The sequence below is a fragment of the Paenarthrobacter sp. 4246 genome, assembly GCF_040546855.1.
Lineage (GTDB): Bacteria > Actinomycetota > Actinomycetes > Actinomycetales > Micrococcaceae > Arthrobacter.
This window is the reverse complement of the sequence record NZ_JBEPOP010000010.1, coordinates 115,344-172,692: the sequence shown is the minus strand read 5'-3', so window position 1 is coordinate 172,692 and position 57,349 is coordinate 115,344. Positions and strand designations below refer to the sequence as shown.

Annotated in this window: 52 protein-coding genes and 1 tRNA gene (2 of these 53 only partly in view); 36 read left to right on the top strand and 17 right to left on the bottom strand. The window is 62.7% G+C overall.

What is annotated here, in order from left to right:
• From ABIE35_RS18185 to ABIE35_RS18160, 6 genes are all read right to left on the bottom strand, one after another.
• Positions 1-156, bottom strand: the beginning of a protein-coding gene (locus tag ABIE35_RS18185) for a bifunctional 2-methylcitrate synthase/citrate synthase (protein WP_354517103.1). It extends 984 nt beyond the left edge of the window; 156 of the gene's 1,140 nt are visible here — the first part of the coding sequence; it begins with the start codon at positions 154-156; its stop codon lies off the left edge, out of view.
• A 76-nt stretch (positions 157-232) separates the two neighbouring features.
• Complete coding sequence (gene prpB, locus ABIE35_RS18180; RefSeq protein WP_354517101.1) at positions 233-1,138, bottom strand: methylisocitrate lyase; 906 nt, start codon at positions 1,136-1,138, stop codon at positions 233-235.
• Positions 1,139-2,659: an MmgE/PrpD family protein gene (locus ABIE35_RS18175; RefSeq protein WP_354517099.1), complete on the bottom strand. Its 1,521-nt coding sequence runs from the start codon at positions 2,657-2,659 to the stop codon at positions 1,139-1,141.
• A gap of 21 nt (positions 2,660-2,680) precedes the next feature.
• Positions 2,681-3,322: a GntR family transcriptional regulator gene (locus tag ABIE35_RS18170; RefSeq protein WP_354517097.1), complete on the bottom strand. Its 642-nt coding sequence runs from the start codon at positions 3,320-3,322 to the stop codon at positions 2,681-2,683.
• 73 nt (positions 3,323-3,395) lie between these two features.
• Positions 3,396-4,109 carry a response regulator gene (locus ABIE35_RS18165; RefSeq protein ID WP_354517095.1) on the bottom strand — a complete coding sequence of 238 codons (714 nt, stop codon included), beginning with the start codon at positions 4,107-4,109 and terminating at the stop codon, positions 3,396-3,398.
• A complete protein-coding gene (locus tag ABIE35_RS18160) occupies positions 4,106-5,752 on the bottom strand; it encodes a sensor histidine kinase (protein WP_354517124.1) in 1,647 nt (548 codons plus the stop codon). The genes ABIE35_RS18165 and ABIE35_RS18160 overlap by 4 nt, the downstream gene beginning before the upstream one ends.
• Positions 5,753-5,889: 137 nt before the next feature.
• Here ABIE35_RS18160 and ABIE35_RS18155 point away from each other — a divergent pair, with 137 nt between their 5' ends.
• The 10 genes from ABIE35_RS18155 (at position 5,890) to ABIE35_RS18110 (ending at position 15,653) form a co-directional block, all read left to right on the top strand.
• Positions 5,890-7,236 carry a cation:dicarboxylate symporter family transporter gene (locus ABIE35_RS18155; RefSeq protein ID WP_354517093.1) on the top strand — a complete coding sequence of 449 codons (1,347 nt, stop codon included), beginning with the start codon at positions 5,890-5,892 and terminating at the stop codon, positions 7,234-7,236.
• 253 nt (positions 7,237-7,489) lie between these two features.
• Complete coding sequence (locus ABIE35_RS18150; protein ID WP_089594468.1) at positions 7,490-8,389, top strand: ParA family protein; 900 nt, start codon at positions 7,490-7,492, stop codon at positions 8,387-8,389.
• 30 nt (positions 8,390-8,419) lie between these two features.
• Positions 8,420-9,310 carry a segregation and condensation protein A gene (locus ABIE35_RS18145; protein WP_354517091.1) on the top strand — a complete coding sequence of 297 codons (891 nt, stop codon included), beginning with the start codon at positions 8,420-8,422 and terminating at the stop codon, positions 9,308-9,310.
• Positions 9,303-9,959: an SMC-Scp complex subunit ScpB gene (gene scpB / locus ABIE35_RS18140; RefSeq protein WP_354517089.1), complete on the top strand. Its 657-nt coding sequence runs from the start codon at positions 9,303-9,305 to the stop codon at positions 9,957-9,959. The genes ABIE35_RS18145 and scpB overlap by 8 nt, the downstream gene beginning before the upstream one ends.
• A gap of 150 nt (positions 9,960-10,109) precedes the next feature.
• The gene (locus tag ABIE35_RS18135; protein ID WP_354517087.1) at positions 10,110-11,321 is read left to right on the top strand and encodes a pseudouridine synthase; all 1,212 of its coding nucleotides are present in this window, start codon (positions 10,110-10,112) and stop codon (positions 11,319-11,321) included.
• Positions 11,322-11,324: 3 nt separating this feature from the next.
• The gene (locus ABIE35_RS18130; RefSeq protein WP_354517085.1) at positions 11,325-12,431 is read left to right on the top strand and encodes a prephenate dehydrogenase; all 1,107 of its coding nucleotides are present in this window, start codon (positions 11,325-11,327) and stop codon (positions 12,429-12,431) included.
• Positions 12,431-13,144: a (d)CMP kinase gene (gene cmk / locus ABIE35_RS18125; RefSeq protein WP_280627696.1), complete on the top strand. Its 714-nt coding sequence runs from the start codon at positions 12,431-12,433 to the stop codon at positions 13,142-13,144. Before ABIE35_RS18130 ends, cmk begins: the two co-directional genes overlap by 1 nt.
• Positions 13,134-13,877 carry a lysophospholipid acyltransferase family protein gene (locus tag ABIE35_RS18120; RefSeq protein ID WP_354517083.1) on the top strand — a complete coding sequence of 248 codons (744 nt, stop codon included), beginning with the start codon at positions 13,134-13,136 and terminating at the stop codon, positions 13,875-13,877. The genes cmk and ABIE35_RS18120 overlap by 11 nt, the downstream gene beginning before the upstream one ends.
• 10 nt (positions 13,878-13,887) lie before the next feature.
• Positions 13,888-15,438 carry a ribosome biogenesis GTPase Der gene (gene der, locus ABIE35_RS18115; RefSeq protein ID WP_207597094.1) on the top strand — a complete coding sequence of 517 codons (1,551 nt, stop codon included), beginning with the start codon at positions 13,888-13,890 and terminating at the stop codon, positions 15,436-15,438.
• Positions 15,439-15,579: 141 nt separating this feature from the next.
• A tRNA-Pro gene (locus ABIE35_RS18110) sits at positions 15,580-15,653 on the top strand.
• 115 nt (positions 15,654-15,768) lie between these two features.
• Here ABIE35_RS18110 and ABIE35_RS18105 read toward each other — a convergent pair.
• Complete coding sequence (locus ABIE35_RS18105) at positions 15,769-16,215, bottom strand: MarR family winged helix-turn-helix transcriptional regulator (protein WP_354517081.1); 447 nt, start codon at positions 16,213-16,215, stop codon at positions 15,769-15,771.
• Positions 16,216-16,385: 170 nt separating this feature from the next.
• Here ABIE35_RS18105 and ABIE35_RS18100 point away from each other — a divergent pair, with 170 nt between their 5' ends.
• Entirely contained in the window at positions 16,386-17,594 is a 1,209-nt protein-coding gene (locus tag ABIE35_RS18100; protein WP_354517079.1) for an MFS transporter, read from the top strand.
• A 69-nt stretch (positions 17,595-17,663) separates the two neighbouring features.
• On the opposite strand, the gene ABIE35_RS18095 is transcribed toward ABIE35_RS18100, so the two are convergent.
• Positions 17,664-18,245 carry a hypothetical protein gene (locus tag ABIE35_RS18095; RefSeq protein WP_354517077.1) on the bottom strand — a complete coding sequence of 194 codons (582 nt, stop codon included), beginning with the start codon at positions 18,243-18,245 and terminating at the stop codon, positions 17,664-17,666.
• Between the two features lie 117 nt (positions 18,246-18,362).
• Between ABIE35_RS18095 and gcvH the strand changes: the two genes are divergently transcribed.
• From gcvH to ABIE35_RS18070, 5 genes are all read left to right on the top strand, one after another.
• The gene (gene gcvH, locus ABIE35_RS18090; RefSeq protein WP_089594478.1) at positions 18,363-18,749 is read left to right on the top strand and encodes a glycine cleavage system protein GcvH; all 387 of its coding nucleotides are present in this window, start codon (positions 18,363-18,365) and stop codon (positions 18,747-18,749) included.
• A gap of 138 nt (positions 18,750-18,887) precedes the next feature.
• Complete coding sequence (locus tag ABIE35_RS18085; protein WP_089594479.1) at positions 18,888-19,364, top strand: FHA domain-containing protein; 477 nt, start codon at positions 18,888-18,890, stop codon at positions 19,362-19,364.
• A gap of 20 nt (positions 19,365-19,384) precedes the next feature.
• Positions 19,385-20,101, top strand: coding sequence for a transcriptional regulator FtsR (gene ftsR, locus ABIE35_RS18080; protein WP_354517123.1), 717 nt, complete (start codon positions 19,385-19,387; stop codon positions 20,099-20,101).
• Complete coding sequence (locus ABIE35_RS18075) at positions 20,101-20,604, top strand: bifunctional nuclease family protein (protein ID WP_026548570.1); 504 nt, start codon at positions 20,101-20,103, stop codon at positions 20,602-20,604. The genes ftsR and ABIE35_RS18075 overlap by 1 nt, the downstream gene beginning before the upstream one ends.
• Before the next feature lie 235 nt (positions 20,605-20,839).
• Complete coding sequence (locus ABIE35_RS18070) at positions 20,840-21,433, top strand: MerR family transcriptional regulator (protein WP_089594480.1); 594 nt, start codon at positions 20,840-20,842, stop codon at positions 21,431-21,433.
• 120 nt (positions 21,434-21,553) lie between these two features.
• Here the strand turns inward: ABIE35_RS18070 and ABIE35_RS18065 are convergent, their stop codons facing one another.
• Positions 21,554-22,363, bottom strand: coding sequence for a ParA family protein (locus tag ABIE35_RS18065; protein ID WP_354517074.1), 810 nt, complete (start codon positions 22,361-22,363; stop codon positions 21,554-21,556).
• Between the two features lie 302 nt (positions 22,364-22,665).
• On the opposite strand from ABIE35_RS18065, the gene ABIE35_RS18060 reads away from it, so the two are divergent.
• Entirely contained in the window at positions 22,666-26,061 is a 3,396-nt protein-coding gene (locus ABIE35_RS18060; RefSeq protein WP_354517073.1) for a pyruvate carboxylase, read from the top strand.
• Positions 26,062-26,125: 64 nt separating this feature from the next.
• Here the strand turns inward: ABIE35_RS18060 and ABIE35_RS18055 are convergent, their stop codons facing one another.
• Entirely contained in the window at positions 26,126-27,937 is a 1,812-nt protein-coding gene (locus ABIE35_RS18055; RefSeq protein ID WP_354517071.1) for an AMP-dependent synthetase/ligase, read from the bottom strand.
• 185 nt (positions 27,938-28,122) lie between these two features.
• Here ABIE35_RS18055 and ABIE35_RS18050 point away from each other — a divergent pair, with 185 nt between their 5' ends.
• Complete coding sequence (locus ABIE35_RS18050) at positions 28,123-29,181, top strand: ROK family protein (protein ID WP_354517070.1); 1,059 nt, start codon at positions 28,123-28,125, stop codon at positions 29,179-29,181.
• 32 nt (positions 29,182-29,213) lie between these two features.
• Here the strand turns inward: ABIE35_RS18050 and ABIE35_RS18045 are convergent, their stop codons facing one another.
• The 3 genes from ABIE35_RS18045 to ABIE35_RS18035 are packed head-to-tail and all read right to left on the bottom strand — an operon-like array spanning position 29,214 to position 31,337.
• Entirely contained in the window at positions 29,214-29,762 is a 549-nt protein-coding gene (locus ABIE35_RS18045) for a hypothetical protein (protein WP_354517068.1), read from the bottom strand.
• Positions 29,749-30,552 (bottom strand): alpha/beta hydrolase, encoded by an 804-nt coding sequence (locus tag ABIE35_RS18040; protein ID WP_354517066.1) that lies wholly within the window; start codon positions 30,550-30,552, stop codon positions 29,749-29,751. Before ABIE35_RS18040 ends, ABIE35_RS18045 begins: the two co-directional genes overlap by 14 nt.
• Complete coding sequence (locus ABIE35_RS18035) at positions 30,549-31,337, bottom strand: alpha/beta hydrolase (protein WP_354517064.1); 789 nt, start codon at positions 31,335-31,337, stop codon at positions 30,549-30,551. Before ABIE35_RS18035 ends, ABIE35_RS18040 begins: the two co-directional genes overlap by 4 nt.
• 109 nt (positions 31,338-31,446) lie before the next feature.
• Here ABIE35_RS18035 and ABIE35_RS18030 point away from each other — a divergent pair, with 109 nt between their 5' ends.
• Both ABIE35_RS18030 and ABIE35_RS18025 read left to right on the top strand, forming a co-directional pair.
• Positions 31,447-32,238: a lysophospholipid acyltransferase family protein gene (locus ABIE35_RS18030; protein WP_354517062.1), complete on the top strand. Its 792-nt coding sequence runs from the start codon at positions 31,447-31,449 to the stop codon at positions 32,236-32,238.
• 66 nt (positions 32,239-32,304) lie between these two features.
• On the top strand, positions 32,305-33,708 hold the full coding sequence (locus ABIE35_RS18025; protein WP_089594486.1) for a class II 3-deoxy-7-phosphoheptulonate synthase: 1,404 nt from the start codon (positions 32,305-32,307) through the stop codon (positions 33,706-33,708).
• A 76-nt stretch (positions 33,709-33,784) separates the two neighbouring features.
• Here the strand turns inward: ABIE35_RS18025 and pknB are convergent, their stop codons facing one another.
• Together pknB and ABIE35_RS18015 are read right to left on the bottom strand one after the other, a co-directional pair.
• On the bottom strand, positions 33,785-35,848 hold the full coding sequence (gene pknB, locus ABIE35_RS18020) for a Stk1 family PASTA domain-containing Ser/Thr kinase (protein WP_354517061.1): 2,064 nt from the start codon (positions 35,846-35,848) through the stop codon (positions 33,785-33,787).
• 86 nt (positions 35,849-35,934) lie between these two features.
• Positions 35,935-37,275, bottom strand: a complete 1,341-nt coding sequence (locus ABIE35_RS18015) for a LysM peptidoglycan-binding domain-containing protein (RefSeq protein ID WP_354517060.1) — start codon at positions 37,273-37,275, stop codon at positions 35,935-35,937.
• 254 nt (positions 37,276-37,529) lie between these two features.
• Between ABIE35_RS18015 and ABIE35_RS18010 the strand changes: the two genes are divergently transcribed.
• The gene (locus tag ABIE35_RS18010; protein WP_354517058.1) at positions 37,530-37,883 is read left to right on the top strand and encodes an Rv2175c family DNA-binding protein; all 354 of its coding nucleotides are present in this window, start codon (positions 37,530-37,532) and stop codon (positions 37,881-37,883) included.
• A gap of 131 nt (positions 37,884-38,014) precedes the next feature.
• On the opposite strand, the gene ABIE35_RS18005 is transcribed toward ABIE35_RS18010, so the two are convergent.
• Entirely contained in the window at positions 38,015-39,109 is a 1,095-nt protein-coding gene (locus ABIE35_RS18005) for a polyprenyl synthetase family protein (RefSeq protein WP_354517056.1), read from the bottom strand.
• Positions 39,106-39,684 carry a hypothetical protein gene (locus tag ABIE35_RS18000; RefSeq protein ID WP_354517054.1) on the bottom strand — a complete coding sequence of 193 codons (579 nt, stop codon included), beginning with the start codon at positions 39,682-39,684 and terminating at the stop codon, positions 39,106-39,108. Before ABIE35_RS18000 ends, ABIE35_RS18005 begins: the two co-directional genes overlap by 4 nt.
• Positions 39,685-39,756: 72 nt before the next feature.
• On the opposite strand from ABIE35_RS18000, the gene dinB reads away from it, so the two are divergent.
• The 15 genes from dinB to ftsZ all read left to right on the top strand — a co-directional run.
• Complete coding sequence (gene dinB, locus ABIE35_RS17995; RefSeq protein ID WP_354517052.1) at positions 39,757-41,019, top strand: DNA polymerase IV; 1,263 nt, start codon at positions 39,757-39,759, stop codon at positions 41,017-41,019.
• 239 nt (positions 41,020-41,258) lie between these two features.
• Complete coding sequence (locus ABIE35_RS17990; protein ID WP_089594493.1) at positions 41,259-41,627, top strand: SCO2097 family morphological protein; 369 nt, start codon at positions 41,259-41,261, stop codon at positions 41,625-41,627.
• Positions 41,628-42,054: 427 nt separating this feature from the next.
• Entirely contained in the window at positions 42,055-42,486 is a 432-nt protein-coding gene (gene mraZ, locus ABIE35_RS17985) for a division/cell wall cluster transcriptional repressor MraZ (protein ID WP_026542500.1), read from the top strand.
• 167 nt (positions 42,487-42,653) lie between these two features.
• Positions 42,654-43,652, top strand: a complete 999-nt coding sequence (gene rsmH, locus ABIE35_RS17980) for a 16S rRNA (cytosine(1402)-N(4))-methyltransferase RsmH (protein ID WP_354517050.1) — start codon at positions 42,654-42,656, stop codon at positions 43,650-43,652.
• Positions 43,649-44,311 carry a cell division protein FtsL gene (ftsL, locus tag ABIE35_RS17975; protein ID WP_354517048.1) on the top strand — a complete coding sequence of 221 codons (663 nt, stop codon included), beginning with the start codon at positions 43,649-43,651 and terminating at the stop codon, positions 44,309-44,311. The genes rsmH and ftsL overlap by 4 nt, the downstream gene beginning before the upstream one ends.
• Before the next feature lie 42 nt (positions 44,312-44,353).
• Positions 44,354-46,150: a peptidoglycan D,D-transpeptidase FtsI family protein gene (locus ABIE35_RS17970; protein ID WP_354517046.1), complete on the top strand. Its 1,797-nt coding sequence runs from the start codon at positions 44,354-44,356 to the stop codon at positions 46,148-46,150.
• A gap of 102 nt (positions 46,151-46,252) precedes the next feature.
• Entirely contained in the window at positions 46,253-47,890 is a 1,638-nt protein-coding gene (locus ABIE35_RS17965; RefSeq protein ID WP_354517044.1) for a UDP-N-acetylmuramoyl-L-alanyl-D-glutamate--2,6-diaminopimelate ligase, read from the top strand.
• Between the two features lie 6 nt (positions 47,891-47,896).
• A complete protein-coding gene (locus ABIE35_RS17960) occupies positions 47,897-49,387 on the top strand; it encodes a UDP-N-acetylmuramoyl-tripeptide--D-alanyl-D-alanine ligase (protein WP_354517042.1) in 1,491 nt (496 codons plus the stop codon).
• The gene (gene mraY, locus ABIE35_RS17955; RefSeq protein ID WP_089594499.1) at positions 49,384-50,493 is read left to right on the top strand and encodes a phospho-N-acetylmuramoyl-pentapeptide-transferase; all 1,110 of its coding nucleotides are present in this window, start codon (positions 49,384-49,386) and stop codon (positions 50,491-50,493) included. Before ABIE35_RS17960 ends, mraY begins: the two co-directional genes overlap by 4 nt.
• Positions 50,475-52,064, top strand: coding sequence for a UDP-N-acetylmuramoyl-L-alanine--D-glutamate ligase (gene murD / locus ABIE35_RS17950; RefSeq protein ID WP_354517040.1), 1,590 nt, complete (start codon positions 50,475-50,477; stop codon positions 52,062-52,064). The genes mraY and murD overlap by 19 nt, the downstream gene beginning before the upstream one ends.
• 2 nt (positions 52,065-52,066) lie before the next feature.
• A complete protein-coding gene (ftsW, locus tag ABIE35_RS17945) occupies positions 52,067-53,368 on the top strand; it encodes a putative lipid II flippase FtsW (protein WP_354517038.1) in 1,302 nt (433 codons plus the stop codon).
• Between the two features lie 6 nt (positions 53,369-53,374).
• Positions 53,375-54,493 (top strand): undecaprenyldiphospho-muramoylpentapeptide beta-N-acetylglucosaminyltransferase, encoded by a 1,119-nt coding sequence (gene murG / locus ABIE35_RS17940; protein ID WP_354517037.1) that lies wholly within the window; start codon positions 53,375-53,377, stop codon positions 54,491-54,493.
• Complete coding sequence (murC, locus tag ABIE35_RS17935; RefSeq protein ID WP_354517035.1) at positions 54,490-55,860, top strand: UDP-N-acetylmuramate--L-alanine ligase; 1,371 nt, start codon at positions 54,490-54,492, stop codon at positions 55,858-55,860. The genes murG and murC overlap by 4 nt, the downstream gene beginning before the upstream one ends.
• Positions 55,853-56,758: a cell division protein FtsQ/DivIB gene (locus ABIE35_RS17930; RefSeq protein ID WP_354517033.1), complete on the top strand. Its 906-nt coding sequence runs from the start codon at positions 55,853-55,855 to the stop codon at positions 56,756-56,758. The genes murC and ABIE35_RS17930 overlap by 8 nt, the downstream gene beginning before the upstream one ends.
• A gap of 217 nt (positions 56,759-56,975) precedes the next feature.
• Positions 56,976-57,349: the beginning of a cell division protein FtsZ gene (gene ftsZ / locus ABIE35_RS17925; protein WP_354517031.1), read on the top strand. It continues 847 nt past the right edge of the window; 374 of the gene's 1,221 nt are visible here — the first part of the coding sequence; its start codon is at positions 56,976-56,978; the stop codon falls past the right edge of the window.

Below are 57,349 nucleotides of genomic sequence, written 5' to 3'. Positions count from 1 at the left end.
CAGATAGGCGACCTCTTCGAAGCTGCATTTGGCGGCCAGTTCCTGGACCGGATACCCGCGGTACAGCAGCGAGTTGGTGTCCGGGTTGACCTTCGAGACGGCGGTGTAGTCCACGACGACGCCGGCCAGGCCCTTTTTGATGTCAACAGCTGCCATGCTGCTCTCCTTCGTTCATTATTCAGGCGCACCGGTGATTCCGGAGTGCCTGCTTTCCCCTTGATGAATCCGGTACCTAGCGGACGCCAGGAACCTGGAAGTTAAAAACGCCGGTATCGAATTGGTTGTATGCCTCGTAGTCGACGAGTTCGTAGAGGCGTGCACGCGTGAGCATGTTTTCCACTTCCGCCTCTTGGGTCCCCGCAGCCCTGATCGATTCCAGAGTACGCTCTGCAGCGCCCATGGCAATGCGGAGGAGGGTGACGGGGTAGATGGCCATGTTCACCCCGACTCCCTGGAGCTGGTTGACGGTGAAGAGCTCGCTTTTGCCGAACTCGGTCATGTTGGCCAGAATGGGCACGTCCACGGCGTCACGGATGGCTTGGAACTCGCGCAGATCACGCATGGCTTCGGGGAAGATCGCGTCGGCGCCGGCGTCTACCAGGGCTTTGGCGCGGTCCTGAGCGGCCTGGATTCCCTCGACGGCGCGGATGTCGGTACGGGCCATGATGAGGAAGTTCGGGTCCCGGCGGGCGTCTGCTGCGGCGCGGATGCGTTTGGTAGCCGTGTCGATGTCCACCACGTTCTTGCCGTCCAGGTGACCGCAGCGTTTCGGGTTGAACTGGTCCTCGATGTGGCAGCCGGCCAGGCCGGCGTTCTCGAGTTCCTGGATGGTGCGGGCCACGTTCATGGGCTCACCGAAACCGGTGTCGGCGTCCACCAGGGAGGGAAGGTCCGTCATCCGGGCGATCTGCCCCGCCCGGGTGGCTACCTCGGTGAGGGTGGTCAGGCCGATGTCCGGCAGGCCAAGATCGTTGGCCAGGACGGCGCCGGAGATGTAGACCCCGGCGAAGCCTTTTTCCTCGATCAGCCGGGCCGAGAGCGGGTTGAACGCTCCCGGAAACTGCTGCACGGTCCCGGAGGCCAGCAACTCCCGCAGATTGACCCTCTTCTGTTCGGGGGTGACTTTGGAGTACAGCATTTAGAACAGTCCCTTGGGTGCGTTGCTGAGGTCGATGACGCCGGGTGCTGCGGTGATGTTCAGTTGGTCCAGTTCGCCTTCGCCGAGTTCGGTGACGCGTTCGACGGCGGTGAGGAACCTTTCGATTTCGGTTTCCTCCACGAGGCCGGCTGCGAGGGTGCGGAACTTGTTGACGTATTGCTCGCGGGCGAACGGCCGGGCGCCGAGGGGGTGGGCGTCGGCTACGGCGATTTCGTCGGTGATGACCGTGCCGTCGGTGAGGGTGATCTCCACGGAACCGCCGAAGGCCTTCTCTGCGATATCCAGGGAGTGGTACCGGCGGGTCCATTCCGGGTCTTCGACGGTGGTGACCTTGTGCCAGAGTTCCACGGTGTCCGGGCGGGCAGCGCGCTCTGGGGCGTAGGAATCCACGTGGTGCCAGGCTCCGTCCTGCAGTGCGACGGTGAAGATGTACGGGATGGAGTGGTCCAGGGTTTCGCGGGACGCGGTGGGAGAGTACTTCTGGGGATCGTTCGCGCCGGAACCGATCACGTAGTGGGTATGGTGGCTGGTCTTGATCAGCACGGATTCCACGTTGGCCGGGTCCGTGGTTTCGGGGTGTTCGCGGTTGAGCTTGCGGGCGAGGTCGATCCACGCTTGGGCCTGGTACTCGGCGGAGTGTTCCTTGGTGTACGTGTCCAGGATGGCGCGCTTGGCTTCACCGGGCAGCGGCAGCGGAACCTCGTAGGAGGCCTCCGGACCGTCGAGCATCCAGGCGATGACGCCGTCTTCACCTTCGTAGATCGGCACGGGGGAGGTCTGGCCGCGCATGGAACGGTCTACCGCTTCGACGGCCATCTTGCCGGCGAAGGCCGGAGCGTGGGCTTTCCAGGTGGAGATTTCGCCCTTGCGGGACTGTCGGGTGGCGGTGGTGGTGTGGAGGGCCTGGCCTACGGATTGGAAGATCGTCTCAACATCCAACCCCAACAACGTGCCGATACCTGCGGCGGCGGAGGGGCCGAGGTGGGCGACGTGGTCGATCTTGTGTTTGTGCAGGCAGATGGCCTTGACCAGGTTCACCTGGATTTCGTAGCCGGTGGCGATGGCACGGACCAGGTCGGCGCCGTTGGAGCCAACGTGCTGGGCGACGGCCAGGATCGGCGGGATGTTGTCGCCGGGGTGGGAGTAGTCCGCGGCCAGGAAGGTGTCGTGGTAGTCGAGTTCGCGCACGGCCACACCGTTGGCCCAAGCGGCCCACTCGGGGGAGACCTGCTCAGTAATACCGAACACGTGGGCGCCCTTGCCGTTGGCGGACGGGGAATGGGTCAACGCCTGCGCGCGGGCCGCGACGATCGGTGCCCGGTTCAACGAGGCGATGGCCACCGAAGCATTATCGATGATCCGGTTAATCACCATGTCAGTGACTTCGGGGGTGACTTCGACAGGGTCGGCGGCGACCACGGCGATCTTGTGTGCCAACTGCTCCTCACGGGGCAGGTTCTCCTCGGACTTGTAAACGCGGACGTGGTTGTTCTTAACCATGATGCTCCTTCTCGTAGGACGTTAACGGGCCAGCTGGGCAGCCTTGACGTGGGTGAGGCTGCGGTGGAGGTGGACTGTGGTGGCTGCCTCGGCCAGGCGCGGTTTGCCAGCGGCGATGGCCTCGGCGATCGCGGCATGTTCTGCAGCTGCGGCATGAAGCCGGGATGCGTCGTCGGCAGCCAAGCGGCGGACGCGGACCAAATGGACGCGCAGGCTCCGCATGGCGTTGGCCAGATAGGAGTTGGCGATCGCGGCATCGATTGCGTCGTCCAGGCGACCCACCAAGGCGTAGTACTCGTGGCGTGCGGGATCGGCATCGCGGAGCAGTTCAGGGGCCAGCAGCAGCTGGGCGTGCAGCTCGGCGAAGACACCGGGCTCGCCACGTTCGGCAGCCAGCGCGGCGGCCCTCACCTCCAAGGTTTCGCGCAGTTCGAACAGTTCGTCGATGCTGTCCAGCGAAATATCGGTGACGACGACGCCGCGGCCTCCTGCCGCCGTCGTCAATCCTTCCGCGGTCAGCCGGCTCAGCGCCTCCCGGACCGGGGTCCGGGATACTCCAAGGCGTTCGGACTGCTCTACTTCCGCGAGCACGGTGCCCGGCCGAAGACGCCATTCAATGATGTCTTCACGGAGGGCGTTGTAAGCCCGATCACTGGCGCGCATGCCCCCAGTGTATACACCAATGGCCTCTTGGGCGAGCAATACGGCCAAAAACGCTTTCTGTGTATACAGACGCCTATCCGCGATTCCAGCCGTACTCGTTTTCCGGCCGGCCAGGGGTACCGTACCGGGGCGCCCTGGTGACTGTCCCGGCGTCGGCCAAATACTCCAGATACCGGCGTGCGGTGACGCGGGACATGCCCAGGGCGTCCATGACTTCGCTCGCGGAGACTGCTTCCCGCCGAGCCCGCATCAGGTCTTTCACCGCTTCCAGGGTGGACCCCGAAAGGCCCTTCGGCAGCGGTAGTTCGGTCGGAGCGCGGAGGCTGGCAAAGGCCTGGTCCACATCGCTTTGGGAGGCTCCCGCCTTGGAGATTCCGGACAGTGAACCGGCCAGCTGTTCACGGAATGTCCGGTAGCTGCTGAGCTTGTCCGCGAACGTTGCATACGTGAAGGGCTTAATGAGGTATTGCACGACGCCGATCGACACGGCGCTGCGCACGATGTTCAGTTCCCGCACAGCCGTGATTGCAATGATGTCGGCAAAAACTCCCGCAGACCTCATGCGCCGGGCCACGTCGAGCCCGTGAAGGTCAGGCAGATTCATGTCCAGCAGGACCAAGTCCACGGGGGACCCTGATGCAGCGAACTCCCCAAGGATGCGCAGTGCCGACTGGCCGTCAGGGGCAGTACCCACCAGAGAAAACCCGTCCAGGCGGCCGACGTAGACGGAGTGGGCGTCCGAAGCTATGGGCTCGTCCTCCACTACCAGGACACGGATGTCTGTCATGCCTTCTCTTCCTCAGGAACCGACGCGGGCAGCACAACATGGAACTGTGCTCCGCCGGGATTGCTGATGGTCATCGTACCGTCGAGCCGATCCACGGCCTGGCGTACCAGGGCCAGGCCAACGCCGCGCCCGTGGGAACCGCGCGGGTTCTTGTCCGGGGACTTCGTGCTGAAGCCGTACTGCAGTACGTCGTCAATGGACTCCGGATTAATGCCGCTCCCGGAGTCCCGGACCGTGAATTCGACGGCGGCAGGTCCGGCTTCCACGTCCAGCTCCACCTTCCGTGGGAAGTCACCGGCAGCCGCGGCATCAATCGCATTGTCCAGCAAATTTCCGAGGATGGTCACCAGGTCCTGGATCTCCAGGCCACGGACACCGGAGCTCCCTGACGTGCGGACCTCCAACTCCACTCCGCGTTCGTGGGCTTCTGCCGCCTTGCCCATCACCAACGCACTCATGACGGGCTCATCCACCGATGCCACCATGTCGTCGGTGAGTTGCTGGCTGAGTTCAAGATCCTTGGTGGCAAGGTCCAAGGCCTGGGGTGTGCGGCCAAGTTCCAGCAGGGAGACGATCATGTGGAGCCGGTTTGCGTGTTCATGTGTCTGCGCGCGCAACGCATCCGAGAGGGTTTTCATGGTCTGGAGTTCCGTACCCAGGGATTCGATTTCGGTACGGTCGCGGATGGTGGCCACTGTGCCGTAGACGGCGGGTTTCTGTCGGCTGCGCTCAGGCACCGGCCCTACTGCAGGGGCCTGATTCACTACCAGGATCCGGGAACCGGTCAGGTGAATCTCGTCGTGTGCGGGCCTGCCGGATTCGAACAGCGCCCGAAGGCTGCCGTCGAAGGGGAGATCAGCGAGTTTCGGGGCATCGTCAGGGGAGCGGTCGGCGTCGGAAGGCTGCAGACCCAGCAACTCGGCGGCTTGGTCGTTATACATCACCGCTTTGCCGTGGTTATCGATCAGGATCACACCCTCGCGTACGGAGTGCAGGACCGACTCATAGTAGGCGAAGAGCTGAGCCAGCTGTTCCGGTCCCCAGCCCCTCGTTACCGATTTCAGATACCGTCCAAGGAGCCACGAAGCCACTGACCCAAAGCTCAACACCACCAGGGCTATGCCTCCGATCACGCCCAGGCGCTCGGCCACATCCGTGTCTACTGTCCGGACGGTAACTCCCGCTGCCACCAGGGCTTTGACGGTCCCGTCGGCAGCTTTGACCGGTGCGATGGTTCGGACCGACGGACCCAAGGTGCCCGCCGTGACCTCTGTGAACGTCTCGCCCCGCAGCGCGGGCTCAATGGTTCCGATGTAGGGCTTACCGAGCTCTTCAACCCTCGGGTGCGTCCAGCGCGTCCTGTCCGGAGCCATGATGGTGATGAAATCGGCATCGGCATCGTCCATGACTTCCAGCGCGTAGGGCTGCAGCGTAGCAGTAGGATCCGCAGCTGAAGCCGCGTCCAGTACCAACGGATTGTCAGCAATGGATGTCGCCACGGCCAGCATTCGACCCCCGGCGTTGTCATAGGCCCTGTCCCGGGCTTCCACCACGGAAAAGGCTCCAAACACCGCCGTCAGGACCAGGACGAACAGCAGGTTTGCCACAAACAATCTGCGGGCGATGCTCCAGCTGTGAAACACGTGGACCTCCATGACCAATATGACCGCAACGGTGATGTGTGTCACCAGCGGCTCAATGATGGATATCACACAAGGGCAGCGGATTGGACATCAGTGCAGGACCGCAGCGCCTTACACAGTATCCAAAGGAGAATCCCATGACCTCTCAACGAGGAGAGTCGGCAGTAGCTGCCAAAGCTGGACGCAAGGGGCTCGACAAGTCGCATTACTTGTACATCGCGGTCATTCTGGCCGTCGTACTCGGCGCCGTGGTCGGCTTGATGTTCCCCGAAGTTGGCAAGTCGCTCAAACCACTCGGTGATGGCTTCATCAAGCTCATCAAGATGATGATCGCACCGGTCATTTTCTGCACCATCGTCCTGGGCATCGGCTCCATTGCCAAGGCTGCCACCGTTGGCAAGGTGGGCGGCCTGGCCCTCGGTTACTTCGTGGCCATGTCAACCTTCGCCCTGGCCATCGGCCTCGTGGTGGGCAACCTCATCCACCCGGGTGAGGGACTCAAGCTGACGCCGTACGATCCCACGAAGAAGGCGGACACCAACAGCACTGTTGACTTCCTTCTTGGCATCATCCCCGGTGATATCCCGGTCCTGCCTACACTGCTTGCCGCGATCCTGGTCGGTTTCGCCTTGCAGAAGATGGGCAAGCAGGGAGCCCCTATTCTCGCCGCGATCGGCCACGGTCAGCGCCTCGTCTTCCGCATCCTCATCATGATCATGTGGCTGGCCCCGGTAGGCGCGTTCGGTGCCATTGCCGCCGTCGTTGGTGCCACAGGCGCCCAGGCAATCCTCAGCATGTTCACGCTGATGCTGGCCTTCTATGTCACCTGCGCACTGTTCATCGTGGTGATCCTCGGAACCCTGCTCCGTGCAGTGGCCGGCGTCAATATCTTCAAGCTCATGAAGTACCTGGCCCGTGAGTACCTCCTGATCTTCTCCACCTCCTCTTCCGAGGCTGCGCTGCCCCGCCTGATCGCCAAGATGGAGCACTTGGGTGTCTCCAAGCCGGTAGTTGGCGTCACCGTTCCCACGGGCTACTCCTTCAACCTTGACGGCACGGCGATCTACCTGACTATGGCTTCGCTCTTCGTCGCCAACGCCATGGGCACCCCGCTTGATCTCGGTGCCCAGGTCTCCTTGTTGGTCTTCATGATCATCGCTTCAAAGGGCGCCGCCGGTGTCACGGGAGCCGGACTTGCAACCCTTGCCGCAGGTCTTCAGGCACACAAGCCGGAACTCCTCGGCGGCGTAGGCATGATCGTTGGAATCGACCGCTTCATGTCCGAGGCCCGCGCCTTGACCAACTTCACCGGAAACGCAGTTGCCACGGTCCTGATCGGAACCTGGGTGAAGGAAATCGACAACGGACAGGTGGAACGTGTCCTCTCCGGCAGCGAACCCTTCGATGAGCAGACCATGATCGCCCATGGCGGCGAAGAAGAGGCCGCTCCTGAAGCTGAAACCCGTGAAAAGGCAGCCGTCTAACCCGAGCGGGAATCAACCCATCGCATCATGAACGAAGGCCGGCACCTCGCCAGGTGCCGGCCTTCCGCATGTGGCCGCCACACAGTGGCAATGGAGGCAACCTTCTACCTCAGCTAGAGGGTAAAGGCTCACGAGCAGGACAAAGTCAAGTTCCCCAAATAACCGTGTCGGGCGCTGTAGCCTAGGTGGGTAGTAGCGCTGTAGCTGGGGGCCAGCGGCAGGGAAGATCGTCGTCGAAAGAGTGGTTAGATACGTGAGCATCGAACGAGGAACAGCTACGCTGGGAGGCACCGAGCTCGATCTGGAAGACGCCATCATGGGGCCAACAGGCCGCCCTTACCGCGAATTTCCGGAACCTGCTCCGCTTGCTTCCCATGGCCCGGCGAGAGTCATCGCCATGGTCAACCAGAAAGGTGGCGTGGGTAAAACCACCTCCACCATCAATCTCGCCGCTGCGCTCGCAGAATACGGCCGGCGTGTCCTGCTGGTGGACTTTGACCCCCAGGGTGCGCTCTCCGCGGGTCTCGGCGCCAATCCGCACGAGCTTGACCTCACCGTGTACAACGTCCTGATGGACCGCAAAGTGAGTATCCGGGATGCCATCCAGCAGACCGGCGTCGAGGGCGTTGACCTTCTTCCGGCCAACATCGACCTCTCCGCCGCGGAGGTCCAACTCGTCAACGAGGTGGCACGCGAGCAGGTATTGGACCGCGCGCTCAAGAGCGTCGAGGACGATTACGACGTCGTCCTGATCGACTGCCAGCCGTCCCTGGGGCTGCTGACCGTCAATGCACTGACTGCTGCGCACGGCGTCATTATTCCGCTGATCTGTGAGTTCTTCGCCTTGCGTGCTGTGGCCCTCCTGGTGGAGACCATTGAAAAGGTCCAGGACCGCCTCAACCCTCGGCTGCAGGTGGACGGTGTCCTGGCCACCATGTACGACGCCCGCACGCTCCACAGCCGAGAGGTGATTTCACGCCTCGTGGAAGCTTTCGGTGACAAGGTCTTCGAGACCGTCATCAAGCGCTCCATCAAGTTCGCGGATGCAACCGTCGCGGCCGAGCCCATCACCAGTTATGCGGGCAACCACATTGGCGCCGACGCCTACCGCCGACTTGCCAAGGAACTGATTTCGCGCGGCGGCGCGCCCTAGCCGACCGTGGGACCGTCTATCGCTCCGGCCATGGAATCGGGACCTGGCGCTACTGCGGAAGCGCCCGACGCCGGTATCGCCGAAGCCCGCAAACCCGGCTTTGAGGTACGGCTGGCCAACTTCACGGGGCCGTTCGATCTCCTGCTTGGCCTGATCTCCAAGCACAAGATGGATATCACCGAAGTGGCTTTGGCCACCGTCACCGATGAGTTCATCAAGTACATCCGCCGACTCCAGGAACTGGGGGAGGACTGGGCGCTGGACGAAGCCAGCGAGTTCCTGGTCATCGCAGCCACTCTGCTGGACCTCAAGGCCGCGCGCCTCCTGCCGGCCGGTGAGGTGGAGGACGCCGAGGATATTGCGCTCCTCGAGGCCAGGGACCTCCTGTTCGCCCGCCTTCTGCAGTACAAGGCTTTCAAGCAGATAGCCGGGATCCTGGGCGAAACGCTGGAACAGGAAGCACGTCGTTATCCGCGCCAGGTTGCTTTGGAAGGCCATTTCGCCGCTCTGCTGCCCGAACTCGTATGGCGCCATACTCCGGAACAGTTCGCGGAACTTGCCGCCAAGGCGCTTAAACCCAAGGATGTGGCTCCCGCCGAGGTGGGTTTGGACCATCTCCATGCTCCGCCGGTGAGCGTCAAGGAGCAGGCCGAGATCATGGGCTACCGCCTGAAGCTGGGCGCGCCCTTGTCCTTCCGGACGTTGATAGCCGACGCAGAAACCACCCTGGTGGTCGTGGCACGCTTCCTTGCGTTGTTGGAAATGTTCCGGGACCGCGTTGTGGCTTTCGAACAGCCCGAACCCTTGGCGGAGTTGACGGTTCGGTGGACGGGCGACGACGCCGGATGGGACAGTTCCAGCCTGAGTGAAGAGTATGAGACTGGCGTGGGGCCGGAAAGCGGAGAGTACAGCAGTGAATGAGCAGGAAACGGCCCAGGAGGGGCTGCCTGGCCTGGAAGCACTGCCCGGCGGTGCGCGGGCAGCCTTGGAGGCAGTGCTCATGGTCATCGACGAGCCCGCTACGTCGGAAGAGTTGGCCGCCGGACTCAACGTGACGGTCTCCGTCGTCGAGGATTTGCTGCATGACCTGCAACGGGAGTATAGCGGCTATACTGTTAAAGCCCCGGACGTGGATGCTGTCGGCTTTGCCGATGCCAGCACTGCACCCCGGGGTTTTGAATTGCGGAATGTCGCCGGCGGGTGGCGCATCTATTCACGGTCGGATTTTGCCGACATCGTGGGAAGGTTCGTGCTCGAAGGGCAGACCACCAGGCTCACTCAAGCAGCGCTTGAAACTCTGGCGGTCATAGCCTACCGGCAACCGGTCTCCAGGGCCCGGGTGTCCGCCATTCGCGGCGTCAACGTCGATTCGGTAGTCCGGACCCTCATCCAACGGGGTTTGATCGAGGACTCCGGAAACGATCCCGAATCCGGGGCTGTCCTGTACCGGACAACCTCGTATTTCCTGGAGCGGATGGGCATCGGCTCAGTGGCTGAACTGCCACAGCTTTCGCCACACCTTCCAGGTTTGGAAGGGATTGACGAGTACTACGACGCCAGCCGGATGTAGCCACAGGCTACGCCCGGCACCGCACGAAAACTTCATATGGATTCACTGCACCTTCAGGGTGCACAGCGACAAGGGGCAGACGATGTCTGCCCGGCTGGCTAGTGTTGATTGCAGCACGGAAAGCCGGCCATTACTACACAAGGACGGGTCATGACACAGGCGGGACGCCAGAGTTCACCACGTAACAGTTCGGGACGCAACAGTTCTGGACGCAATGAGGCCAAGGGCGGCACAGGCCGCACCAATGCTGGCGGCTTCTCCGGCCGCGGCGGCAGCGCCGGCGCTGGAAAGCGCAACTTCACCCAGGGCGAGGGCCGCCCCTTCAAGGCTCCGAAGCCGCGCGAAGCGGCACCTTTCGATCCTGATAACCCCACAACTGCGGGCGACTTTGACCGTGGCCAGGCGGCCAGGCCCGCGAAGCCTTTCCGCAAGCCCGGCTCCAACAAGCCCGGCTTTGGCAAGACACCCGGTACGCCGGGCGCACTGAAGCCCAAGGCCAAGCCGGCCAGGCAGTACGGTTCCAAGGCATTCGGCAGCGAACGATTCGGCCAGAACCTTGGACCCATCCGCAAGCCAGGCCGCAATCGCGGTCCGCGGCAGGAAGTCCCGCAGTCCGACCTTCACGATGTTGACGGCGTACGCCTGCAGAAGGTCATGGCGCAAGCCGGCGTGGCTTCACGCCGCGTCTGTGAGGAAATGATCCTCGAGGGACGCGTCGAGGTTGACGGCGTAGTGACCACCGAGCTTGGTATGCGCGTGGACCCCACGGCTGCCGTGATCCACGTCGATGGCATCCGGATCCAGCTCGACGAAACCCTCGTCTACATGGTCTTCAACAAGCCCAAGGGCGTCGTCTCCACCATGGAGGACCCCGAAGGCCGTCCCTGCATCAGCGACTTCCTGAAGAACAACAAGAACAAGGGCGAACGCCTGTTCCACGTTGGCCGTCTCGACGTCGCCACTGAGGGGCTGCTGCTGCTGACGAACGACGGCGAACTCGCCAACCGCTTGACGCACCCTTCCTATGAGGTACCCAAGACTTACCTCGTCCAGGTGCGTGGCCCGTTCCCGCAGGGCGTGGGCGCGAAGCTGAAGAACGGCGTCGAGCTCGAAGACGGTGTCGCCGCAGTGGACTCGTTCCGTTTGGTGGACTCCACCCCGGGCCACGTCCTCATCGAGGTTGTGCTCCACTCCGGGAAGAACCGCATCGTCCGCCGTATGTTCGACGCCGTCGGCTTCCCGGTGGAGCGTCTTGTCCGGGTGAAGGTCGGCCCCATCGGCTTGGGCGACCAGCGCCAGGGAAGCATCCGCAACCTCGGCAGGCAGGAAGTCGGCCACCTCCTGGCATCTGTAGGGCTCTAGGGCATGTCGGCATTCGGTACGCACGGCCGGGGCCATCTCGATGGCCCGGTCGTCGTTCTCGGTACAGGCCTGCTGGGGGCCAGCATTGGCCTCGGCCTGCGCGGACGCGGAGTTCCGGTCTTCCTGTCCGATCCTTCGCCCACCAATCAGGCGGTCGCGGTGGATATCGGAGCGGGACGGCCGTTGGGCGAGTTGGGCGAAGAACCCCAGCTGGTAGTTGTTGCGGCTCCGCCGGACGTTACCGCCGACGTCGTGCAGAAGGCTCTGGCGGACTACCCGTCCGCCGTCGTGGTTGACATCGCGAGCGTGAAAGCGACCATTCAAACGCAGCTGCGTGAGCGTGGCGTCGACCTATCCCGCTATGTGGGGACGCATCCTATGGCCGGCCGTGAGAAGTCGGGCCCAGTTGCTGCCCGGGGAGAGCTTTTCACCTCCATGCCGTGGGTTGTGTGCCCGTCAGAGGAAACCTCGGATGCGGCGCTGCAGGCTGCCCGGTCGCTGGCCGGGGATCTTGGGGGAATCGTCTCCCAATTCACGGCAGACGAACACGATGAAGCTGTGGCACTGGTATCGCATTTGCCCCAGATCATGTCTTCCCTGTTGGCCAGCCGGCTGCAAGGTACGCCCCTGCATGCCCTTTCCTTGGCTGGCAACGGGCTCCGGGACACCACCCGCATCGCCGCCAGCGATCCCACCCTTTGGGTGCAGATCCTGGGAGGCAACGCGGAAAAGGTGGTTTCCATCCTGCACGGTGTCCGCGAGGACCTGAACCGCTTGATCGGAACGCTTGAAGAGCCGTTGGCACCCGGCGCTCGGCTGGACCTTGCGCAACTGATCAGTGAAGGCAATGCAGGGCAGGCGAGAATCCCCGGTAAACACGGTGGACCTCCGCAGGCTTACTCGTGGCTCACCATCCTGGTGGACGACAAACCGGGCCAGATTGCCCATCTTCTCACGGAGATCGGCGAGATTGGCGTGAACCTCGAGGACCTTCGGCTCGACCATTCGTCGGGACAAAACGTGGGCATGGTGGAGCTTTCCGTGCTTCCCAGCAAGCATGACCTCCTTGTTGAAGCTTTGACTGACCGTGGATGGCGGGTACTCCAGTAATGACGCGTGAATTTTTTGGACCGGAAACGGTAGCCCGTCCGGGCAAGCCGTTGGTGATTGCCATCGACGGCCCTTCCGGATCGGGCAAATCCAGCGTCAGCAAGGAAGTTGCCCGGCGCTTGAAACTGGCTTACCTGGATACGGGCGCGATGTACCGGGCCCTCACCTGGTACTGCCTCAAGACAGGCGTTGACCTCCAGGACGGCGCAGCAGTGGAGCAGGCTTCCAAAGCCATGCCGTTGGAGATCAGCACATCCACTGCTGCGGAGTACGTGGCAGTGGATGGCACAGACGTCACGGACGAAATCCGGGATCCCTTGATCTCCTCGTCTGTCAGCGCTGTGGCCACTACGCTCGGTGCCCGCACGGAGCTCATCCGCCGCCAGCGTGAGCTGATCGACCAGCACCACCACCGCATGGTGGTGGAGGGACGCGACATTACCACCGTCGTCGTCCCCAATGCCGAGGTCCGCATGCTCCTGACCGCCAGCGAGGAAGCACGGCTTCGACGCCGGGGCATCCAGTTGGGTGGCACCCAGAGCAAAGAGCAGCTGGCAGCCCAAGTCATCCAGCGTGACGCCAAGGACTCCACGGTGGTGAACTTCACCCAGGCAGCTGATGGCGTGGTGACGCTGGATTCCTCGGACCTGGACTTCGAGGAAACAGTGGAGACCGCCCTGGCGATCGTCAGCAAGGTGATCTATGGCGACTAAGGAACAAGGACACGGGCTTCCCGCTCCGTGGACCAAAGTGTGGAGCCGCCCCGTCGGGTGGTTCCTTGACCACGTCATGTACCGGACCGTCGTGGCGGGTAAAAGCAACGTTCCCGCCGGCGGGCCGGTGATTTTCGCCGCGAACCACATCAGCTTCCTCGATGGGCCCGTGATGTTCGGCGCCTCTCCGCGGCCTATGCACATCCTCGTCAAGAAAGAGATGTTCAGGGGCTTCCTTGGTTCTGTCCTGCGGGGCTCCGGACAGATTCCGGTGGACCGTTCCGGGGACCGCGCCGCCCTGCATCTCGGCAAGCAACTGCTCGACGACGGCCGCTGCGTCGGGATTCTTCCGGAAGGTACGCGGGGGAGCGGTGCAGCCGAAAGCATCAGCAACGGGGTTGCCTGGCTTGCCATTAACTCCGGAGCAACAGTAATACCGGTCGCCATCCTCGGAACCCGCCAGGGCGACGAGCACCGCGACCATATCCCCAAACCGCGCCGCAAGCTCCACGTGAGCTTCGGTGAACCTCTTACGGTGAAGCGCCGGAAGGGTGAACCGGGCCGTGTTTCAATGGACAGGGCGGCTGCGGAAATCCGTGCAGCCCTGGCCGATCACGTCCAGGATGCCATCCGTGCCACAGGACAGGGCCTTCCCCGGGATCCTGCGCCCGGAGAATCCACTCCGCAGCACCGCCATACAGCAGCAGCCGGGACGCCGGCAGACCACCCCTAAGGAAAGTGCAATGAGCGATACGACTCAAAAATCCGGCCTCCACGGAGCCGGCGACGACGAATACACGCCCACCGGCACCGACCAGGTGGCTGAAAACCTGGCTGCCCTGGACGATGACGAGGCCGAGCTCCGCGCGGCCACCCTGCGTGCCGGCCTTGACGACTACGAGCTCGATGACGAAGATGCCGCACTTCTCAGCGGCGAATACGGCGACGAAGGCGACGAAGGTCCCCTCAAGCTGGACCCTGTCTTGGCCATCATCGGCCGCCCGAACGTGGGCAAATCCACGTTGGTCAACCGCATCCTGGGCCGCCGCGAAGCCGTGGTTGAGGACACCCCGGGCGTTACCCGCGACCGCGTCATGTACTCGGCGCGCTGGAATGGCCGCAACTTCACCTTGGTTGATACCGGTGGATGGGAGCACGATGCCAAGGGCATCCACGCCCGCGTAGCCGAGCAGGCCGAGATGGCCGTTGAGCTTGCAGACGCCGTCCTCTTTGTGGTGGATTCCGCCGTTGGTGCCACGGCCACGGACGAGGGCGTCATGAAGATGCTCCGCAAGAGCAAGAAGCCGGTCATCATGGTGGCCAACAAAGTGGACGACTTCGCACAGGAAGCTGACTCGGCAACGCTGTGGGGCTTGGGCTTCGGCGAACCGTACCCGGTATCGGCACTGCACGGACGTGGCGTTGCCGACCTCCTGGACCACGTCATGGATACCCTTCCCGAGTTCTCCCTGGTGGAAGGCGTTGAGCGCTCCGGCGGTCCGCGCCGTATCGCCTTGATCGGACGCCCGAATGTTGGCAAGTCCTCGCTGCTGAACAAGCTCGCAGGCTCTGAGCGCGTCGTGGTTGATCCGCTGGCCGGGACCACGCGTGACCCTGTCGACGAATTCATCGAACTTGGCGACCGTACCTGGCGTTTCGTGGACACCGCAGGTATCCGCCGCCGCCAGCACATGGCCCAGGGCGCTGATTTCTACGCTTCCCTGCGGACGCAGGCCGCGCTCGAAAAGGCGGAGGTCGCCGTCGTGCTTCTTGCCGTCGATGAAGTCCTCAGTGAGCAGGACGTGCGTATCCTCCAGCTGGCCATTGAATCCGGCCGTGCACTGGTCCTCGCCTTCAACAAGTGGGACCTGCTGGACGACGAACGCCGCCGCTACCTGGAACGCGAAATCGAGCAGGACCTGGCGCACGTTGAGTGGGCGCCCCGCGTCAACATCTCCGCCAAGACGGGCTGGCACAAGGACCGCCTGGTTCCTGCCCTGGACATCGCACTGGAGAGCTGGGACCGCCGCATCCCCACAGGTCGCCTCAACGCGTTCCTGGGCGAGCTCGTCGCTGCGCACCCGCACCCGGTCCGTGGCGGCAAGCAGCCCCGCATTCTCTTCGGCACCCAGGCTTCCAGCCGCCCGCCGAAGTTCGTGCTCTTCACCACCGGGTTCCTGGATCCCGGATACCGTCGCTTCATCACGCGTCGCCTCCGCGAAACGTTCGGCTTCGAGGGTACGCCCATCGAGGTCAACATGCGCGTCCGCGAGAAGCGTGGCAAGAAGCGCTAAGTGAGACGGGCATCACAGCCGAGTTTGGCTGTGATGGCGTCTCCGACCTCCAACTTCGTGTAAGCTTTTGGAGGTGGTTCGGCCGGACTGCTTAGGTGGGACTCTTCGGAGGATAACCTGGGCGGAGAACGGTGGAACCAGCGGGCTGTAGCGCAGCTTGGTAGCGCACTTGACTGGGGGTCAAGGGGTCGCAGGTTCAAATCCTGTCAGCCCGACAATGAAGGACCGGAATCACGCGGAGACGCGCGATTCCGGTCCTTTCTTGTTTCCGGCCTTGTACGTTTCACCTGGCGTTCGGCGCCGGGTGAAACGCAGGATGGCGGGGTGGGGCTAAACCCTCTGCAGCGCGCCGAGTGCCCGCACCAACGGTTCAAGCTCCGGCACGGATTCGGCGGCCGCAAGGGCGGAGGCCAGCGTCTCATCATGTACGGGCTTGGCGGCCTCAAGCAGCTTCTGGCCGTTCACTGTGAGCTCCGTGTAGATGCCGCGCCGGTCGTCTGCGCACAGAATGCGGGTGAGCAGGCCGCGGTCCTCCAGGCGGTTGACCAGTCGGGTGGTAGCGCTGCTGGACAGGGCAGTGGCGCGGGCCAGCTGCTGCATCCGCATATGCCAGCCATCCTGGCGGCTCAGGGCGTCCAACACCGCGTACTCCACTACCGAAAGGTCACTTGAGGCCTGGAGCGCCTTCTCCAGTTCCGCCTCGATGCTTCCATGCAGGGCGGCAAGGGTCCGCCAACCCTGCGCCCGTACTTCTACGGCGTCATCCTTGATGCCCATGTTTGCTGTGCTCCTGACTTGATGTCGTGTAGATCGAGACGTCTGAAACTAGTTGCTTGCGCAAGTATCTGGCGTGTGCAACTATATATGAAGCGTCTGCAACTATATTCTACGGTTCCTGCCGGCGTACTTCCACTTCACGCGGGAACCAACAATCTAAGGAGTTAAACATGCCCGCAGGGTTGATTGCCCTTGCCCTCGGAGGATTCGGCATCGGGCTGACCGAGTTCGTGATCATGGGCCTTTTGCCCGAGGTTGCCGCCGATTTCCAGGTCAGCGAGGCTTCTGCCGGCTGGTTCATCTCCGGCTATGCCCTCAGTGTCACGGTGGGCGCCCTCCTGGTCACCGCCGCCGTCACCAGGCTGCCGCGCAAGCCTGTTCTCATCGGCCTCCTCTTCCTGTTCATTGCGGGCAACTTCCTGTCGGCAATCGCCGACAGCTACACGGCTATGCTCTTGGGGCGCATAGTCGCCGCGCTCTGCCACGGCGCCTTCTTCGGCATCGGTTCTGTGGTGGCGGCCAGCCTGGTTCCGGCCCACAAGAAAGCCGGAGCCATCGCCATCATGTTTACGGGCCTCACCGCCGCCAATGTCCTGGGGGTGCCGTTCGGAACCTTGCTCGGCCAGAACTTTGGGTGGCGTTCAACGTTTTGGGCCATCACCATCATTGGCGTGATCGCCCTGGCGGGAATCGCACTGATGGTTCCCAAAGCTTCCACTGAGCCCACCAAGGGACTACGCAATGAACTCGGTGCCTTCAAGTCCGGCCAGGTGTGGCTTTCGATTATTGTGACCGTTCTCGGCTTCGGGGGCATGTTCGGTGCCTTTACGTACATCGCGTTTACGTTGACGGAAGTATCCGGATTCGAATCCGGGGCTGTTCCATGGCTCCTGGTGCTCTTCGGCGGCGGCCTGTTTGCCGGCAACTTCCTGGGCGGCAAGGCTGCCGACAAAGCCCTCGATCCCTCACTCATTGCCATCCTCGCCGGGCTCGTCGTGGTGCTGGTCTTCTTTGCGCTTACGGCGTCCAGCAGTATCGCCACACTCGTATCCCTTGCGCTGATGGGCGGCTTTGGGTTCGCCACAGTTCCAGGTCTCCAGATGCGGGTCATGCACTTCGCCTCTACTGCACCTACGCTGGCGTCCGGTGCAAATATCGGTGCTTTCAACCTTGGTAACGCCCTAGGAGCCTGGCTGGGCGGCGTGACCATCACCGCTGGCCTCGGCTACACCTCGCCCATCTGGGCCGGTGCCGGTATTACAGTTGCTGCTTTGCTGGTCATGGTCTTTGCTGCCGCTGCCGCAAAGCGAGGGGGAGTCGCGGCAGTTCCTGCAACGCCCGACGTCGAACGCGAGCCGCGCGAGACCACCGTCGCCTGACGTGTACCGACGATAAACAAAGCCCGCCATGGACTGTTCCGTGGCGGGCTTCGTGTTCCGTGGGGCGGTCTAGGCGCTTGGTGCGGGCCCCTGAGTCTCCGCTGATGCGGTTTTCGCAGCCTTGGCGCGCTGGTTTTCCGCCTGCTTCAGCGCCTTCATTTGCTTGCCCCGCCGCCGCCAAAGAGCCCACAGGACTGTGACGGCGATGAAGACCACCAGTGCGGCAATGGCAGACACGGCAGTCCAGGTTGTAAAGAAGCCGGCGTCCACGCTCAACGTCCGCTGGCCTGCATGGGCTGATTCCGAGGTTCCAAAGGCAATGCCGGCCGTCAGGAGGTTGGGAGTGGCGATGGCAACTGCCACCAGGAGAATGACGATCTTCCACGGCCAGGCGACCGCCTTGCGGGTGGCTTGCCAGGCCACAAGGAGGGGAATGAAGGTGAAAACAAAACCATAGAACATGCCCACCAGGACACTGGCTCCGAGATCCCGGTTGATCTGACCGGCAATGACATCGGACCACCAGCGGGGGAGAATGGCCCCCAGGATAAAGTAGGCGGCCACAGCGACAAGCAATGCCACCAGTATCAGGATTATTTTGACGCCCCAATTGCGCTTTTTCCGAGCTGGTACTTGTGCTTGTTCAGTCATGGGTCAATCATGGCAGAGACCCCCTTGGGCGCAGGGGAAATGTGCCTATACTTTCAGCGGTGGCCACCAGCACAGGCCGCCGTCGAGGTTCGTCATTGTCCCGATGAAAGGCCACCCGTGAGCAATATTCCAGAAGATCTTTCCTACACCGCGGAGCACGAATGGGTTACCGCTCCCGATGCCGAAGGCGTCGTGCGGATTGGTATTACCGACTTTGCGCAGGATGCCCTGGGTGACGTCGTCTACGCCCAGATGCCTGAGCCCGGGACAAAAGTCACCGGCAATGAGGTGGTGGGGGAAGTTGAGTCCACCAAGAGCGTCAGCGACATCTATGCGCCCGTGAGCGGCGAGGTCATTAATCGCAATGACGCGCTGGACACCGATCCTGCGCTGATTAACTCGGATCCATACGGTGAAGGGTGGCTCATAGAGGTCAAGCTCGCAGAAGCAGATGCAGTGGATTCCCTGCTCAGTGCATCAGAGTACGAACAACAGGTAGGCTAAAGTTATCTGGCCCGCCAGGCTGAATTTCCTTAGCGGGAAAAGCGCGACGGCGGGCCAGCAACCGATTTGCCCGGCGGTACCGGGATGCGGAAGTGGCTGGCAGGTTTTTGAACTGCCGGCAGATGAGGAGGAAATTCCATGGTTGGCGGCGAACAGAATCAAGCCAATGTCGGGAACGGCGCGGAGGAACAGCCTACGTCGGAGACCACCTCCATCAGCATCACGCCAACGTGGGACGAGCCAAGCATCGCCCCTAAGCTGGCCCCTGAAGAGCGCGCATCCGTGGAAGCACTTCCGCCCAACTCGGCCTTGCTCATTGCCCACAGCGGGCCCAACGCCGGAGCTCGGTTCCTTTTGGATGCGGACACCACCACTGCGGGCCGGCACCCGGACGCGGACATCTTCCTGGATGACGTCACGGTGTCCCGCAAGCACGTCCAGTTCCTGCGCACGGCATCGGGCTTCGAGCTGGTGGACATGGGCAGCCTAAACGGAACATATGTCAACCACGACCGCGTTGACCGCGTGCACCTGAAGAGCGGCAACGAGGTGCAGATCGGCAAGTTCCGGTTGACCTACTACCTGAGCCCTGTCCGCGCAGCAGGCCAAGTCTGACGGGGTACCTGCCTGTGGCTATCGCCCAGCCGGACCGTCGCGGACCGCAGGTCCTGAACATTGGGGAAGTCCTCGCCCAGCTGAGTGACGACTTCCCTGGCATGACTGCGTCCAAGATCCGTTTCCTGGAGGAAAAGGGACTCATCAATCCCAAGCGGACCGCTGCAGGCTACAGGCAGTATGCGGACAGTGACGTCGAGCGCCTCCGTTTCGTCCTCGCGCTGCAGCGCGATCAGTACCTTCCGCTGAAAGTCATCAAGGATTACCTGGACGCCATTGATCGCGGAGAGCGCCCGGACAATCTGCCACCCGGCGTGACAGTGGCGCCCCAAGCAGTCTCGGCCGGAATGGCTGCCGAGAGGCAAGGTAGGGCACGGGCGCTGACCGAGGAGCAATTGCGCTCTGAGTCGGGAGCGAGCGTGCCGTTGCTGGAATCACTGCTGAGCTTTGGGCTCATCAGCCATGTCGGCGGGCGGTTCGATGAACATGCCCTCCAAGTGGCGCGTGCCTGCGTGCAGTTGGAAGGGCACGGCCTCGAACCGCGGCACCTTCGTCCTTTCCAGGCTGCGGCAGACCGCGAGTTCGGCTTGGTGGAACGGGCCGTAGCGCCTCTGACGTCCCGCCGCGACGCCGCGTCCCAAGCCCGCGCAGCAGAAGCTGCCCGCGAGATCAGTGAGCTCTGCCTGACCCTGCACAGGGCGCTCGTCCATGATCGCATCTCCCGGATGGACAGCTGATGATCGAAGTCGAAATCGTAGGCGTCCGCATAGAATTGCCGTCCAACCAGCCCCTGGTGCTTCTTCGCGAACTCAATGGCGAACGGCATGTACCTATCTGGATCGGCACCCCGGAGGCCAGCGCCATCGCTTTGGCCCAGCAGGGAGTGGTTCCGCCCCGGCCCATGACGCATGACCTCCTGGTGGACGTTGTTGAATCGCTGGGGCACTCCATCATCAGCGTCAACATCGTTGCTGTTGAGGACAACATTTTCTACGGGCAACTGCAGTTCGACGACGGCACCGTGGTCAGTTCCCGGGCTTCGGACGCGCTGGCACTGGCGCTCCGGGCCAAATGCCGCATTTGGTGCGCTGATGCCGTGATGGAAGAAGCCGGCGTCCGGATCACGGAACACGACGAAGGTGAAGACTCCGAGCCGGACCCCAGTGTGGACGAAGAACGGGAAATGCGCCGCTTCCGGGAATTCCTGGACGACGTGGAACCCGAAGACTTTGAGGGCTGAGACACCCTAAGCCTAAAGTTGAGGGTGAAAGTTTCGACACGACTGGAAATTGCGGCCAAGGTCTTTGACCTCGGCCCCCGACGGGCCTAACGTCGAAGATATCAAGTTCCCGTTGCATACACTGCCTGCGCAAGTCACACTGGAAGGTGCGGACTTGTGGGAATTACACTGCTGCATTTCAGTGTTGTGCCAGGGTATGCACCGTCCCCAAGGGAACTGAGAACAAGGAGGTCACGTGAGTCCGAAAGGCGAAGCAGGCGAGCTGAAGCAGGCCTCGACCGGCATTGCTGCGCCCGCATCCGGCGCCCAAGGTTTACTCTTCACAGAGGACCTTCCTGTGCTGGACGAGGACGCGGGCTACCGCGGTCCCACTGCATGCAAAGCCGCTGGCATCACGTACCGCCAACTCGATTACTGGGCCCGCACGGGCCTGGTGGAGCCGGCTGTACGCGGCGCGGCCGGGTCAGGCTCCCAGCGGCTCTACGGATTCCGCGACATCCTGGTTCTCAAAGTGGTCAAGCGACTCCTTGATACAGGTGTTTCCCTGCAGCAGATCCGAACCGCCGTGGAGCACCTCCGCGAGCGGGGTGTTGAGGATCTTGCGCAGATCACCCTGATGAGCGACGGCGCGAGCGTCTATGAATGTACCTCTGCGGACGAAGTCATTGACCTCGTCCAAGGCGGACAGGGCGTCTTCGGCATCGCCGTTGGACGCGTATGGCGGGAAGTGGAGGGAAGTCTGGCCGCGCTTCCGAGTGAGCACGCCGTGGAGCAGTCCTTTCCCGACGACGAACTGAGCAAGCGCCGCGTAGCCCGCCGCATCAGCTGAACACCGGCACGCCGCTGCGAAACTTAATGTGAAAGAGCCTCTTCCCGTCGGGGAGGAGGCTTTTTCTGTAGGCGGAAACTGTCCGGGTCCGTGGCTGTTCTTCAGCCACGGACGCATCATTTAGCGCTGGCGGCGATCCCGCAGGGTTGGTTGTCCCGCCAGGAGGCTCTCAAGGAGCGCATCGAACAACTTGGCGGAGTTCTTGGCCGAATCCCCGGGCCAGTGGTGCACAGAGTGGGCTGCACCTTGGATCTGCTGCCAGTTCGCCTGCTCTGGAATGTGGGGAGTCAGCAGCAAGTCACCGAACATGGACTCCATCTCAGCCAGCCGGAAGGTGTGCTCTGCGGAGCCTGTACGTACCCGGTTGGCAACGATGCCGGCCGGAGCCAGATGGGGAGCGAACTCTTGCCGGAAGAGTTGAATGGCCCGCATGGTGCGTTCAGTACCGGCCACGGAAAACAGTCCGGGCTCAGCCACAAGGACCACCCGGTCACTGGCGCTCCACGCCATGCGCGTCAACCCGTTGAGGGACGGTGGGCAGTCCACCAGCACGAGTTCATAGGCTGTGGTCCCGGCCAGTACTGCTGACAGCCTTCGGAGGTCGCGCCGTCCCAGGTCCGGGCGATCGTAGATTCCAGTGAACGCCGAACCTACTGCGACATCCAGGGTGCCGTCGCTTGATCCATTGGAGACCCAGCTGCTGCCCGCCACGTTTTCCTGGAGCCGGGCCTTCCGGGGGCTTTTCAACATCCGGCCGATATCCATTTGCCCGCCCGGCTGGACACCCAGTGCCGTGGTGGCGTCGGCGTGGGGATCGAGATCGACCACCAGGGTAGGAATGCCGGCGGCAAGGGCCGCGGACGCCAGACCAGTGGTCACGGACGTCTTTCCCACTCCACCTTTGAGGCTGCTGATGCTGACTACTTGCACTTGAAAACCCAAAACCTAACGCCGGTTGCCGTATCGCGCTGATTCGGCTCCGGAAGCGCCGGAGCCGGGGCTTGCCGAAGCCCCCTCAACATCATATGGTGCATCACGGCCGAATCCCGCTTTCTACGCGCCCGGCCGCAGGAGACAAGGCAGGCAATAGCATGCCGTCCGAACGCGCGCACGCATATACAGCCCAGATGACGATTCCTTTGTGATGGTTGCCACAAAGATTTGTGTTTGATGCTGGCGGCACTACACACTGTGACCACCGACCGATCCACCCGCAATGATGCAGGAGAAGTATGTTTTCGAAAATTCTGGTGGCCAATCGCGGCGAAATCGCGATCAGGGCGTTTCGCGCTGGTTATGAACTGGGCGCCAAGACCGTAGCTGTCTTTCCGCACGAGGACCGTAACTCGATCCACCGGCAGAAGGCCGACGAAGCTTACCTGATCGGCGAGGTGGGCCATCCCGTCCGCGCCTACCTTGACGTGGAGGAGGTTGTCCGCGTCGCCAAGGAAGCCGGCGCAGACGCCATCTACCCCGGCTATGGCTTCCTCTCGGAGAACCCGGACCTCGCCCGTGCTGCGAAAGCAGCGGGAATCACTTTCGTAGGCCCACCCGCGGAGGTGCTGGAACTCGCTGGCAACAAGGTTGCGGCCTTGGAAGCAGCCCGCAAGGCCGGGGTGCCCGTCTTGAAGTCGAGCCGGCCGTCCAAGGACCTTGACGAGCTCATCGCGGCCGCGGACGAGATTGGGTTCCCCATTTTCGCCAAGGCTGTTGCCGGCGGTGGCGGTCGAGGAATGCGCCGCGTTGAGACGCGGGAAGCCCTCCCGGAGGCCTTGCAGTCCGCCATGCGCGAGGCTGACGCTGCGTTCGGCGATCCCACCATGTTCCTTGAGCAGGCTGTGCTGCGTCCCCGGCACATCGAAGTGCAGATCCTGGCTGACGCCGAGGGCAATGTCATGCATCTCTTCGAACGTGACTGTTCACTGCAGCGCCGCCACCAGAAGGTGGTGGAAATTGCCCCTGCGCCGAACCTTGATGAGAACATCCGCCAGGCGCTTTACCGCGACGCCGTTGCTTTCGCGAAAGCCCTCAACTATGTCAACGCGGGAACCGTGGAATTCCTCGTGGACACCGAGGGTGAGCGTGCCGGCCAGCATGTATTTATCGAAATGAACCCCCGCATCCAGGTGGAGCACACCGTCACCGAGGAAATCACGGATGTGGACCTCGTGCAGGCGCAGATGCGCATCGCTTCGGGTGAGACCCTGGCGGACCTTGGACTGAGCCAGGAGACAGTTTCCATCAAGGGCGCCGCCCTGCAGTGCCGCATCACCACGGAAGACCCCGCCAACGGGTTCCGCCCGGACGTCGGAAAGATCACGGGTTACCGCTCTGCCGGCGGTGCCGGTGTCAGGCTCGACGGCGGCACCGTTTACTCGGGTGCCGAGATCAGCCCGCACTTTGATTCCATGCTGGTCAAGCTGACCTGCCGGGGCCGGGACTACGCGGCAGCAGTGGCCCGTGCCCGCCGTGGCCTCGCAGAGTTCCGTATCCGTGGCGTGTCCACCAACATCCCGTTCCTGCAGGCTGTCCTTGCGGATCCGGACTTCAACGCCGGCAACGTGGCCACGGACTTCATCGACAAGCGCCCGGAACTGCTGAAGTCGCACATCTCCGCCGACCGTGGCACCAAGCTGCTCACGTGGTTGGCTGAGGTGACTGTGAACAAGCCGAACGGTGAGTTGCCGGTCCACTCAGACCCGGCCAGCAAGCTGCCGCCGATCGAGGGGCCGGTTCCCACCTCGGGTTCGCGCCAGAAGCTGATGGAACTCGGGCCCGAGGGCTTCGCCAAGGCCCTCCGGGAGCAGCAGGCCCTGGCCGTCACGGACACCACCTTCCGTGACGCGCACCAGTCGCTCCTGGCCACCCGCGTCCGCACCCGTGACCTCGTCGCAGCCGGTCCCGCGGTGACGGCCCTGATGCCGGAACTCCTTTCCGTTGAAGCCTGGGGCGGTGCCACGTACGATGTCGCCCTGCGCTTCCTCGGTGAGGACCCCTGGGACCGTCTGGCCGCACTGCGTCAGGCACTTCCCAACACCTGCCTCCAGATGCTCCTCCGCGGACGCAACACCGTTGGCTACACGCCGTACCCTGAGGAAGTGACTGAGGCTTTCGTTAACGAAGCAGCAGCCACCGGCATCGATATCTTCCGTATCTTCGATGCCCTCAACGACGTCAACCAGATGGCTCCGGCCATCCGGGCCGTGCGGGCCACCGGAACTGCCGTCGCAGAAGTGGCGCTTTGTTACACGGGCAACCTCCTTGACCCCAACGAGGACCTGTACACCCTTGACTACTACCTGGACCTCGCCCAGAAGATCGTCGATGCCGGTGCACACATCCTCGCGATCAAGGACATGGCAGGCCTGTTGCGTCCGGCGGCGGCCACAAAGCTGGTGACGGCGTTGCGCGAGCGCTTCGACCTGCCGGTGCATCTCCACACCCACGACACCGCCGGTGGGCAGCTCGCGACGCTCCTGGCTGCCGTCGAAGCCGGCGTGGACGCTGTTGACGTCGCTGCTGCCTCCCTTGCCGGGACCACCAGCCAGCCTGCCGCTTCGGCCTTGGTGGCAGCCTTGGCCAACACCCCGCGGGACACCGGCCTCAGCCTGACCAACGTGGGCGCCATGGAGCCTTACTGGGAAGCTGTCCGCCGCGTCTACGCGCCCTTCGAGTCAGGTCTGCCGGGCCCCACAGGCCGTGTCTACCAGCACGAAATCCCGGGCGGCCAGCTGTCCAACCTTCGCCAGCAGGCTATTGCCCTGGGGCTGGGGGAGCAGTTCGAAGCCATTGAGGACATGTACACCGCTGCCGACCGCATCCTGGGCCGGCTGGTCAAGGTGACGCCTTCCTCCAAGGTGGTGGGTGACCTCGCCCTGCACCTGGTTGGCTTGAACGCTGATCCGGCGGACTTCAACGAGAACCCGCAGAACTACGACATCCCTGACTCCGTGATCGGCTTCCTGTCCGGCGAACTCGGAGATCCTCCTGGAGGCTGGCCCGAGCCGTTCCGTACCAAGGCACTGCAGGGCCGCAGCGTCAAGGTCCGGGATGTGGATATCAGCGCCGAAGACAGCGCTGCGCTCAAGGCTGATTCCAAGACGCGCCAGCACACGCTGAACCGTTTGCTCTTCGCAGGTCCCACCAAGGACTACCTGAAGAGTGTGGAGACATACGGCAACATCTCCGTGCTGGACACCCGGGATTACCTCTACGGTTTCCAGCAAGGCTCAGAGCATGTGATCGAGCTGGAAAAGGGCGTCCGCCTTATTGCCCAGCTTGAAGCGGTGTCCGAAGCCGATGAGAAGGGCATGCGTACGGTGATGTGCACGCTCAATGGCCAGTCCCGCCCGGTGGTTGTCCGTGACCGTTCTGTGGTCAGCAACGTCAAGGCAGCAGAGAAGGCCGATGCTGCCCAGCCCGGCCAGGTTGCAGCCCCGTTCGCAGGTGCCGTGACGGTCACGGTCAAGGCGGGCGACGTCGTCAGCGCAGGCGATACTGTGGCCACCATTGAGGCGATGAAGATGGAAGCATCCATCACCACGCCGGTAGCCGGCACGGTCTCACGCCTGGCTATTTCCTCGGTGGAGCAGGTCCAGGGTGGCGACTTGCTGCTGGTGATCAGCTAGCAATCCGCCCATAAAAGTACCCCGTCCGGAAACGTCCGGACGGGGTACTTTTTGTCGTGGATTTCTAGGAAGCGCGTGGAGCCGAGTACATTTCCTCGATCACGGCGTTGAAGTCCTTCATGACCTGTGCCCGCTTGACCTTGAGCGACGGCGTGAGGTGCCCTGAGGCCTCCGTGAAGTCGGCCGGGACAATCCGGAAAGACTTGATGGCCTCAGCCTGCGACACTGACTGGTTGGCCTTGCTGATGAGTTCCTGAACCGCAGCTTTCACTACCGCATGGTCCGCGGCCTCGCCCAGTGACGTGCTGGATGGCAACCCGTGGCGTTCCAACCAGCCGGGGAGGGCTTCCTCATCGAGGGTGACCAGAGCGCCGATGAATGGGCGGTTGTCTCCCACGACCAAAACCTGGGAGACCAGTGCATCAGCGCGGATCTGGTCCTCGAGCAACGCGGGAACCACGTTCTTGCCGCCGGCCGTCACGATGATTTCCTTCTTGCGGCCAGTGATCTTGAGGAAGCCATTACTGTCCAACTCACCAATATCGCCGGTGCGGAACCAACCATCGGCGAAGGTCTCTTCCGTAAGGTCCTCGCGCTTGTAGTAGCCGCGCATGACGCAGACTCCCTTGGCGAGGATTTCGCCGTCGTCGGCAATCTTGACGGAGTTTCCGGGCAAGGGGGCGCCAACGGTGCCAATCCTGATCATGGAAGGCGTATTGACGGAGATGGGCGCGGTTGTTTCGGTGAGTCCGTAACCTTCCAGGATCTGCAGGCCGATGCCCTGGAAGAAGTGGCCAAGGCGTTCACCCAGAGGGCCGCCGCCGGACACTGCGTGGGCCACCTGTCCACCCATGGCCGCGCGGAGCTTGCCGTAAACCAGTTTGTCGAACACTGCGTGCTTGATCTTCAGGCCGAGGCCCAGGGAACCTGACTCGCGGGCCTTGGAGTAGGCGATCGCGGTGTCCACGGCGCGGTGGAAGATGGCGCCCTTGCCGCCGTCTTCGGCCCTGGTCAGGGCCGAGTTGTACACCTTCTCGAAGACGCGGGGGACGGCAAGGATGAACGTCGGTTGGAAGCTTTGGAGGTCGGCCAACAGGTTCTTGATGTCCGGGGTGTGGGCTACCTGGACGCCGCCGGCCACGGCAAGCACGGAGATGAACCGTGCAAAGACGTGGGCCAGAGGCAGGAACATGATGGTCTTTCCCCGCTCATTGATGATCTCCGGAAGGGACGCGCGGGCATTCTCGGAGAGCTCCACGAAGTTGCCGTGGGTCAATTCGCAGCCCTTGGGCCTGCCGGTGGTGCCGGAGGTGTAGATGATGGTGGCGAGATCGGCCAGGCCTGCGGAGGAGCGGCGGGACTCAAGTTCGTCGTCGGGCACGCCTGCGCCGGCTGCCCGCAGGGCATCCAGCCCCGCACCCTCAAGCTGCCAGACGTGGGCAACCGAGCTGATGTCCTCGGCTGCTACTGCCTGACGTATGACGTCCTCGTGGTGTGCCGCTTCGCCGAAGGCTGCCACCGCACCAGAGTCACCCAGGTTCCAGGCCACCTGGGAGGGAGACGACGTTTCATAGATCGGGACCGACACTGCACCGGCGAACCAGATGGCGAAGTCCACCAGGGACCATTCGTACCGGGTTCGGGACATGATGCCTACCCGGTCGCCGGCGGCCACGCCGCTGGCAATCAGGCCCTTTGCCAGGGCCCTGACATCAGCGAGGAAGTCCTTGGCCCGGATGTCCTGCCACTGCCCATTGCTGTCCAGCTTGGAGAACAACGCTGGGTTTGACGCCTTTCCGGCTTCCCGGATCACGAAGTCCGTGATGTTGGTTTCCGGGGCGATATTGACGAGGGGAGGAACACTGATTTCACGCACGGTAGCTCCTTTGATATCCACGGGCCACGAGGGGCTGCTTTCACTCTAGTATGCCCGCTCGCGGAGGTGTGTCCTATTTCACCTACTGGCGAGTAACTTTACGGATGAGCCGTCATTTCAAGCAACTCGGGCCCCTCCGACCCGCCGATGCGGGGGCCCGCAGTCCAGCGGAATATGATGATGGGATGCCCGCACTACGGTCCACATTTCGTGCCAGACCCAAACCACCGGCCTCAGCATGGAAGGACCTGCCGTGGGCTGCCCGCCGCAGTCATTTGGGCCGTCGCGGCCTGGCCATTGGAATAGATATCGGCGGTACCAAAGTTGCAGCCGGCGTGGTGGATGCGGAAGGGCGGGTCCTCGCCGAGGCCCGCAGGTCCACGCCCGGTGCCGATCCCCGGGCAGTGGAACAGACCATCGTGGAGCTGGTGGACGAACTCAGCGCCGAGCACCGCGTGGCCTCCGTCGGAATCGGAGCAGCGGGATGGATGGATCTCGACGGCGGGACGGTGCTTTTCAGCCCGCATCTTGCCTGGCGCAATGAGCCGCTCCGGGCCAGCCTGCAGAAGCTGCTGCGGCGTCCGGTCCTCCTGACGAACGACGCCGATGCCGCAGCCTGGGCTGAATGGCGCTTCGGCGCCGGCCAGGGTGAGAGCCGGCTGGTGTGCGTGACGCTGGGGACGGGCATTGGTGGCGCCATGGTCATGGATGGCCGGGTGGAACGAGGACGTTACGGCGTGGCCGGCGAATTCGGGCACCAGATCATCTTTCCCGGCGGACACCGGTGCGAATGCGGGAACCGCGGGTGCTGGGAGCAGTACGCCTCCGGCAACGCCTTGGGGCGCGAGGCCCGTCAACTTGTCCGGACCAACTCACCGGAAGGCCGGGCTCTCTTGGAAAAGGCCGGCGGAACTGCAGACAACCTCACAGGGGCAGCCGTCACGGCGTTGGCGCTGGAGGGTGATGCGACCTCCCGCGAACTCCTCGCAGATCAAGGCGAATGGCTGGGGTTGGGATTGGCCAACCTGGCCGCTGCCCTTGACCCCGGGATGTTCGTCATCGGTGGGGGACTCTGCGATGCCGGGGAATTGCTGGCCGGACCGGCCCGGGCGTCGTTCGCGAAGAACCTCACCGGCAGGGGATTCCGGCCCATGGCGGGAATTGAGCTCGCGGCCCTCGGTCCCCGTGCCGGCATGATCGGCGCCGCGGACCTTTCACGTGTCAGCGGTCGCGCCCACAGCTAAGCTGTTCGCCGCAGAAGGGGCGTCGGCAGCACCTAGATGCGGGCGCCGTCGTCGTCCTCATTCTTTTCCTGCGGAAGACGCATGATAAGGAACACCACCGACGCCACGAAAGCGGCCACAATTCCCAGGATCGCAACAAGGGGAGCAGACCGCCAGAACATTGCGGTGAAGAGCAGCGCGATCGGTCCTCCCACTGCACCAACCCACGCCAGCATGGTCAACGGTTCCGTGCCGGCAAGACTCGGAGGCTCCTCGGGAACGAAGGCGTCATCGTCGTCGTCCTCGACCTCGAAGTCACGTGGCCCCAGGGGGCGGCCGGCGCCTTCAGAGGGCTCGGCGGCCGCGGCCGATTCAGCAGGCGGCGTGGACAATCCCAAGGGGTCGAAATCCCTGAAGGCCTTGCTGGATTCACGCTGGGTCTGCCCGGCTTCGCCGGGAGCCTGGTTCAGGGGACCGGCCGACGGCGGGTTCCCGGCTTCCGAGGTTCCCGGCCCCTCCAACCGGGCCACCAAGTCCAGCCACACGGCGTCGTCGTCTTTGTTGGCGCTCTGATCGGCAGAGTTGGCATCAGGCCTGTTCATGGGCTGTGTCCTTTTCGGGGGAGGGCCCGTGTCCGGCCAAGGTTGCTACGGTTTTTTGAATGAACTCCACGGTACCCGCAAAGATCTCCGGGGCATCGTTGTCGAGGGTAGCCACGTGGTAGCTGTTGCCAAGGTACTTGACCTCCACCGGTGCGTTGACCCGGGCGCGCAGGAAATTCAGGCTCGCCTCTGAGATCACGTTGTCCACAGTGGATTTGTAGACCTGGACAGGGGAGTGGATGCGGGGCAGGATCGCTGCCGTGTCCTTGTACATTTTCTTCAATTGGTGCGCTGCGGCAACAGGTGTGCGGGCGTAGGCGCCTTCATTCTGGTCCGGTTTGAGGATGTCGTTGGCAATGGCCGGCGTTGTCTTGACCACGTATTTGAGCGCAGCCACAACGGCAGCCCGTGGATCATCGAGGACCAGGCCTGGGTTGACCACCACGGTTCCTGCCACGGGGCGCGTCGCCGCGATGCGCAGCGCCAGGGTGCCGCCCATGGACAGGCCGGTGCTGAAGACGTAATCGCACTCGGCGGCCAGTTCAAGGTAGGCGTCATCCACTGCGCGGTGCCACTCCTGCCAGGAACGCTTGGCCATGTCCTGCCACGTGGTGCCGTGACCGGGCAGCAAGGGCAGCCTGACAGCATAACCGGCGGCGGCCAGGTGCTCGGCCCACGGCCTGACACTGTGTGGGCTGCCGGTAAAACCGTGGGACATAACGACGCCCACGCGGGGGCCTATGCCGTTCCAACTGCTGAGGAACGGCGAGAAATCCGGAAGCATGTTCATGATGACTCTGAGGCTACTCTGTCCCCGGCGTGCTGACGGAAAAATCTGGCTGATTGTTCGAAAATGGTGGGCGCATCTACATCCAGTGTGGCCACATGGCCGCTGTGCGGAAGCGTCACCACTTTCAACCGGGAGGACGCAATGTGGCGCTCAATGGCCGCTACGGAACTGGGCGGGACAACCTCGTCCACTGACGACTTGAAGACCAAGGCCGGAGCCTGCACTTTGGGCAGTCCGAGCGTGGCCGCCCGAAAGAGCTTCTTCAGTTCGTGGACTGACTTCAAGGGCGTCTTGGAGTAGTCGCCATCCTGGGTGGAGACCGGAGCCGGTTTGTCTTCGACGATGGGTGTGGTGGTTGGCATGACGTATTTGAGGGCAGCTACGTACCTTACGCGACGGTCATAGAAGCTCAAGCCCGGATTGACCAGGACCATCCCGGCAACATCATGCAGTGAAGCAACACGCAGTGCCACGGCGCCGCCCATTGACAATCCCGCCACGAAGCATTTTTTGGTCTGCCCCGCCAAGTCCAGGTAACTCTGTTCAAAAGTCCGGTACCAGTCCTGCCACCGCGTTGTTGCGAGGTCCTGCCAACTGGTTCCGTGACCGGGCAGCAGTGGTACTGAAACGGCGAATCCTTGAGCGGCCAGATACTCGGCCCACGGGAGGACACTAAGTGGACTGCCGGTGAATCCGTGGCAGATGGCCACTCCGGTGCTGGCATTGGGTCCGTGCCCGGCATGGTGGAAGGCAAGCGGCGCTGCAGGTGTGAGGCGTTCCGTCATGTGTCCCATCGTGTCACTGTTCCGGACATTTCTCACTGGAGTAGGGTTGCAGTTGAGTGCCGGCCGGGTTGCCGGAAGCATGCCATCCGTCGGCCGTGAGAGGACAACCGTGTTCTATTGGGTCATGAAAAGGATCTTCCTGGGTCCCATCCTCAAACTCCTGTTCAGGCCATGGGTCAAGGGCTTGGACAACGTCCCTGAAAGCGGCGCCGCAATCCTGGCGTCCAACCACCTGTCTTTTTCGGACTCCATCTTCCTGCCTCTGATGGTGCACCGGCCAGTGATCTTCCTGGCCAAGTCCGAGTACTTCACGGGCAAAGGTTTCAAGGGGCGGCTCACGGCACTGTTCTTCAGGCTGAGCAACCAACTCCCCATGGACCGTTCCGGAGGGGCAGCGTCCGAGATGTCGTTGCAGGCAGGCAAGGATGTCCTCGCCTCCGGGGGCTTGTTGGGAATCTACCCGGAAGGCACCCGCAGCCCTGACGCCCGGCTCTACCGCGGCAAGGTGGGTGTAGCGCGGCTCGCTTTGCAAACGCGGGTCCCTGTGGTGCCGGTCGCCATGATCGGGACGGAGAAAGTCCAGCCCATTGGTAAGCGGCTCCCCAGCATCCGCCGGGTTGGCATCATCTTTGGACAGCCCCTGGACTTCAGCCGCTACTACGGCATGGAGGACGACCGCCTGATCCAGAGGGCGGTGACGGACGAAATCATGTACGCCTTGATGCGTCTCTCCGGCCAGGAGTACGTCGACGAGTACGCCGCCGTGGTCAAGGCACAGTTGGCCGGAAAGGGCCCTGAGCCCGTCCACCGGCTTGAGGTGACGGAGGAGTCCACCGAAGACATATCGGAAGACAGGGATGAACCTGGGACCGGCGGGGACGGGTCGTCACAGAAACTGTGACGCGGGCGGCGTCATCGGTTACGCCCACTGTCCCGCATCCTTGCCGGAGACTACTACTCTTGAAGGGTGACTGAGCTAACCGCGAACACCGCATCCTCCACAGCAGATCCCCTCGCCAGCACCGCCCAAAGCGGGGCAGCGAACTATCCCGGGCTCGACGCCTGGCGGGACCTGCCGATTTCACAGCAGCCCACTTGGTCGGACGCCGGCGTTTTCGAGGCTTCCGTCAAGGAACTTTCCGTGGTGCCGCCGCTGGTTTTCGCAGGGGAAGTGGACGTTCTTCGGGAGCGACTGGCCGCTGCGGCACAGGGCAAGGCTTTCCTCCTGCAGGGCGGCGATTGCGCTGAGACCTTTGAGGCCGCCACCGCGGATAAGATCAGCGCCCGCGTAAAGACCATCCTGCAGATGGCAGTGGTGCTCACGTACGGTGCTGCCATGCCCGTCATCAAGATGGGCCGCATGGCGGGCCAGTTTGCCAAGCCGCGCTCGTCCAACGACGAGACCCGCGACGGCGTGACACTTCCCGCCTACCGCGGCGACATCGTCAACGGCTACGACTTCACCCCGGAGTCCCGCGCCCACGACGCCGGCCGCATGCTGAAGGCCTACCACACCTCTGCTTCCACCCTGAACCTCATTCGTGCGTTCACCCAGGGTGGCTTCGCGGACCTGCGACTCGTTCACCAGTGGAACAAGGGCTTCACGGAAAACCCGGCGCACGCCCGTTACGAGTCGCTGGCACGCGATATCGACCGTGCCATCAGCTTCATGGACTCTTGTGGCGCCGACTTCGAGGCACTGAAGCGGGTTGAGTTCTTTGCCAGCCACGAAGCGTTGCTGCTCGACTATGAGCGTGCCCTCACCCGCATCGATTCACGCACCGGCCTGCCCTACGACACTTCCTCTCACTTCCTGTGGATCGGCGAGCGGACCCGTGAACTGGACCATGCGCATGTCGACTTCCTCTCCCGTGTGCGGAACCCGATCGGCGTCAAGCTTGGGCCCACCACCAGCGGTGACGATGCTTTGCGCCTGATCGACAAGCTGGACCCCAACCGGGAACCGGGCCGCCTGACGTTCATCACGCGCATGGGCGCGACGAACATCCGCGAAAAGCTGCCTGCCGTCGTCGAGCGCGTCACGGCCTCAGGTGCGCAGGTGTTGTGGGTCACCGATCCCATGCACGGCAACACTGTCACGTCACCGAACGGCTACAAGACCCGCAACTTCGACGACGTCATTGATGAGGTCCGTGGCTTCTTCGAGGTCCACCACTCGTTGGGTACCGTCCCCGGCGGCCTTCACGTGGAAATGACCGGTGACGACGTCGCTGAGTGCCTGGGCGGTGCTGATCCCATCGATCAGGACGCTTTCCTGGACCGTTATGAGTCAGTATGCGATCCCCGCCTCAACCACATGCAGTCCCTCGAGATGGCCTTCCTGGTTGCAGGAGCCCTTTCCAAGCAGTAGGAAAACCAGAAAAAGGCGCGGTCCGGATGTCTCCGGACCGCGCCTTTTGATGTGTTCAGGTGACTGGATTCGGCTCCTAGACCACAGTCAGCGTCACAACGGAATCTTCCGGCACTTCAGTATTGACGGGACTTTGGTCACGGACGGTACCGAAGAATCCGCCGAGTATCTTATTGATCTCCACTTTGAAGCCCAGCTTCTTCAACTCCTTCTCAGCCTCATCGGCCTGTTTGCCAATGAAGCTGGGGACCTTCACCATCTTGGGCCCCTTGGACACGGTCAGCGTCACGGACTCGCCCCTCACGAGGGTGCCGCTGGCCGGGGTCTGGGAGACCACTGCGCCCTTGGGGACCGACTTGTCATTGACGGTTTCCGGAGCAATCACTGCTTTGAGCCCGGCGTCCTGGAGCGCCTTGACTGCGGCATCCTGTGCCTTGCCGCGGACGTCAGGGACGGGAATCGGCTGTGGACCCTTGGAAACCTCCAGGGCCACAGGCGTACCGTGCCGTACTTCAGTGCCCTTGGCCGGGTCCTGGGCAATCACGACGCCGGCAGGCACTTTCTCGTCAAAGGCTTCGGTGACGTTCCCCAGGGCCATTTCCGCGGCATTGAGTGCTGTCTTGGCCTCGTCCAGGGTACCGCCGGTCAATTCGGGCAAGGGGAAGAGCTGGGCCCCCTTGGAGACGAAAAGGGTGATGGGCTGGAACTTCCGTACTTCGGCGCCGGATTCGGGCTCAGTTCCGACCGCGAGGCCGGCCAGGATGTCGTCATCGAAGACGTCACGTGGCTCCGATTGGAAGCCGGCAGTCCGGAGGAGTTGCTGTGCCTCGGCAACCGTCTTGTTTTTGACGTCGGGTACGGTCCCGGGTGACCCCGGGCCCATGCCGAAGAACCACCCGGCTGCAGCCGCGAGCATCGCCAGGATGATGATCACGATGGTCCAGATCGCGCCACGGCGGCGGGGATTGCCTTCCCTGAGGGGGCGGACAGGGGTCGCAGCAGCGCGTGCGCGGTCTTTGGTCTGTTGCCTCTCGAGCCTCTTCAGCTCACGCTTGCCGGGGCGGCGAAGGTCCTGCTCAGCATCCCCGCCTGCCGCAGCCCTGGAGTGCTGAAGAGCCGAACCACCGGCGGCCATGATGGTGGTCGGGTTGCTTTGGTGGCTGATGAACTCGGTGGGTGACGCCGTGGTTGCCAGCGCTTCCGTAGGGCTACCGGCGCCGCCACCGGGCGCGGTGGTTGCGGACGCGGCGGAGTAGGGGTTGGGTCCCGGGCTTAGCCGGTGGTCCAACTGTTGGTCGGTCAGCGTGGTTCGGATGTGGCGGAGCTCGGCCAGGAGGGCAGCCCCGTCCACAGGCCTGTTCTCTGCATCGGTAGCCGTGCACCACTGGACCAGTTCATCAAGGTCTTCGGCCAGTCCGGGGACAACGTCCGAGGGACGGCCCACCACTGCGTTGACGTGCTGGTAGGCCACCTGGATGGGGGAGTCACCGGCATAGGGCTGCTTGCCGGTCAGCATTTCGTACAGCATGATGCCCGCCGAGTAGATGTCGCTGCGGGCATCTGCGGCTTGCCCGAGTACCAGTTCCGGAGCCAGGTAAGCCACGGTGCCGATCAGGGCGCCGGTACTGGTGTTGGCCGAGACCGCCCGGGCCAGGCCAAAATCGCCCACCTTGATCCGGCCGTCGTCGGCGATCAGGACGTTCTCGGGTTTGATGTCCCTGTGGATCAAACCGGAGCCGTGGGCAGCGGCCAATCCTTCTATCACAGGATCAATCAGTGCAAGGGCAAGTCTTGGCGCCAGGGCGCCTTGCTCGGTGAGGACATCCCGGAGCGTGTGGCCCTTGACGTATTCCATCACCAGGTAGGCGATATGTCCGTCTTCGCCTTGGTCCAGTACGCCCACAATATGGGGGTGGGAAAGGCTGGCGGCAGCTTTAGCTTCGCGACTCAGCCGCTGCAGGAAGGTGGGATCGTTTGCCAGGTGTGGGTGCAGGACTTTGAGGGCCACGTCGCGCTCAAGGCGCTGGTCCGTGGCCAGGTAGACGGTGGACATTCCGCCCTTGGCGAGGCGGGAACGGACCAGGTATCGGCCGTCCACCATGGTCCCAATGAGGTGGTCCTGCGTTGGTTCTTGCACCATACGATCCTAAACGAGGCAGGGAAGGGGCCCGAATCCACATTGGGCTGGCCAATGGGATCCGGGCCCCTTCCGAGGTGCTGCTGAGCCTAGCCGAACGTGCGCTGGCGGGCCTTGATCGATTCGACGTAACGCTTGGTGTCGTCGTACATGCCGTACTTGCTGACCGAGTACTGGCCTTGGTAATAGCCGGCAATCGCGGTGTCCAGGTCCTTGCTGGTGGCAATCAGTGCGCGGATGATGGCGACACCTGCCGTGGCGTTGTCGTAGGGGTCCAAAAGGTTGAGCTTGCGGCCCACCAGGTCCGAGGCCCACTGGCCGGACGATGGAATGACCTGCATGGTGCCGATGGCGTTGGCAGGTGATACAGCCCGCTGGTCAAAGCCGGATTCCTGTTCCGCGAAAGCAAGCGCCAGGGAGGGGCTGACACCCATGCGCCTGGCCGTGTCTGCCACGATGCTCTTCATTTCGGCGCGGCTGGGTACCGGCGAAGCGTTGAGGAGGGCCTTGTTCTCGTTGGCCGAGCTCACCACGGCTGCCGGGTAGGTGAAGCCCAGGAAGGTGCTGGGAACCAGCGGCTTGGTCTCGCCGGCCGGCTGAAGCCCGGGGCCGGGAATGCTGAGCTTCTGGCCCGGGTAGATAACCGTGGTTGCAGATACTTTGTTGGCGGTCATCAGCGCGCTCAGGGAAACCCCATGGCGCGAGGCGATGGAGCTGAGGGTATCGCCGGCCTTGATGGTGTAGGAACCCGTGCTGGCCAAGGGGGCAGGCGCGGGCGCCGGTGCCGGCGCAGGAGCAGCGGGCGTGGAGGGCGCAGAGCCGCCGCTGACCTTGATCTTCTGGCCCGGATAGATGATGGAGCTTCCATTGAGGTTGTTCCAGCTGAAAATGCTGGACAGGGGTACGCCATGCTTGGCGGCAATCGCGCCCAGGGTGTCACCGGAGACCACTGTGTAGATGCTGGCAGTGTTTGGTGCGCTCGGGGCTGCCGGCGCGGAGGGCTGGGCGGGTGTGGTGGTGGCCGTGCCCGTGAGCTTGATGGTCTGGCCCGGGTAGATCAACGTGGTGGCCGAGAGCTTGTTCAGCTGGAGGACCGCATTGGTGTCCAGGTTGAAGCGGCGGGCGATCGCGCTGATGGTGTCGCCACGAACGATCGTGTACGTATCCGGAACCGAAGGGGCCATGGGGCGCAGGGCTGCGGGCAGCGTGGCCGCAACAGCCTGTGCGGGGATGACGGTGCCGGCATTGACGGCTTGCGCCTTCATAGCTGCAGCAAGCGTGGCAGGGACTTTGCGCGGCTGGGGGGCCGGGGAAGCCATGGACGGCTGAGCCAGGGCAAGCGAGGACAAGACCACGGCGGGAAGCGCAGCCGTGGTTGCCGCAATGACCGGCATGCTCATTGTTCGTTTCGGCGAGCGGGGCGTCGTCATGAAGTGTCCTCATCTCAACAGCGGGGTGTTGGGTGGCGCTGTTGTCAGTGTTACCAATGTTACTGATGTTATCAATGGTGCAAGTGTGATCAGTGTGAATCTCTCACACTTATTCAATCGACACAACAATTCCTGTCGTTCTGGATTATGGACACCCAATAATTGCAATGAAATAGCGACGTAAAGGCGGGCGCCGGGTACCGCCGTCGAACCCCGGCTAGGCGCCGGGCAGTGCGGCGTGGCAACCTTGTTCCGTGAGTAATGTAGAAAGCCTTGTTTCCGACTGGCTCCCGCTGCCGGATGTCGCCGAGCTGCTGGAAGTTTCCATCACCAAAGTCCACGGACTTTTGGATGAGCGTGCGCTTGTAGCCGTCAGGCGGGGAGAGCGGAATATCCGCTCAGTCCCGGCCTTGTTTCTTCAGGATGGGCACGTTGTAGACAGCTTGAAGGGAACCATCGCGGTTCTCAGCGATGCCGGTTACAACGACACAGAGTTGATCATCTGGCTCTTCACCCCGGATGAATCACTGCGGGGCCGTCCCATCGACGCATTGCGCGAGGGGCGGAAAACTGAAATCAGGCGTCGCGCCCAGTCTCTCGCCTGGTAAAGCTAACTTCCCGGCTGAAAAGCCTGGAACTGAATTGACACGACGACGACGGCGGGTTCCACCGCCGTCGTCGAGTCATGTCCTTTCGGAGCCGGTCCCCGCCGGCTGAACCGCCCTGATGATGCTGCGCGTTAAGCTGCGCGGCTGACGGCGGCCTCGGCCAACTGCCTCAATGCCGTGAGCGGCACGTCATCGAGGGGCAGGCGTTCCAGCGCTTCAAAGGCCTGGTTGCTCAGCTCGGCAATCCGCGACTCCGTGGCATCCAAAGCGCCACATTGCACCATGATGCGGCGGATACGAGCTACGTCGTCTTCGCCAAGGTCCGGATGACCCAGCATTCGATCAAGGTATTCCGCTTCGCCGGCTGTTGCCTGGTTCAAGGCAAATCCAACAAGTACAGTGCGCTTGCCTTCCAATAAATCATCGCCTGCGGGTTTGCCGGTGGTTTCGGGATCGCCAAAAACTCCAAGGACGTCGTCCCGCATTTGGAATGCCTCGCCGAGGGGCAAGGAAAACTCTGAGTAGTTCTTCAGCAGCCCCGCGGGGGCGCCGGCAAGCGCTCCGCCCAATGCCAGTGGATGTTCCGTGGAGTACTTTGCCGATTTGTACCGGATGATCGATTGTGCCCGATCCACCGAGCCTGCCCGGTCACGGACAGGGCCGGCCACCTCCTCAAGAATGTCGAGGTACTGGCCCGCCATGACCTCGGCCCTCATGACGTTGAATATGCGGCGCGCGGAGGTTCCCGCCGCGGCCCGGACACCGACCTCAGTGAAGGACTCCTCGCTGAAGGACAAACAGAGGTCTCCCGTCAGAATGGCAGCGGCATCCCCAAAGCGCCCGCCGTCCAGAGCCCAGCCATTCATCCCATGGAGTTGACTGAAGCGTTTGTGCACGCTGGGTCCACCGCGGCGGGTATCGGATCGATCAATGATGTCGTCATGGATCAGCGCCGCTGCCTGGAACAGTTCCAGCGCGCACCCGGCAGTAACGATGTCAGGGTCTCCGGAGTGACCGCCTGCGCCCCTCCAGCCCCAGTAGCACATCAGTGCACGGAGGCGCTTGCCACCAGTGACGAGGTTGGAAATCGAGCCGATCAGCGGTTCGACGTCCGGGGACACCGTAGCCATGAGGTCCTGTTGCTGCGACAGGAAGCCTTTCAGTTTGCCCGCAACCCCGCTGATGAATTCCGCCTGTTCGGACGTCACTTGGGAGAATGCCGTCACTTGATGGACCCGGACGCCACGTTGGCGCCAATGGTGAAGGTGGACACGCCTTCCTTTTGCCGTATGGATACGTTCACGGTCTCGCCATCGCCCCTGATGAAGTCCAGCGAGGTGACGTTGCCCACGGCTTCAGGGCCTGGGACAAGCTTGAAGCCTTGGGCCTCCAAGGATGTCTTGTAGTAGTCCACCACGCCCTCAGGCGGGGCCTTGACGGTACCGACCAAGGCAACGGTTGCCAGGGAGGTGCTCTTGTCAAAGCTGCTGGAACGGACAGACGTCTTGGGCATAACGGGGATCAACTGCTCAGGGAAGCCGGGAACAAGGGCGTTCACCGTTGCCGTTGCGCCGGGCGCCGGGGTGGCCGACTCCGTGGCCGTCGCAGTCTCAGGTGCCGACGCGGAACCGGACCCTGAACCGGAAGCGGCTGGTGCGGATGGTGTCGACTGCGATGAAGCATCTGTGGGGGAGGGGCCGGCTGAGCCTCCTGGCGACGGCGTACATGCCGAGGCCGCTACGGCGACACTCGCTGCGAGCAGGGCAAACCCTCGCGATCGAGGAGTTCCAAAGAGCTTCACAGGGTATCCTTCCGTGGGCTGAGCCTGACTGTGCCTCCAGTTTAGTCAGTGGCCGGGCATAGTATTGCCGATGTGAGGCAGGAAGCATTCGGAAACGGCCCGGGAGCCGGTAAGGAACCCTCCCGCAGTGCTGGAGATGCCCTGCGGGAACTGAGGCGAACCAGCATTCTTCATGTGGATATGGATGCGTTCTTCGTCTCCGTTGAACTCCGCAGCCGTCCCGATCTTCGGGGAAAACCCGTCATTGTCGGATTTCCCGCTGAACGGTCAGTGGTGCTCTCTGCTTCCTACGAGGCCCGGGCAACCGGAGTGAAGTCCGCGATGCCGATGTCCATCGCGATGAGACGCTGTCCCTCCGCGGTGATCATCAATCCGCGGCACACGGTGTATTACGAAGTATCCGGCCAGATCATGGAGATTTTCGCCTCCATTACGGATCTGGTGGAACCCCTCAGTGTCGACGAAGCGTTCTTGGATGTTGGCGGTGCGATTCGCCGGCTCGGTCCGCCCTTGGATATCGGCCACCTGATCCGGCGACGGGTCCAGTCGGAACTGGGCATAACGGCCTCCGTGGGAATTGCAAGCACCAAGTTCGTGGCCAAGATCGCGTCCACGAGGTGCAAGCCCGACGGAATACTCCAGATCGACGCGGAGGACACCCTGGGGTACCTCCACAGCCTCCCAGTCAACGCATTGTGGGGGGTGGGTGGAAAGACTGGAGAAGTGCTTGCCCGGCTTGGCATCCGGACCGTGGCAGATGTGGCAGCTACTCCCTTGGCCTCTTTAAAGAAGGTCCTGGGCGCCAGCGGAGAACACGTCCACCGCCTGTCCATGGGGGTCGATCCGCGACCGGTGACCCCCACAAGGCTTGAGAAGAGCATCGGAGCCGAGGAGACGTTCTCCAACGACACCGGCGACGATAACCTGCTGCACAGGGAACTGCTCCGCCTCTCGCACCGGACGGCGGGCAGATTGCGGAGTTCAGGCATGCTGGCCAGGACTGTCGCCTTGAAGCTGAGGTACTCGGACTTTTCAACCGTCACGCGGAGCCGGACCGTCCACGCCCCGGTGGACAGTGCGCAGATGATCTACCAAGTGGCTGTGCAACTGCTGGAGTCCCTGGGCCCTCGGTCCATGAGCGTCCGACTCGTAGGGGTTCGGGCCGAGCAGCTTGAGCCTGCGGGACAGACGTCCCTTCAGCTGAGCCTGGATCGCCGGGATGATAACTGGAGGGCCGCGGAGCAGGCATTGGACCGCGTTTCAGAGCGTTTCGGTTCCAAGACCCTGCTCCCTGCAAGGCTTCTGGAACCGGGAAATCCTCCTTCAGGCACGTGATCGGCTGTGAGCTTGGTCCCGCTGGGCTCCGGGCGTCTTTCAGAACGGCGTCGGACAAACTATCCTATTTATTACAGAGATTTAGATCGTCTGGACAAACTGTTTCCTGAACAGTCGGCCCTGAGATGCCCGCTGAACCACGAGGGAATTTTGGGAACGATTTTCTTGGTCCGATCGTTTTGGAAACAGACGCACAGAATGCGTTATGTCCAGACGCTGGCTGACTAAAGGAGGTCGCGATGCCCCTCTCGGAGCACGAACAGAAGCTGCTTGAGCAACTGGAAAAGCAACTTCATGAGGACGATCCGAAGTTCGCCAGCACCATGGGCTCGGATCCCATTCGCAGTTGGTCAACCCGGCATGTGATTATCGGCGTGCTCGGCGCCATTGCCGGCATCCTCCTCCTGCTCGTGGGAGTGTCGATGCAGGCGATACCGGTCGGTGTCCTCGGCTTCGTCGTCATGGGTGCTGGCGTTTACTTCGCCACGCTGCGCGGAGCAGCCTTTGGCAAAGCCGGCAAAGGCAAGCCCGCAAAGGGCAAACCCAAGAGTTCCTTCATGAGCAGTTTGGAAGAGCGCTGGGACGAGCGGCGCCGAGACGATTCCTGAGCGTTCGTTCCTCTCTCCACGACCGGCAGTGCAGGCCACCCTGCTTGACGCGCGCCCCTAAGAATCCAAAGGGGATAACGAAAGACCCGCAAATCGCGGGTCTTTTTGCGTTTAAGGAGTTGTGGCGGCCTCCTCCACTTCCCGCCCTGTCTCCACTTTCCACCACCCACCACCTCCAAGCTGCGTAGATGTCCCCTGGGCTCCCTGTTGGGAACAGGCGCGCCGAACCTATGGGATCGTCAGCCCTCCACTTTCCGCCACGGTCCCGAAAACCGCGCAGTTTCGGTCATCTTAAAACTCAAGGTGGTGGAGAAACGCCCCTTGTTGCGTTGACTGTGGGGCTTTGTGGAGTAAAGTGGAGCACATAAGAGGGTAGTGGCAGTGTTGGGAATGAACGGGCACCTTAACTGAGGGGCGGTGGGGCCAGATGTTTCTGGGCACTCACTCGCCGCGTCTCGATGAAAAGGGCCGGATCATCCTTCCCGCCAAGTTCCGTGAGGAGCTTGCGGAGGGGTTGGTCCTCACAAGGGGCCAGGAACGCTGCATCTACGTCTTCAGCCAGAAAGAATTCGAACGCATTCACGAATCGATGCGGGAGGCACCACTGTCTTCCAAGCAGGCCCGTGACTACATTCGCGTTTTCCTGTCTGGAGCCTCTGATGAAGTACCTGACAAGCAGGGGCGCGTGACGATTCCGCCGGCGCTCCGGGCGTATGCAGGCCTCGGTAGGGAACTAGCCGTGATCGGTGCCGGTACCCGGGCGGAGATCTGGGATGCCGAAGCCTGGAATGAGTACCTCAATGAGAAGGAAGCAGCCTTCTCGGAAACGGATGACGACAATCTGCCCGGCTTTATCTAACCGGTCGGAGGAAGCAGCATTACCGCTTCTTGAATGGGATCTCCAGCCGCCCATCGAATAGTCTTCCTGGCTCACCTTCCCCTGAGCCAGGCCGGCGAAACGATAGGCGCGGATGGGGATCCGATTCAAGAAACAACAGGCAAGCGATTGAGGAAAGAGGAGGCAGCGTGGAAGAGCAGGACGCGGCAAAGCCCACATCAGAGCGCCACGTACCCGTCCTCAAAGACCGCTGCATTAACCTCCTCGCCCCCGGCTTCGAAGTTGCAAGGGAACGTGGCGCGACCCCCGTCGCCATCGATGCGACCCTGGGCATGGGAGGTCACTCAGAGGCGATGCTGCAGCGTTTTCCGGACCTGCACCTGGTAGGCATCGACCGCGACGAGGAAGCACTTGCCTTGGCTGGCGCCCGCCTGGAACCCTTTGCGAACCGGACCGACCTGGTTCACGCCGTCTACGACGAAATCGAAGACGTCTTGGCAGACCTTGGCATCCCCGAGGTTCATGGCATCCTCATGGACCTGGGTGTGTCTTCCCTGCAGCTGGATGAGCGCGAGCGTGGTTTCGCCTACTCCTACGACGCCCCCCTGGACATGCGGATGGACACCAGCCGCGGCCAGACGGCTGCCGATGTAGTCAACAACTACAGCGAAGACGAGCTGGTACGCATCATCCGTAAATGGGGCGAAGAGAAGTTTGCTGGGCGAATCGCCAACAGGATCGTGAATGCACGGGCTGGGAAGCCCTTCGCGACCACCGGTGAACTGGTGGAACAGATCCGCAGTGTAGTCCCCGCCGCAGCCGCGAAGAGCGGTGGCCACCCCGCCAAACGCACGTTCCAGGCGCTGCGGATTGAGGTCAACGAGGAATTGGATGTTCTGGAACGGGCCGTTCCTGCAGCCGTGGCCGCTACGGCCATGGGGGGCCGGATTGTAGTGATGTCGTATCACTCGCTGGAGGACAAAATCGTGAAGTCGGTTTTCCAGGCAGGATCCAAATCCTCAGCCCCACTTGGGTTCCCCGTTGAACTTGAAGAACACAAACCCGAACTGAAGACCATCACCAAGGGCACGGAAGTGCCCACGGCAGCAGAAATCGCTGAGAACCCCCGCGCGGCGTCCGCCCGGTTGAGGGCAGTAGAGCGCATCAAACCAAGGAGAGACGCATGAGCAACGCCGCAGCGAAGACACTGCCCTCCGTGGTGGGCAACACCGCCCGTGCCCTCCCCGCTCCTGCCGGTAAGCCCGACGCCGGACGCAAGGCCCGCACTCCGCTCTCCCTGGTGCGAAACGCTCCGGGCAAACGCCGGACACCTTTTGTTGTCCTCTGCTTCGTGGCCATGGCGGCTGCCCTCCTGACCGTACTTGTTTTGAACATTTCAGTGTCCACGGCCCAGTACCAGTTGGTGCAGCTCAAGGCGGAGGCAGCCACGCTGAACAAGGAAAACCAGGACCTGACACAGAAGAAGCAGAATTTCGAAGCTCCCCAGAATCTGGCAGCAAAGGCTGCAGAATTGGGAATGGTTCCTTCCACCGTCAAGGGACAGATCGACCTGAATACGATGACCGTCACCGGAAAGGCAACGCCGGCAGTTAAGGGAGATGCTCCCTTGGCCCAGCTTGCTCCTCCGGCCGTGGCGGGCATGCTGGACGTGGTTCCCTCGGTGACAACCAAGGATCCGCTGGAGAACCTCAAGCCGGTAGCACCGGTGGCTCCGCCCACTCCGGCGGCTCCTGCTGAAGCTCCGGCGTCCCCGGCAGCCACGCCTCCGGTTGAACTCAATGGGGGATCAGTCCCGGCCCCCCAGCAGAAGGCACCCGGGCAGTAACCCATCAGTCCACTGAAGCTAGGCCAGCAGCAAGGAATCAACGTGGCTCAGAACCCCGGCACATCGAAAAAAACGAAGACGCCGGCGGCAAAAAAGCGGCTGCGTGTTGGTCTTGGCATCATGCTGACCCTGCTCTTGGTTGTGGGTGGAAAGCTCTTCATGGTCCAGGGCCTGGACATGGGAGGAATGGCCGAAGCCGCGCTGGCGAAACGTCTCACACCCCAGGTCCTACCGGCAGAACGCGGACAGATTCTGGACGCGAACGGAACTGTGCTGGCCAGCAGCGTGATCCGCTACAACCTGGTGGTCGACCAGGTCTTGAATACGAACACAGCCACGTTCAAGCGCTACAACGAGAAGACCGACGAGATCGAGACCGTTTCCAGGGACCAGGGCATCTCGGAGCTTGCTACGCTCCTGGGCTCCGACGTGGGGAAGATCCGTGAGGCGCTGACCGGTGACAAGAAGTACTTCGTGGTTGCCAAGGACATTAAGCCTGAACTTGAAGACCGCATCTCCAAACTGAACATCCCCGGAGTGGTCCCTGAAGGCGTCAGCAAGCGCGTGTACCCCAACGGCAGTGTTGCCGGTGGCGTGGTGGGTTTCCTCCAGGACGGGACCACGGGGCAAGCAGGCATCGAGCAAACCCAGGACGAGATCCTTCGCGGTGTTGAAGGCAAGCGGGTCTTTGAGATCGGCGCTGACGGCCTGAGGATTCCGGTTGCCACCGATGAACTGACTCCGGCCGTGGATGGCAGCGACGTCAAGCTGACCATCAACACCGATATCCAGTACTTCGCACAGCAGGCCATCCAAAGCCAAGTGGACAAGATGAACGCCGAATGGGGGTCCATCATTGTGATGGACACCAAGACCGGCAACCTGGTGGCCTTGGCTGATACCAACGCCCCGGATCCCAATGACCCGGGCAAAGTCGACGCCAAGGATCGGGGCGTACGCTCCGTGACGGCTGCCTACGAACCTGGGTCCGTGCAGAAGATGATCACCGCAGCAGCTGTCATCGAGGAGGGCAAATCCTTCCCTCTGGATCACTACACCATTCCAACGGCGTACACCATCGACGGACAGACGTTTACGGACGCCTTTGAGCACGGCACGGAGGAACGCACCCTGGCGGGCATCCTGGGGTGGTCCATGAATACTGGAACCGTCATGGCCGGCAGCAGGTTGACCAAGGAACAGCGCTACGACTGGCTGAAGAAGTTCGGCATTGGGGAGCAAACGGACATCGGCTTGCCGGCTGAGGCCACGGGCATCCTCGCCAAGCCTGAGCAGTGGGACGAACGGCAGCAATACACGGTGCTGTTCGGCCAAGGCGTTTCCCAATCCACGCTCCAGACAGTCCGGGCGTTCCAGAGTATCGCCAACGACGGCGTGATGCTGCAGCCCAGGCTTATAGACAGCTACGTCACCCCCGAGGGGGAGGAACAGAAGGTTGCAGCCAAGGATTCGCGCCAGGTGGTGTCCAAGGAGACCGCGCAGCAGGTCCGGGACATTCTGGAGAGCGCCGTGACCGAGGGGCAGATCAAGGACGCGGCCATCGACGGCTACCGGGTTGGTGCAAAGACGGGAACGTCCCAGGCGCCCCGTGAAGACGGTTTGCCCGGCTTCGACGGCTATACCGCCTCGATGGTGGGCATGGCACCGATGGATGACCCCCGTTTCATCGTCGAAGTGGTCCTGCAGCGTCCCAAGGGAAATATCTACGGCGTCACCAACGGGCCGGTGTTCCGATCAGTGATGGCGCAGGTCCTGCGGACCTATAACGTGGCACCGTCCACGGGAACTCCCGCGCGCCTGCCCCAGTTCGTCAAGTAAGCTTCTTGGGCGTCTGTTTCGGCCAAAATTCGATCCACCACTAACGGCCCGGGCGCCGCTGGCCCCAAGCCGGTCGTTCCACGAGCACCAACGGAGAACTACGTGTCAGAGCACAATGAGGCAGCCACCAACGTCACGACGCCGGATGCAGGCCGGTCCGGCTTCCGCCCCGGGTCCGTGGCAGCGGTGCCTTTGGCCACCATCGCGGAGGTCCTTGGTGTTGCCGCCCCGGAGAATATCCATGACGGAGGAGTAACGGGCATTACGCTCAACTCCAGGGCCGTGGAACCCGGCGATCTCTACATGGCTTTGCCGGGAGCTTCGCGCCACGGTGCCGACTTTGTTCCCCAGGCAGTCGAAGCCGGTGCAGTCGCGGTGGTGACGGACGACGCCGGGGCACGCCAGCTTGCGCTGGCCGGCGAACAGCCCGTACCTGTCCTGGTCATTGACGAGCCACGCACGGCTGTGGGTCCTCTGGCCGCACTGATCTACCGAAGCCAGCCCTCCGAGGGGGGTTATCCAACGCTCTTCGGTGTCACCGGAACCAACGGCAAGACGACCACCACGTACTTCATCAATTCGCTGCTGCGGGCCCTGGGCAAGAAGCCGGGGCTCATTGGCACCATCGAGATCCTGGCGGGTGGCGAACCGATCCCCAGCCTGCTGACGACGCCTGAGTCCACGGACGTCCATGCTCTCTTGGCGTTGATGCGGGAACGTGGCCTGGAGGCTGCGTCCATGGAAGTCTCATCCCATGCGATCTCCTTCCGGCGTGTGGATGGGGTGATGTTCGACGTCGCAGGCTTTACCAACCTCACACAGGACCACCTGGACCTGCACGGGAGCATGGAAGAGTATTTCCGCACCAAGGCAGACCTTTTCACTACAGGAAGGGCCCGGCACGCCGTTGTGACTGTGGACGACGAGTGGGGACGGAAGCTCGTGGAGTTGGCAGATATTCCTGTCACAACGCTCTCTGCCAAGGATTCCACTGCAGAAGCTGATTGGCAGGTAGCAGCGATCGCCGCCCGCGGGCTCGGCTCGGAATTCGAACTACGGCACGTCGATGGACGCATCCTGCGCGTCCATACAGGTCTGCCCGGGGACTTCAACGTGGCCAATGCAGCGCTGGCCGCCATCATGGTCCTGGCGTCCGGCGTCGATGAACAGGATCTGCAGGCTGCGTTGGATGCCCACGACCCTTTTTCCGTTGGTGTTCCCGGACGAATGCAGTTGGTGTCAACTGAACCGGCGGCCGTTGTTGATTTTGCCCACAATCCCGACGCCCTGGCGCGCGCCCTTGAAGCCGTGCGTTCCCCCCAGGAGGGGTCCCGCGTCATTGTGGTCTTCGGCGCCACTGGCCAGCGCGATCAAGGCAAGCGGCCCACCATGGGCGCTATTGCCGCGCGCTTGGCTGACGTGGTGATTGTCAGCGATGACGACCCCCATGACGAAGATGCCGCCTCGATCCGCGCCGAGGTCCTGCAAGGCGCCCACGCGGCACGCGATACAGAGGGACTGTCCAGCGAGATCATTGAGTCTTACCCCAGGGACGCGGCGATCCGGCTGGCAGTGGAGATGGCCACTGTCAACGACACCATCCTGATCGCCGGACGTGGCCACGAGGTGTGGCAAGAGGTCAAAGGCGTGAACCTGGCTCTGGACGACAGGGTTGAATTGCGCGCCGCCTTGACATCCAAGGGATTCAGCGTTTCAACGGACCAGCGGATAGAGTCCTAAACCGAGATGATTGCACTTACTGCGGCGGAGATCGCCGACATCACCCATGGCCGATTGACCGGAGCTACGGACGTCGTGCCCACCTCCGTCGTCACTGATTCACGGGAGGCGACTCCCGGTTCCCTGTATGTGGCCAAACCGGGCGAGCACGCCGACGGACACGACTACGTTGATGCTGCGTTCGAGCGCGGCGCCGTCCTGGTTCTGGCGGAACGTGAAGTGACCGATGCCGCCGGAAGCCCCCTCCCCGCCGTCGTGGTTGATGACGCGGTTCTGGCCATGGGCGCGTTGGCAGCGGAGAGCGTCCGACGCATCCGGGCCGAACGTGCTCAACGAGGTGAGGACTTTACCGTCATCGGCATCACGGGCTCGGCAGGCAAAACCACCACCAAGGACCTCCTCGCCGGAGTGCTTTCGGGGGCCGGCAAGACGGTGGCCCCGCAGGGTTCCTACAACGGAGAGGTTGGCGTGCCGCTGACGGTTTTCGCCGCTGACGCCGATACCCGCTACTTGGTCATCGAAATGGGCGCCACCGGCCTGGGCCACATCAAGTACCTCGCCGACATGGTCAAACCGGACATCGGTGTTGTGCTGGTGGTTGGCACGGCCCACGCAGGTGAGTTTGGCGGCGTCGAAAATATCGCTAAAACCAAGGGCGAACTCGTCGAAGCCCTCGGGGAGCACGGCACAGCGGTAATAAACCTGGACGATGGCCGTGTTGCCGCCATGCGCAGCCGGACGAAGGCCAAGGTCTTGGGCTTCACGTCGTCACCGGCTACCACCGAGGAAGTCGAGGCCCGCAACGTGGTGGTCAACGGCCACGGCTTCCCCGAGTTTGATCTTGTACTGCCCGACGGCGGGCCTGCCGTCGAGGTGCGGAGCCGTCTGATCGGTGGTCACCATGTGACCAATCTTTTGGCCGCCGCGGCAGCTGCGTTTGCCGCAGGCATCCCGGCAGCTGCCATTGCTGCCTCCCTTAGCTCACAGTCTGCGGCCAGCCGCTGGCGGATGGAGCGGACGGAACGTGCGGACGGCGTGACCATCATCAACGACGCCTACAACGCCAATCCCGAATCGATGCGGGCAGCGCTGCGGACCCTGGCGGACCTTGGGCAAGGCAGGAGGACCTGGGCGGTCCTTGGGGCCATGCTCGAGCTGGGGGAGGACTCAATCCGCGAGCACACCGCCGTGGGCACGCAGGTGGTCCGCTTGAACATTTCACGCCTGGTGGTGGTGGGACGCGAAGCACGTGCACTCTACGTCTCAGCCATCCAGGAAGGATCCTGGGGTGACGAATGTTCGTTCACCGAGACTGTGGAAGAAGCCTATGAGCTCCTTCAGAACGAGCTCGAACCCGGTGATCTGGTGCTGTTCAAATCCTCCAACGGCGTGGGGCTGCGGCATTTGGGTGATCGGATAGCATTACCTCCACGGGCCGAGCCCACCGGAGACAACGCGGCTGAAGCGGCCGCAAGCGAAGGGAACGAGCTGCTGTGATTGCACTTTTGATCGGCGCCGGCGTCGCCCTTCTGGTGGCCCTCATTGGGACACCCCTGTTCATCAAGTTCCTGGTGGCCAAGAGCTACGGGCAATTCATCCGGGACGACGGTCCGACGTCGCACCACACCAAGCGCGGAACGCCCACCATGGGCGGAACCGTAGTGGTGGCGGCCGTCCTCATCAGCTACTTCGTGACCCACCTGATCATGTGGATGATGAACCCGCGCTCCCCGGGACCATCCGCGTCCGGGCTCCTGCTGTTGTTCCTCATGGTGGGCATGGGCTTTGTTGGTTTCCTGGATGACTACATCAAGATTTCGAACAAGCGGAGCCTGGGCCTGAATGCCCGCGCCAAGCTGATCCTCCAGGCTGCGGTGGGAATCATCTTCGCGGTCCTGGTCCTGCAGTTCCCCAATGAGGACGGTTTGCGCCCGGCATCCACCCAGATCTCCCTGGTGCGGGACATCCCTTGGCTGGACCTCGCTTTTGGGGGAACCGTGCTCGGTGCGATCCTCTTTATCGTGTGGTCCAACCTGATCATCACTGCGGCCACGAACGGCGTGAACCTGACCGACGGGCTGGACGGTCTGGCGGCGGGCGCTTCCATCATGGTCTTCGGGGCGTACACCATCATGGGAATCTGGCAGAACAACCAAGCCTGCGGATCGCCGCGTGAAGCGGGCAGTGGCTGTTACCAGGTCCGGGACCCCATGGACCTTGCCCTGCTGGCAGCCATCCTCAGTGCAGCCCTGGTGGGCTTCCTGTGGTGGAACACGTCGCCGGCCAAGATCTTCATGGGGGACACGGGGTCCCTGGCGATCGGCGGCGCCGTTGCAGCCTTCGCCATCCTGTCCCGCACTGAACTGCTGCTGGCCTTTATCGGTGGGCTCTTTGTCCTGATCACCCTTTCGGTGATCATCCAGGTGGGCTTCTTTAAGCTCAGCGGCGGCAAACGTGTCTTCAAGATGGCCCCGCTCCAGCACCATTTCGAACTGAAGGGCTGGGCGGAAGTTACCGTAGTGGTCCGTTTCTGGATCCTCGCCGGTCTCTTCGTGGCCGCCGGCCTCGGAATTTTCTACGCTGAATGGGTGGTACTGCTGTGAATGGAAGCCCGGAGACAACGCCGTCCGCCACGGACAGGCTCAAGGGACTTACCAGCTGGGACGCTGACTGGAGCGGCCTGCGGGTGGTGGTTACGGGAATCGGCGTGTCCGGCTTCTCGGCAGCTGACACCCTGATCGAGCTTGGAGCAAAAGTTGTGGTGGTTGACGCGGCCACCACCCCCAAAGCCAAAGCCCAGGCAGACACCCTGAAAATTGTTGGCGCGGTGGACGTTTTGCTGGGCGAAGACGCCGTCAGCGCCTTGCCGTTGATCGATGACTCGTTGCCTGAGCTGGTTGTTACTTCGCCGGGATGGCGGCCCGACCAAGCGCTGTTGGCTGCTGCCAAGCGCAAGCACATCCCCGTTTGGGGCGATGTTGAGCTGGCGTGGCGCCTCCGGGTCCGCGAAGGACGCAAGACGGCGGATTGGCTCACCATTACCGGCACCAACGGCAAGACCACCACCGTGGGCATGACCGAGTCCATGCTGCAGGCGGCGGGACTTAAGGCCATCGCCGTAGGCAACGTGGGAACGCCCATCCTTGATGCGCTCCGGGATCCGGTGGACTATGACGCCTTTGCCGTCGAGCTCTCCAGCTTCCAACTCCACTGGAGCCATTCCCTGTCACCAGTGGCCAGCGTATGCCTCAACGTCGCTGAAGACCACGTGGACTGGCACGGATCGTATGCCTCCTACCTAGCGGACAAGGCCAAGGTGTACGAGAACACCCAGAAGGCGGCCGTCTACAACGCGGAGCAAATCGAAACCGAACGCATGGTGGAAAACGCCGATGTGGTGGAGGGGTGCCGCGCCATCGGCTTTACTACCAACACGCCTGCCATCAGCATGCTGGGCGTAGTGGACGGTTTGCTGGTCGACCGCGCCTTCATTGCCGAACGCAAGGACTCGGCAGCGGAGTTGGCCGCGATGTCAGACCTCGGACCCGTGGCGCCGCGGCACATGGTAGCCAATGCACTGGCTGCTGCGGCGTTGGTGCGCGCCTACGGCATTGAGCCGGCAGCGGTAAGGCAGGGCCTGGTCAACTACCTGCCCGGCGCCCACCGGATCCAGGTGGTGGCCAAGCAGAACGAGGTTCTTTGGATCAACGACTCCAAAGCCACCAACCCCCATGCCGCTTCCGCCGCCTTGTCTTCCTTCCAGCAGGTTGTGTGGATCGCGGGAGGTCTGTCCAAGGGAGTCAACTATGACGACCTGGTCAAAGAACATGCACCCCGGCTGAAAGCTGTTGTGCTGATCGGTACCGATACGGAAGCGCTGGAAGGCTCCCTCCAACGACACGCACCCGATGTCCCCGTGATAGCGCAGGCGAAGGGCGACACTGAAGAGGTGCAGACCGTAGCCGGCAACGCCGCTTCGCCTATCTACGGCGAGGCCATCATGGCCCAGGCCGTGGCGTCGGCGGCCCAACTGGCCATGCCTGGGGACACCGTCCTGATGGCACCCGCGGCTGCATCCATGGATCAGTTCTCTTCCTACGCTCACCGCGGCGATGCTTTCGTCCAGGCAGTTCGCGAGCTTGTGGAAGGGCAGGCACCGACCACCGAGGAGTAACAATGGTCAGCACGCCCACCCGCACCCGCGGCAAGGACCCACGGGACGGGAAACCCAAGGCTCCGGCCACGCCGGGTAAGAAGCCTTCCGGGCTCCGCGGACACCTGCGCAACTTTTGGGAAAGCCTTGAAGGCAAGGACAAGACGCCCAACAGTTCCACGTATTACCTCATCCTGGGCTGTGCTCTGGCGCTCACTGCCATCGGAATCATGATGGTGTTGTCCGCTTCAAGTGTCGAGGCGATCTCCGAGGGCAAATCGCCCTACGCGGATGCCTTGAAGCAGGCAATGTTCGGGGTCCTCGGCGCGGCCGCCATGTACGTCATCTCGCGCACGAACGTGAACTGGATGAAGAGGTTGTCCTGGTGGGCCCTCGGCGGCGTGGTGGCGCTCCTGGTCCTGGTCCAGGTCATGGGTAACACCGTTAACGGCAACAAGAACTGGATTGACATTGGCGGTGTGACCCTCCAGCCTTCGGAGATGGCCAAACTGGTCCTGTGCGTCTGGATTGCGGCAGTGCTGGCCCGCAAGCAAAAGCTCCTCCATCGCTGGTGGCACGTCATCATCCCGGTAGTTCCCGGAGCAGGCCTGGTGATTGCCTTGGTGATGGTCGGTAATGACCTCGGTACCGTGATTGTCATCGCAGCCATCACAGCCGCAGGACTCTACTTCGCTGGAGTGCCGGGAAAGATGCTGGCCATCGCCGGAGCAGTTGGTGCAGTGGGCGCCGTCCTGGGAACCATCAGCAGTGCGAACCGCATCTGCCGCATCACCTCGTGGCTGGGCACGGCGTCAGCCTCATGTACAGAAAACTTCGACTTCGACTTCCAGTCCACCAACGGCATGTACGGCTTGGCGCAGGGAAGCTGGACCGGGCTGGGCCTCGGCCAAAGCCGGCAGAAGTACAACTGGCTTCCTGAAGCCCACAATGACTTCATCTTCGCCATCATTGGTGAAGAGCTTGGACTTGTTGGAACCCTTGTGGTATTGGTGTTGTTCGCGATCCTCGGCATCGCTATTTTCCGGGTGGTAGTCAGGCAAACAGATCCCTTCCAGCGAACGCTGGCAGGTGGGATCATGGTGTGGCTCCTGGGCCAGGCCAGCATGAACATGGCAGTCGTGACGCAGCTCCTCCCGGTGGTCGGCGTGCCGCTCCCTTTCATCTCCTACGGCGGCTCGGCCCTGGTGATGTCTCTCTGTGGCGTGGGCGTAGTGTTGTCCTTGGCTCGAGGCCAACTGCCGCCGCAGCAGCGCCCCCGGTTCCTGCCGCGCCGTTCTCCGAAAACCGCACGAAAGCGTACATAGCCCTTCATGACTCCTGACTCCCGCAACGCGTCCAAGCCTTTATCCGTCGTCCTTGCAGGCGGCGGTACTGCCGGGCATGTGAGCCCGCTGCTTGCCATCGCCGATGCCATCAAGGACAAGCGTCCGGAGGCTTCCATCCTGGCTGTCGGCACGCCGTCGGGCATGGAAACGCGGCTCATCCCGGCAGCTGGCTACGATCTCGCCACCATTGACCGGGTTCCGTTCCCGCGGCGGCCCTCTGTTGACCTGATCAAGCTTCCGGGCCGGTTGCTGGCCGCAGTCTCCCAGGCCGGCCGGATCCTGAAGGATGCCAACGCCGACGTCCTGGTGGGTGTGGGCGGTTATGTCTGCACCCCGATGTACCTGGCCGCCCGTAAACTCGGCATCCCTGTGGTGATCCACGAGGCCAACATGAAGGCCGGTTTGGCCAACCGTGTGGGAGCCCGGTTCAGCAATCATGTCGCAGTGGCCTTCTCCGGCACCCGGTTGCGGGGCGCCCGTCATGTTGGCATGCCCATGCGCCGTGCCATTTCCGGGCTGCACCGGGCAACGGCTGCGCCTGCCGCCAAGGAGGCCCTGGGCTTTGACCCGAACCGTCCCGCGTTGATCGTCACAGGCGGCTCCTCGGGCGCAATGAGCATCAACCGTTCCATCGCTGCCGCCTTGCCGGCGTTGGCGGCCAACGGAATCCAGACCCTGCACATCACCGGCAACGGGAAAGCCGTCCTCAACGACCACGGCGGCCTGCTGGCAGCTGAGGGATATCGCCAGGTTGAGTATGTGGACGGGATGGAGAACGTCTACGCAGCGGCCGATGTCCTTCTGGCACGCGCCGGCGCGGGAACGGTCAGCGAAGTGGCGGCGGTGGGAGTTCCGGCCGTGTTTGTGCCGCTACCCATCGGCAACGGGGAACAGGCACTGAATGCTGCCCCGTTGGTGGATGCAGGCGGGGCGCTCCTCGTTGAGGACAAAGACCTCAGCCCGGAATGGCTTGAGAGAGAACTCATTCCGCTGCTCTCGGACCACAGCCGGCTCGTCGACATGGCGCGCAAATCCGAAGCCCTTGGTATAAGAAACGCCGATCAGCTCATGGCTGATCTTGTCTTGGAAGCGGTATCCGCATGACCACCAGCATCGCCCCTCTCGAGTCCTTGGGCCGCGTCCACTTCATTGGCATCGGCGGCGTGGGAATGTCCGCCGTCGCACGCATTATGGTGGCCCGCGGGGTCCCCGTCAGTGGTACCGATGCCAAAGACCTTCCGGTCATGCATGACCTCTCCTCGGCAGGGGCGCGCATCGCTGTGGGATACCACCAAGGCAACCTGGCAGACGCCCAGACGATCGTGGCCGGCTCGGCCATCCGCGACGACAATCCGGAACTCGCCGCGGCGAGGGCAGCCGGGTTGCCGGTGTTGCACCGTTCCGAAGCTTTGGCAGCCACCATGGCCGGCCATCGCGTGGTGACAGTGGCGGGTACGCATGGCAAGTCCACCACTACCTCCATGATTGCCGTCCTGCTCAAGAAAGCGGGCGTTGACCCTACCTTTGCCATTGGGGCCAACGTCCCGGCGTTGGGAGTGAACGCAGCCCACGGGACTTCGGACATCTTTGTTGCCGAGGCGGACGAGTCCGATGGTTCCTTCCTCAACTACCGGCCGCTGATCGCCGTAGTGACCAACGTCGAGGCAGACCACCTGGACCACTATGGAACACCGGAAGCGGTCTTCGCTTCCTTTGACAACTTCGCCGCGCTCCTTCCTGCTGACGGCGTCCTCCTGGCCTGCGCCGACGACGCCGGCGCCCGCGCCCTGGCCGAGCGCACAGCATCGCAAGGGACCACGCGGGTACTGACATACGGGACCTCGGACGACGCCGACGTCCGGCTTTTCGACGGCGGCCCAGGTGACGTTTCGGTGGCTATCGGGGACACTGTCCACCGGGTCGAATTGCAGGTTCCTGGCCGTCACAACGCCCTGAACGCGGCAGCCGCGTTCGCGGTCGCCGTCGAACTTGGTGTGGAACCGGCAGCTGCTGCCGCAGCGCTGGGCCATTTCACCGGAGCCTCGCGGAGGTTTGAGTTGAAAGGCCAGGGGAGGGGAGTGCGGGTCTACGATGATTACGCCCATCACCCTACGGAGGTTCGCGCTGCCTTGTCGGCGGCCCGTTCGGTAGCAGGCGGCAACAAAGTGCACGTCCTGTTCCAGCCGCACCTGTTTTCCCGTACGCGCGAATTTGCCAAGGAGTTCGCCGCAGCGTTGGACACAGCAGATACTGCCTTGATCCTGGATATCTACCCTGCCCGCGAGGATCCAATTCCCGGTGTCACCAGTGACTTGATCGTCGATCAGCTGGCCACGGGCCGGCTGGTGGCGGCCAGCGAAGCAGTGGACGCCCTGGCAGCCGTCGCCCACGACGGCGACGTCGTCCTGACTGTGGGCGCTGGAGACGTCACTGCCTATGGGCCAGTGATTGTGGAGGCGTTGGGTGGCTAGCACCCGCAAGCCGACCTACAGGCCGGGAACGGAACCCCGGCCGGGCACCTCGCGGCCGGGCAGCGGGTCCGACCGCGTCATCAGCGCGCAACGCTCCATTGAGCCGGAGGATAATTCCGTCGCGGCCCCACCTCCAGCGGCTACCGGCAAATCGGCCAACTCCACCGCGTCACCGGACAACGTCATTGTCTTTCCGGAGCCGAAACGACGGCGCCAGCGGAGGCTGGTGATGTGGACGCTGTCCATCGTGGCAGCTGTTGTGGCGGCCCTGATCGCCGGAGCGGTCTTCTCGCCGGCGCTGGCGGTCAGGACGATCACGGTGGACGGCACCACGCTGCTGACTCCGGAGGCAGTGCAGAAAGCTCTTTCGGGCCTCGAAGGAAAACCGCTGCCCCAGGTGGGTGAACAAGAGATCAACGAGCTCTTGAAGCCATTGGTGCAGGTTCGCTCGGCGACGATGGAGGCGCGGCCGCCGTCGGAGTTGCTGGTCCATGTCAATGAGCGCGTTCCTGTTGCCTTGCTGAAGCAGGGAGACTCCTACGTGATGGTTGATGTGGACGGAGTGCAGCTTGGGGCTACCAAGGACCAGTCAGCGGTGGCGCTGCCCTTGATCGATGCCGGGGCCGGAGCCACGAACACGGAGTTGTTCAAGGCCATTGCGGCCGTCCTGGACACCCTGCCCGCCGATGTCCGGGCCAAAATGTCCACGGCTTCGGCCGCCTCCCCGGACGCCGTGGAACTGAAATTGGTGGACGGAAAGACGGTAGTGTGGGGCAATGCCGAGGACAGGGAACTGAAGGCGAAGGCACTTGAAGCGCTGCTGAAGATGCCTGCGGACCCGAAGGTTCAAGTGAAGGTCTACGACGTCAGCGTTCCCCGGCATCCATTCACAAAATAAGCAGTTTTGAGAACGTAACCTACGGCTGACGGTGGCCTTATTTCGCGGCAATCACACGACACGCGCAAGCGGAGATTGCATGTGCGAAGCATAGGAAATACCGTCGCAGTAGAGTTACTTGACATAACTATAACCTTCAACTAGAGGGTTAAGGTCCAAGGATTCAACGTTGGACTCGATCAGTTTCGCTATAGGACACAAGCAAGGGGCACGAAACGTGGCAGCACCGCAGAATTACTTGGCCGTCATCAAGGTCGTCGGCATCGGCGGCGGTGGCGTGAACGCAGTCAACCGCATGATCGAGGTGGGCCTCCGGGGCGTCGAGTTCATCGCGATCAACACTGACGCGCAGGCGCTGCTCATGAGCGACGCCGACGTCAAGCTTGACGTTGGACGTGAACTCACGCGTGGCCTGGGCGCCGGCGCGAACCCCGAGGTAGGCAAGCAGGCCGCCGAAGACCACGCCGACGAGATCGAAGAAGTTCTCCGCGGTGCTGACATGGTCTTCGTGACCGCCGGTGAAGGCGGTGGCACCGGAACCGGTGGCGCCCCCGTGGTGGCACGTATCGCCCGCTCGCTGGGCGCACTGAC

What these genes read in the sequence shown, in the direction of transcription:
- prpB (WP_354517101.1), bottom strand. Translation starts at nt 1,138, where the DNA reads ATGCTGTACTCCAAAGTCACCCCCGAACAGAAGAGGGTCAATCTGCGG.
- ABIE35_RS18175 (WP_354517099.1), bottom strand. Translation starts at nt 2,659, where the DNA reads ATGGTTAAGAACAACCACGTCCGCGTTTACAAGTCCGAGGAGAACCTG.
- ABIE35_RS18170 (WP_354517097.1), bottom strand. Translation starts at nt 3,322, where the DNA reads ATGCGCGCCAGTGATCGGGCTTACAACGCCCTCCGTGAAGACATCATT.
- ABIE35_RS18165 (WP_354517095.1), bottom strand. Translation starts at nt 4,109, where the DNA reads ATGACAGACATCCGTGTCCTGGTAGTGGAGGACGAGCCCATAGCTTCG.
- ABIE35_RS18155 (WP_354517093.1), top strand. Translation starts at nt 5,890, where the DNA reads ATGACCTCTCAACGAGGAGAGTCGGCAGTAGCTGCCAAAGCTGGACGC.
- ABIE35_RS18145 (WP_354517091.1), top strand. Translation starts at nt 8,420, where the DNA reads ATGGAATCGGGACCTGGCGCTACTGCGGAAGCGCCCGACGCCGGTATC.
- ABIE35_RS18135 (WP_354517087.1), top strand. Translation starts at nt 10,110, where the DNA reads ATGACACAGGCGGGACGCCAGAGTTCACCACGTAACAGTTCGGGACGC.
- ABIE35_RS18130 (WP_354517085.1), top strand. Translation starts at nt 11,325, where the DNA reads ATGTCGGCATTCGGTACGCACGGCCGGGGCCATCTCGATGGCCCGGTC.
- cmk (WP_280627696.1), top strand. Translation starts at nt 12,431, where the DNA reads ATGACGCGTGAATTTTTTGGACCGGAAACGGTAGCCCGTCCGGGCAAG.
- ABIE35_RS18120 (WP_354517083.1), top strand. Translation starts at nt 13,134, where the DNA reads ATGGCGACTAAGGAACAAGGACACGGGCTTCCCGCTCCGTGGACCAAA.
- der (WP_207597094.1), top strand. Translation starts at nt 13,888, where the DNA reads ATGAGCGATACGACTCAAAAATCCGGCCTCCACGGAGCCGGCGACGAC.
- ABIE35_RS18105 (WP_354517081.1), bottom strand. Translation starts at nt 16,215, where the DNA reads ATGGGCATCAAGGATGACGCCGTAGAAGTACGGGCGCAGGGTTGGCGG.
- ABIE35_RS18100 (WP_354517079.1), top strand. Translation starts at nt 16,386, where the DNA reads ATGCCCGCAGGGTTGATTGCCCTTGCCCTCGGAGGATTCGGCATCGGG.
- ABIE35_RS18095 (WP_354517077.1), bottom strand. Translation starts at nt 18,245, where the DNA reads ATGACTGAACAAGCACAAGTACCAGCTCGGAAAAAGCGCAATTGGGGC.
- ABIE35_RS18085 (WP_089594479.1), top strand. Translation starts at nt 18,888, where the DNA reads ATGGTTGGCGGCGAACAGAATCAAGCCAATGTCGGGAACGGCGCGGAG.
- ABIE35_RS18075 (WP_026548570.1), top strand. Translation starts at nt 20,101, where the DNA reads ATGATCGAAGTCGAAATCGTAGGCGTCCGCATAGAATTGCCGTCCAAC.
- ABIE35_RS18060 (WP_354517073.1), top strand. Translation starts at nt 22,666, where the DNA reads ATGTTTTCGAAAATTCTGGTGGCCAATCGCGGCGAAATCGCGATCAGG.
- ABIE35_RS18050 (WP_354517070.1), top strand. Translation starts at nt 28,123, where the DNA reads ATGCCCGCACTACGGTCCACATTTCGTGCCAGACCCAAACCACCGGCC.
- ABIE35_RS18045 (WP_354517068.1), bottom strand. Translation starts at nt 29,762, where the DNA reads ATGAACAGGCCTGATGCCAACTCTGCCGATCAGAGCGCCAACAAAGAC.
- ABIE35_RS18040 (WP_354517066.1), bottom strand. Translation starts at nt 30,552, where the DNA reads ATGAACATGCTTCCGGATTTCTCGCCGTTCCTCAGCAGTTGGAACGGC.
- ABIE35_RS18035 (WP_354517064.1), bottom strand. Translation starts at nt 31,337, where the DNA reads ATGACGGAACGCCTCACACCTGCAGCGCCGCTTGCCTTCCACCATGCC.
- pknB (WP_354517061.1), bottom strand. Translation starts at nt 35,848, where the DNA reads ATGGTGCAAGAACCAACGCAGGACCACCTCATTGGGACCATGGTGGAC.
- ABIE35_RS18015 (WP_354517060.1), bottom strand. Translation starts at nt 37,275, where the DNA reads ATGACGACGCCCCGCTCGCCGAAACGAACAATGAGCATGCCGGTCATT.
- ABIE35_RS17990 (WP_089594493.1), top strand. Translation starts at nt 41,259, where the DNA reads ATGCCCCTCTCGGAGCACGAACAGAAGCTGCTTGAGCAACTGGAAAAG.
- mraZ (WP_026542500.1), top strand. Translation starts at nt 42,055, where the DNA reads ATGTTTCTGGGCACTCACTCGCCGCGTCTCGATGAAAAGGGCCGGATC.
- ftsL (WP_354517048.1), top strand. Translation starts at nt 43,649, where the DNA reads ATGAGCAACGCCGCAGCGAAGACACTGCCCTCCGTGGTGGGCAACACC.
- ABIE35_RS17960 (WP_354517042.1), top strand. Translation starts at nt 47,897, where the DNA reads ATGATTGCACTTACTGCGGCGGAGATCGCCGACATCACCCATGGCCGA.
- murD (WP_354517040.1), top strand. Translation starts at nt 50,475, where the DNA reads ATGGGTGGTACTGCTGTGAATGGAAGCCCGGAGACAACGCCGTCCGCC.
- ftsW (WP_354517038.1), top strand. Translation starts at nt 52,067, where the DNA reads ATGGTCAGCACGCCCACCCGCACCCGCGGCAAGGACCCACGGGACGGG.
- murG (WP_354517037.1), top strand. Translation starts at nt 53,375, where the DNA reads ATGACTCCTGACTCCCGCAACGCGTCCAAGCCTTTATCCGTCGTCCTT.
- murC (WP_354517035.1), top strand. Translation starts at nt 54,490, where the DNA reads ATGACCACCAGCATCGCCCCTCTCGAGTCCTTGGGCCGCGTCCACTTC.